General features: G+C 71.8%; 42 protein-coding genes, 1 tRNA gene and 4 pseudogenes (1 of these 47 running past the window's edge). 26 read left to right on the forward strand and 21 right to left on the reverse strand.

From position 1 onward, the window contains the following. Positions 1-155 precede the first annotated feature (155 nt). Positions 156-2,189, forward strand: a complete 2,034-nt coding sequence (locus QIT00_RS24025) for a hypothetical protein (RefSeq protein WP_282537454.1) — start codon at positions 156-158, stop codon at positions 2,187-2,189. Further along, a complete protein-coding gene (locus QIT00_RS24030) occupies positions 2,189-3,778 on the forward strand; it encodes an ABC transporter substrate-binding protein (protein ID WP_282537455.1) in 1,590 nt (529 codons plus the stop codon). Before QIT00_RS24025 ends, QIT00_RS24030 begins: the two co-directional genes overlap by 1 nt. Before the next feature lie 43 nt (positions 3,779-3,821). Here QIT00_RS24030 and QIT00_RS24035 read toward each other — a convergent pair. Continuing rightward, positions 3,822-4,028: pseudogene (locus QIT00_RS24035) on the reverse strand (aminoglycoside phosphotransferase family protein); the annotation flags it as partial. Positions 4,029-4,084: 56 nt separating this feature from the next. Here QIT00_RS24035 and QIT00_RS24040 point away from each other — a divergent pair. After that, positions 4,085-5,227: a winged helix DNA-binding domain-containing protein gene (locus QIT00_RS24040; RefSeq protein ID WP_282537456.1), complete on the forward strand. Its 1,143-nt coding sequence runs from the start codon at positions 4,085-4,087 to the stop codon at positions 5,225-5,227. Between the two features lie 18 nt (positions 5,228-5,245). Here QIT00_RS24040 and QIT00_RS24045 read toward each other — a convergent pair whose 3' ends face one another. Beyond that, a complete protein-coding gene (locus QIT00_RS24045; RefSeq protein ID WP_282537457.1) occupies positions 5,246-6,211 on the reverse strand; it encodes a TIGR01777 family oxidoreductase in 966 nt (321 codons plus the stop codon). A gap of 119 nt (positions 6,212-6,330) precedes the next feature. Beyond that, on the reverse strand, positions 6,331-9,096 hold the full coding sequence (locus tag QIT00_RS24050) for an ABC transporter substrate-binding protein (protein ID WP_282537458.1): 2,766 nt from the start codon (positions 9,094-9,096) through the stop codon (positions 6,331-6,333). 261 nt (positions 9,097-9,357) lie between these two features. On the opposite strand from QIT00_RS24050, the gene ligA reads away from it, so the two are divergent. Beyond that, positions 9,358-11,493 (forward strand): NAD-dependent DNA ligase LigA, encoded by a 2,136-nt coding sequence (gene ligA, locus QIT00_RS24055; protein ID WP_282537459.1) that lies wholly within the window; start codon positions 9,358-9,360, stop codon positions 11,491-11,493. A 22-nt stretch (positions 11,494-11,515) separates the two neighbouring features. Here the strand turns inward: ligA and QIT00_RS24060 are convergent, their stop codons facing one another. Next, positions 11,516-12,751, reverse strand: coding sequence for a PQQ-dependent sugar dehydrogenase (locus QIT00_RS24060; RefSeq protein ID WP_408909841.1), 1,236 nt, complete (start codon positions 12,749-12,751; stop codon positions 11,516-11,518). A gap of 228 nt (positions 12,752-12,979) precedes the next feature. Next, a complete protein-coding gene (locus QIT00_RS24065; RefSeq protein ID WP_282537460.1) occupies positions 12,980-14,257 on the reverse strand; it encodes an MFS transporter in 1,278 nt (425 codons plus the stop codon). Between the two features lie 54 nt (positions 14,258-14,311). Here QIT00_RS24065 and QIT00_RS24070 point away from each other — a divergent pair, with 54 nt between their 5' ends. The 4 genes from QIT00_RS24070 to QIT00_RS24085 all read left to right on the forward strand — a co-directional run bounded on the left by QIT00_RS24070 (position 14,312) and on the right by QIT00_RS24085 (position 18,776). Then, complete coding sequence (locus QIT00_RS24070) at positions 14,312-15,178, forward strand: helix-turn-helix transcriptional regulator (protein ID WP_282537461.1); 867 nt, start codon at positions 14,312-14,314, stop codon at positions 15,176-15,178. A 226-nt stretch (positions 15,179-15,404) separates the two neighbouring features. Further along, a complete protein-coding gene (locus QIT00_RS24075; RefSeq protein WP_282537462.1) occupies positions 15,405-16,151 on the forward strand; it encodes a dienelactone hydrolase family protein in 747 nt (248 codons plus the stop codon). Between the two features lie 117 nt (positions 16,152-16,268). Then, positions 16,269-17,741 carry a glycoside hydrolase family 43 protein gene (locus tag QIT00_RS24080; protein WP_282537463.1) on the forward strand — a complete coding sequence of 491 codons (1,473 nt, stop codon included), beginning with the start codon at positions 16,269-16,271 and terminating at the stop codon, positions 17,739-17,741. A 135-nt stretch (positions 17,742-17,876) separates the two neighbouring features. Beyond that, positions 17,877-18,776, forward strand: coding sequence for an MBL fold metallo-hydrolase (locus tag QIT00_RS24085; protein WP_282537464.1), 900 nt, complete (start codon positions 17,877-17,879; stop codon positions 18,774-18,776). A 72-nt stretch (positions 18,777-18,848) separates the two neighbouring features. Here the strand turns inward: QIT00_RS24085 and QIT00_RS24090 are convergent, their stop codons facing one another. After that, positions 18,849-19,691: a transporter substrate-binding domain-containing protein gene (locus tag QIT00_RS24090; RefSeq protein WP_282537465.1), complete on the reverse strand. Its 843-nt coding sequence runs from the start codon at positions 19,689-19,691 to the stop codon at positions 18,849-18,851. Positions 19,692-20,246: 555 nt separating this feature from the next. Here QIT00_RS24090 and QIT00_RS24095 point away from each other — a divergent pair. Beyond that, positions 20,247-21,632 carry an NAD-binding protein gene (locus QIT00_RS24095; RefSeq protein ID WP_282537466.1) on the forward strand — a complete coding sequence of 462 codons (1,386 nt, stop codon included), beginning with the start codon at positions 20,247-20,249 and terminating at the stop codon, positions 21,630-21,632. A gap of 97 nt (positions 21,633-21,729) precedes the next feature. Here QIT00_RS24095 and menC read toward each other — a convergent pair whose 3' ends face one another. Together menC and QIT00_RS24105 are read right to left on the reverse strand one after the other, a co-directional pair. Next, complete coding sequence (gene menC, locus QIT00_RS24100) at positions 21,730-22,833, reverse strand: o-succinylbenzoate synthase (RefSeq protein ID WP_282537467.1); 1,104 nt, start codon at positions 22,831-22,833, stop codon at positions 21,730-21,732. A gap of 1 nt (position 22,834) precedes the next feature. Then, positions 22,835-23,797, reverse strand: a complete 963-nt coding sequence (locus tag QIT00_RS24105) for a chorismate synthase (RefSeq protein ID WP_282537468.1) — start codon at positions 23,795-23,797, stop codon at positions 22,835-22,837. Between the two features lie 143 nt (positions 23,798-23,940). Between QIT00_RS24105 and QIT00_RS24110 the strand changes: the two genes are divergently transcribed. Then, positions 23,941-25,536, forward strand: coding sequence for a helix-turn-helix domain-containing protein (locus QIT00_RS24110; RefSeq protein WP_282537469.1), 1,596 nt, complete (start codon positions 23,941-23,943; stop codon positions 25,534-25,536). Positions 25,537-25,596: 60 nt separating this feature from the next. Here QIT00_RS24110 and dapE read toward each other — a convergent pair whose 3' ends face one another. The 3 genes from dapE to QIT00_RS24125 form a co-directional block, all read right to left on the reverse strand. After that, positions 25,597-26,673, reverse strand: coding sequence for a succinyl-diaminopimelate desuccinylase (gene dapE / locus QIT00_RS24115; protein WP_282537470.1), 1,077 nt, complete (start codon positions 26,671-26,673; stop codon positions 25,597-25,599). Then, the gene (locus QIT00_RS24120) at positions 26,670-28,136 is read right to left on the reverse strand and encodes an APC family permease (RefSeq protein ID WP_282537471.1); all 1,467 of its coding nucleotides are present in this window, start codon (positions 28,134-28,136) and stop codon (positions 26,670-26,672) included. The genes dapE and QIT00_RS24120 overlap by 4 nt, the downstream gene beginning before the upstream one ends. A gap of 177 nt (positions 28,137-28,313) precedes the next feature. Then, positions 28,314-29,810 (reverse strand): FG-GAP repeat protein, encoded by a 1,497-nt coding sequence (locus QIT00_RS24125; RefSeq protein WP_408909843.1) that lies wholly within the window; start codon positions 29,808-29,810, stop codon positions 28,314-28,316. A gap of 311 nt (positions 29,811-30,121) precedes the next feature. On the opposite strand from QIT00_RS24125, the gene QIT00_RS24130 reads away from it, so the two are divergent. Continuing rightward, a tRNA-Ala gene (locus tag QIT00_RS24130) sits at positions 30,122-30,195 on the forward strand. A 99-nt stretch (positions 30,196-30,294) separates the two neighbouring features. Next, positions 30,295-31,341 (forward strand): LacI family DNA-binding transcriptional regulator, encoded by a 1,047-nt coding sequence (locus tag QIT00_RS24135; protein WP_282537472.1) that lies wholly within the window; start codon positions 30,295-30,297, stop codon positions 31,339-31,341. 14 nt (positions 31,342-31,355) lie between these two features. Here the strand turns inward: QIT00_RS24135 and QIT00_RS24140 are convergent, their stop codons facing one another. From QIT00_RS24140 to QIT00_RS24155, 4 genes are all read right to left on the reverse strand, one after another. Further along, complete coding sequence (locus QIT00_RS24140) at positions 31,356-32,066, reverse strand: sulfite exporter TauE/SafE family protein (protein ID WP_282537473.1); 711 nt, start codon at positions 32,064-32,066, stop codon at positions 31,356-31,358. Beyond that, positions 32,063-33,487, reverse strand: a complete 1,425-nt coding sequence (locus QIT00_RS24145) for an amidohydrolase family protein (RefSeq protein ID WP_282537474.1) — start codon at positions 33,485-33,487, stop codon at positions 32,063-32,065. Before QIT00_RS24145 ends, QIT00_RS24140 begins: the two co-directional genes overlap by 4 nt. Then, positions 33,484-34,956: a uracil-xanthine permease family protein gene (locus QIT00_RS24150; protein WP_282537475.1), complete on the reverse strand. Its 1,473-nt coding sequence runs from the start codon at positions 34,954-34,956 to the stop codon at positions 33,484-33,486. The genes QIT00_RS24145 and QIT00_RS24150 overlap by 4 nt, the downstream gene beginning before the upstream one ends. A 247-nt stretch (positions 34,957-35,203) precedes the next feature. Beyond that, positions 35,204-38,344 carry an AMP-binding protein gene (locus tag QIT00_RS24155; protein WP_282537476.1) on the reverse strand — a complete coding sequence of 1,047 codons (3,141 nt, stop codon included), beginning with the start codon at positions 38,342-38,344 and terminating at the stop codon, positions 35,204-35,206. Positions 38,345-38,448: 104 nt separating this feature from the next. Between QIT00_RS24155 and QIT00_RS24160 the strand changes: the two genes are divergently transcribed. The 3 genes from QIT00_RS24160 to QIT00_RS24170 all read left to right on the forward strand — a co-directional run bounded on the left by QIT00_RS24160 (position 38,449) and on the right by QIT00_RS24170 (position 40,612). Further along, positions 38,449-39,126: a GntR family transcriptional regulator gene (locus tag QIT00_RS24160; RefSeq protein ID WP_282537477.1), complete on the forward strand. Its 678-nt coding sequence runs from the start codon at positions 38,449-38,451 to the stop codon at positions 39,124-39,126. A gap of 306 nt (positions 39,127-39,432) precedes the next feature. After that, on the forward strand, positions 39,433-39,912 hold the full coding sequence (locus QIT00_RS24165) for a hypothetical protein (protein WP_282537532.1): 480 nt from the start codon (positions 39,433-39,435) through the stop codon (positions 39,910-39,912). Between the two features lie 115 nt (positions 39,913-40,027). Beyond that, a complete protein-coding gene (locus QIT00_RS24170; RefSeq protein ID WP_349017202.1) occupies positions 40,028-40,612 on the forward strand; it encodes an SUKH-4 family immunity protein in 585 nt (194 codons plus the stop codon). A 120-nt stretch (positions 40,613-40,732) separates the two neighbouring features. Here QIT00_RS24170 and QIT00_RS24175 read toward each other — a convergent pair whose 3' ends face one another. Together QIT00_RS24175 and QIT00_RS24180 are read right to left on the reverse strand one after the other, a co-directional pair. Then, on the reverse strand, positions 40,733-41,497 hold the full coding sequence (locus QIT00_RS24175) for a glucose 1-dehydrogenase (protein WP_282537479.1): 765 nt from the start codon (positions 41,495-41,497) through the stop codon (positions 40,733-40,735). Then, a complete protein-coding gene (locus QIT00_RS24180) occupies positions 41,494-42,171 on the reverse strand; it encodes a TetR/AcrR family transcriptional regulator (protein WP_282537480.1) in 678 nt (225 codons plus the stop codon). Before QIT00_RS24180 ends, QIT00_RS24175 begins: the two co-directional genes overlap by 4 nt. Before the next feature lie 179 nt (positions 42,172-42,350). Between QIT00_RS24180 and QIT00_RS24185 the strand changes: the two genes are divergently transcribed. Continuing rightward, on the forward strand, positions 42,351-43,625 hold the full coding sequence (locus QIT00_RS24185; RefSeq protein WP_282537481.1) for an extracellular solute-binding protein: 1,275 nt from the start codon (positions 42,351-42,353) through the stop codon (positions 43,623-43,625). A gap of 33 nt (positions 43,626-43,658) precedes the next feature. Here the strand turns inward: QIT00_RS24185 and QIT00_RS24190 are convergent, their stop codons facing one another. Together QIT00_RS24190 and QIT00_RS24195 are read right to left on the reverse strand one after the other, a co-directional pair. Beyond that, the gene (locus QIT00_RS24190) at positions 43,659-45,032 is read right to left on the reverse strand and encodes a HAMP domain-containing sensor histidine kinase (protein WP_282537482.1); all 1,374 of its coding nucleotides are present in this window, start codon (positions 45,030-45,032) and stop codon (positions 43,659-43,661) included. Positions 45,033-45,196: 164 nt separating this feature from the next. Then, positions 45,197-45,919: a response regulator transcription factor gene (locus tag QIT00_RS24195; protein WP_282537483.1), complete on the reverse strand. Its 723-nt coding sequence runs from the start codon at positions 45,917-45,919 to the stop codon at positions 45,197-45,199. A gap of 63 nt (positions 45,920-45,982) precedes the next feature. Here QIT00_RS24195 and QIT00_RS24200 point away from each other — a divergent pair, with 63 nt between their 5' ends. The 3 genes from QIT00_RS24200 to QIT00_RS24210 all read left to right on the forward strand — a co-directional run bounded on the left by QIT00_RS24200 (position 45,983) and on the right by QIT00_RS24210 (position 48,996). After that, on the forward strand, positions 45,983-47,209 hold the full coding sequence (locus QIT00_RS24200; RefSeq protein ID WP_282537484.1) for a UDP-N-acetylglucosamine--N-acetylmuramyl-(pentapeptide) pyrophosphoryl-undecaprenol N-acetylglucosamine transferase: 1,227 nt from the start codon (positions 45,983-45,985) through the stop codon (positions 47,207-47,209). Next, positions 47,206-48,234, forward strand: a complete 1,029-nt coding sequence (locus tag QIT00_RS24205; protein ID WP_282537485.1) for an SDR family NAD(P)-dependent oxidoreductase — start codon at positions 47,206-47,208, stop codon at positions 48,232-48,234. The genes QIT00_RS24200 and QIT00_RS24205 overlap by 4 nt, the downstream gene beginning before the upstream one ends. Before the next feature lie 186 nt (positions 48,235-48,420). Continuing rightward, a complete protein-coding gene (locus QIT00_RS24210; protein ID WP_282537486.1) occupies positions 48,421-48,996 on the forward strand; it encodes a dihydrofolate reductase family protein in 576 nt (191 codons plus the stop codon). A 21-nt stretch (positions 48,997-49,017) separates the two neighbouring features. Here the strand turns inward: QIT00_RS24210 and QIT00_RS24215 are convergent, their stop codons facing one another. Continuing rightward, on the reverse strand, positions 49,018-49,491 hold the full coding sequence (locus QIT00_RS24215) for a hypothetical protein (RefSeq protein ID WP_282537487.1): 474 nt from the start codon (positions 49,489-49,491) through the stop codon (positions 49,018-49,020). Positions 49,492-49,527: 36 nt separating this feature from the next. On the opposite strand from QIT00_RS24215, the pseudogene QIT00_RS24220 reads away from it, so the two are divergent. Next, positions 49,528-50,377: pseudogene (locus tag QIT00_RS24220) on the forward strand (enolase C-terminal domain-like protein); the annotation flags it as partial. A gap of 62 nt (positions 50,378-50,439) precedes the next feature. Here the strand turns inward: QIT00_RS24220 and QIT00_RS24225 are convergent. Continuing rightward, positions 50,440-50,919: an HIT family protein gene (locus tag QIT00_RS24225; RefSeq protein ID WP_282537488.1), complete on the reverse strand. Its 480-nt coding sequence runs from the start codon at positions 50,917-50,919 to the stop codon at positions 50,440-50,442. A gap of 177 nt (positions 50,920-51,096) precedes the next feature. On the opposite strand from QIT00_RS24225, the pseudogene QIT00_RS24230 reads away from it, so the two are divergent. The 6 genes and pseudogenes from QIT00_RS24230 to QIT00_RS24255 form a co-directional block, all read left to right on the forward strand. Beyond that, positions 51,097-51,345 (forward strand): annotated as a pseudogene (locus QIT00_RS24230) (FCD domain-containing protein); the annotation flags it as partial. Positions 51,346-51,606: 261 nt separating this feature from the next. Beyond that, positions 51,607-52,992, forward strand: a complete 1,386-nt coding sequence (locus QIT00_RS24235) for an ABC transporter substrate-binding protein (protein WP_282537489.1) — start codon at positions 51,607-51,609, stop codon at positions 52,990-52,992. A gap of 5 nt (positions 52,993-52,997) precedes the next feature. Further along, positions 52,998-53,948, forward strand: coding sequence for a carbohydrate ABC transporter permease (locus QIT00_RS24240; protein WP_282537490.1), 951 nt, complete (start codon positions 52,998-53,000; stop codon positions 53,946-53,948). A gap of 4 nt (positions 53,949-53,952) precedes the next feature. Continuing rightward, the gene (locus tag QIT00_RS24245) at positions 53,953-54,834 is read left to right on the forward strand and encodes a carbohydrate ABC transporter permease (RefSeq protein ID WP_282537491.1); all 882 of its coding nucleotides are present in this window, start codon (positions 53,953-53,955) and stop codon (positions 54,832-54,834) included. Positions 54,835-54,883: 49 nt separating this feature from the next. Further along, positions 54,884-56,446, forward strand: coding sequence for an alpha-amylase family glycosyl hydrolase (locus QIT00_RS24250; protein WP_282537492.1), 1,563 nt, complete (start codon positions 54,884-54,886; stop codon positions 56,444-56,446). 835 nt (positions 56,447-57,281) lie between these two features. Then, a pseudogene (locus QIT00_RS24255) lies at positions 57,282-57,671 on the forward strand (glycosyl hydrolase); its annotated part runs 1,272 nt beyond the window's last position; the annotation flags it as partial.

The following is a 57,671-nucleotide window of genomic DNA, read 5'->3' on the forward strand; positions in this document are numbered from 1 at the left end:
GACACCGCACCCTGACCCGAGCCCGAGCCCGAGCCCGAGCCCGAGCCCGAGCCCGCTGAGCAGATCGGGCCCGCCCACTGGGTCGATCAACTGCCTTGCCTCCGCGTGCAGTTGGTACGACGATGAAGCCTCCCGAAAGCTTAAGGGGGGCTCGGGTGGCGTACGAGGAGTGGGCGGGGGCGTCCGGGCGGGACCTGGTCCTCGACGACTGGTTCACCCGGCAGCTCGTCGCCGCGAGCGGAAGCAGGCACGGGCGGGACGTGCACGTGCTGCTCGGCGGCCCGGGCAGCGGCAAGTCAAGCCTGCTCGCCGCGTGGGAGGAGCGCGCCGCCAACACGTACGTCGCCCACATCGACTGTGCCGGGCTCCCGGACAGCGTGCAGGGCCCCGTGGACGTCCTGGCCCGCGTCGTCTTCCAGCTGAGCGCCGAAGTGCCCGGCCTGCCGCCCATGCAGCTGCCCGCCTACGCGGCGCTGCGGCTCGCGCTCGCCGTACGCACCGACCAGGCCGACCGGGACGCCGCCCTGGCCGAGCTGAGCACCGCCCTGGACGAGGGGCGCGGCCGCGAGCAGTCCCTCGACCTGTTCCTGTCGCTCGCCGAGAAACTCGGCTCCCTCGCCGGCATGCCCGCCTGGGGGCTCGCGGCCCTGCCGTTCCTCTCCGAAGGCATGCGGCGCCTCCAGGAGCACCGGGTCAGGCGCGCCCTGGCCCGGCACGTGGGCGCCCCCGCGTCCCCGGAGGACTTCCTCGTCGGGCTCAGCCACGGCCTCCAGCACGGCGACGACCGGCAGCGGCGGCGCGCCCAGGAAGTGCTGCTGCGCGCCTTCCTCGACGACCTGCGCCGCGCCTACGACTCCGCGAAGGGCCACGAACTGCGCACTCTGCGCTGCCTGTTGCTCCTCGACAACGCCGACGACGAGCGCGGCCAGGCCTTCCTCGACACGCTGCGCACTGCCCGCCGGGGCGGCCCGGAGGACGGCGACCCCCTGCTCGTCCTGGCCGCAGCCCGCAGCCGCCCCCGCCTGGTCGAACCGCTCGACGTTCCGGCGGGCCGCCTGCTGACCTGCTGGTCCTCGTACGCGGTGCGCACACCGGACCCGTACGCCGAAGCGGACGAGGAGCGCTTCGAACCGCTCGACGTGCGCGGCAGGCCGCATGTGCGCGTCGCCCAGTTGCGCCCGCTCACCCGCGCCGAGGTGGCCGAGCAGTGCCGGCCGCTCCTCGCGCACCTGCCGGACCCGGCGGGCGTGCGCCGTCCTGCGGACTGGCTGGCCAGGATCGTCCACGACCTCACCGGTGGACAGCCTTTCGCGACGGCCGCCGTCCTGCGTCAACTCCGGTGCATCGACGACGAGTTGCCCGTCGTCACGCGGCTGCGCCGGATCTTCACCCTCGCCCCGCACCGGCCCTCCGTCGCCGAGGAGGCGTACGAGCGGCTCTTCGGCGGCGTGCCCGCGGCGGTCCGCGCCCGCCTGCCGCGCGTGGCCGCGGCCGCCGTTCCCGTACAGGCGCTGGCGGCCGACGCGTTGTGGGGGAGGGGCAACCATCTCCTCTACCAGGTCACGGAGTTGATCGGCGACGAGCTGCGCTTCGACGTGGTGGAGCTCGACGGCGGCGACGTCCTCACCGTGCCGCCGATCGCCCGCCGCCACCTCCTCCAGCACCTCGCCCGCAGCGAGGACAGCGCCGAGGCCGGAACCTGGACCGGGGCGCACCGCAGGCTCCGGGACGCCCAGCGCGGCCGGGACGCCGCGTACCACCACCTCGCCCTCGGTGACGTACCGGCCGCGACCCGGTTCCTGCACGGCCTCCTCCAGGACGTCAAGGAGGGCGGCGCGGACATGGCCGAGTGGTGCCGGGCCCTGTCGTGGGTGCAGCGCGCCCCGCACCCGCGCCTCGCCGCGCCCGACGACGGCACGCAGGAGTACGAGGCCGCCGTGGAACGCCTCGGCACCCGTGTCCCCGCCGAGCAACTCCCCGTCGCCCGGCTCCTGATCGCCGGCCAGCTCACCGTGCACCCGCCGACCGACCCGTACGCCTCGCTCTGGTCGGACCCCCTGTGGGACCCGACGGCGCGGCTGCGCACGGAGATCGCCGTCCATCTGCAGCAGCTCAGCGAGGACGTTCCGCACCTGCGGGGGCTTCCGCTGCACGAGCGCGTCCAGTCCTACGACAAGGAGCCGTGGTGATGCCCGGATCGCCCGAACGGGACCGGCCCGACCGCCGCGGTCCCCTCGCCCGCCCCCAGCCGGCGCCCGTGCCGTGGTGGCGCAACCGCCGCAACCTCACGGTGGGCGCGGTCGGCGCGGTCGTCCTCGCCCTCTGCGGCTATCTGGCCCTCGGCTCCGGCTGGGGCTCGATCCGCTACCTCACCCAGCGCTGCGCCGACCGCGTCTGGGAGCGCGGGCCCACCGAGGAGTGCACCGGCGTCAGCGACGGCGGCTTCGTGTTCGGCGAGCTCGACGACGTCTCCGCGTCCGTCAAGAAGGAGAACGACCGTGTCACCCGGGGCACCCTCCCGTACGTCACCGTCGCCCTGCTCATCCCCCTGACCACCGACGAGACCGACCCGAACCGCAAGGCCGCCGTCGAGCGGCAGATCCGCCACGAGGTGCAGGGCGCCCACCTCGCCCAGCGCCGCGTGAACGACCGGGGCTCACCCGCCGTCCGGCTCGTCCTCGCCAACCCCGGCCTCGGCAGCGCGCAGTACGCGGCGGTGGCGGAGGAACTGGACGAGATGGCGCGGTCGAAGGAGGACAACCTGCGGGCCGTCGTGGGCTTCGACATGAGCGAGGAGAACACCAAGAAGGCGATCAAGCACCTGACCGAGGACCTGCGCATCCCCGTCGTCGGCGGCCCCATCACCGCCTCCGACCTGACCATGCCGGGCCTCGCCCGGATCGTCCCGCCCAACGAGGACCAGGCCGAGGTGCTCGCGAGCCTGCCCGACGACGACAACGTGTTCCTGGTCGAGGACACCCGGCCGGGCGACAGTTACGTGGACACGCTGCGCGACGCGTTCAACGCGAAGCGGCCGAGCGGTGCCCTGGAGTCCGAGCAGTACCGCTCGTCCGGCGGCTCCGACGACGACCCCAGCCTCGCGGGTGACTTCGAGAACATCGCCCAGAACATCTGCCAGTCCGGCGCCAAGGACATCTACTTCGCCGGGCGGCCGCCCCAACTGCGCATGCTCGTACTCGAGTTGGGAAGCCAGCCGTGCGCGAGGACGGAGAACAGCTTCCGCGTCATCACGGGCTCGGGTGCCTCGACGGTCGACTCGTACGTCAAGCGCGACGAGCTGGACGAGTGGCGCCGGGCGCTCACCCGCGTCACCGTCGAATACGCCGCCGTGGGCCACCCCGAGGCCTGGGAGAAGAGCAAGGCGCCGGAGGCGGAGGACGCCCGGACGGAGATGAAACACCTCAAGGCGGCGGTGGCCGGGCTGAAGGACGCCGACCTGGAGGACTCCCGCCTCATGACGATCTACGACGCCACGCGCACGGCCGTCACCAACATCCGCCGCCAGGCCGAGGGCGGAAAGCGCATCCCGCGCCTCGATGAAGTCGCCAGCGGCTGGCACCAGTTGAAGAGCGTCAACAAGATCAGGGGGACGACGGGCTGGATCTGCCTCGACAACCACGGCAACGCGTTCAACAAGGCCGTGCACCGCGTGCGGCTCGACCCGAAGTGGCGGCCGGACCAGAAGCTCGACTTCGTCGGTGTGGCCTGGCCGGAGGGCAAGCCCCTGGACGCGACCTGCACAGCGCCGCGCCGGTGAGGGTGCCGTGGTAGTTGATGTGGCCGTTCTTGTAGTCGCCTCCTCAGTCGGCGAGCAGCTCCGCGAAGTGCTCCGCGAAGTGCTCCGCGAACGCCGTCAGCCGGTCGGGGCCCGCGCCGCCCCCGGCCACCCGGAAGCCGTGCCGCCGCCCCCAGAACGCGGCCTGGACGACGTGCAGTTGGGCCCAGCGGCGGACCCGCACGGGATCGAGCCCGGCGGCCTCGGAGAACATGCCGAGGGAGCGCATCGCCGCCCCCACCTTACGCGCGCCGCCCGTTGTCAGACCCGCGTGCCAGAATCCGAAGGGTGCAGATCAGTGCGGCGGAACTCAACCGGGCGACGCTCAGTCGCCAACTCCTCCTGGAGCGCGCGCCGTTGAGCGTGCCCGAGGCCGTGCGCCGGGTGGTCGCCCTCCAGGCGCAGCACCCTGCCTCGCCCTACCTCGCCCTGTGGAACAGACTCAGAGACTTCGCGCCCGCCGAGCTCGACGCCGCGTTCACCGGTCGCACCGTGGTCAAGGCGACCCTGATGCGCATCACGCTGCACGCCGTGGCCGCCGAGGACTACGGGGACTTCCGCGCGGCGATGCAGCCCACGCTGTACGCCTCCCGGCTCGGTTCCCGCTTCGCCGAGGCCGGACTCACCCCGGCGGACGCCCACGCACTCGTGCCGGAACTCCTCGCCTTCGCCGAACGCCCGCGCACCTCGGCTGAGCTGCAGGCATGGCTGGCCGAGCGGCTCGGCGAGGAGAAGAAGGACGGCGCCTGGTGGGGCCTGAAGGGGTACGCGCCCCTGCACCACGCCCCCACCGGCGCCCCCTGGTCCTTCGGCCACCGGCCGTCCTTCGTCCGAGCCGAGCCCGGCCCCCTCCCGGGCCCCGGGCGCGAGGGTGACGCCGAGGCGCTGCGCACCCTCATCCTGCGCTGTCTCGCCGGATTCGGTCCGGCCTCGGTCGCCGACGTCGCCCAGTTCGCCATGCTCCAGCGAACTCGCGTACGCGCTGCGCTCCGTGCCCTGGGCGACGCGGTGGAGGAGCTTCAAGGGCCGGACGGCAGTACGCTGTTCGACCTTCCGGACGCACCCCGCCCACCTGCCGATACGCCCGCACCGCCGCGCCTGATGGCGATGTGGGACAGCACCCTCCTCGCGTACGCCGACCGCGGCCGCCTCATCCCGCCCGCGTACCGCCCCCTGGTGATCCGCAACAACGGTGACGTCCTGCCCACGCTCCTGGTGGACGGCCGGGTGGCGGGCGCGTGGAGACCGGTCGAGGACGGCATCGAGGCCACGGCGTTCGAGCCGCTGCCCCGGCAGGCGTGGGTCGCGCTCGCCACCGAGGCGCACTCCCTGCGCGCCCTCCTGAGCGCACGCGAGCCGGGGGTCTACGGGCGGTACGGACACTGGTGGAGGAAGCTCGCGGATGCCGGTGCGGAGGTGCGTGTCCTCTGAACGGACCGGCGCGCGGGGCTAGTTGCCGCCGCCCCGCGCCGTCTTTCGCAGCCGGGCCCGCCGCACCAGATCGTCGGCGGCCCTCGGCCATGTCTCGTACGTGAACGAGAAGCCCGCGTCGAGCAGCCGGCCGGGCACCACGCGACGGCTCTTGAGCAGCAACTCCGTGTCGGAACGCAGCAAGAACGCGCCGATCTCCGCCATCCACCGCGTCGCCGGAAGCCCCAACGGCATGCGCCAACTCGTCCGCAGCGCCCGCATGAACGCGCGCTGCGGCAGCGGAGCGGGCGCGGCCAGGTTGACCGGGCCAGTCAACTCCTCGTGGTCGACGAGGAATTCGACGGCCCGTACGAAGTCCCGCTCGTGGATCCACGACACATACTGCCGGCCGCCCGCGACCGGGCCGCCAAGGCCGAGCCGCGCCATCCGCGAGAGGACGTCGAAGACACCGCCGCGGTCCGGGCTCATCACCATCGCGGCCCGCAGCGCCACCTTGCGGGTGTCCGGGGTCTCCGCCTCCTCCTGCGCGCGTTCCCAGTTCTCGGCGATGCGGACGCTGTACGCCCAATAGGCGGGCACGCCGGACTCGTCGCCGCCGATCACCCCGCTCGCCTCGTCGTTCGGGGCATCGTGCCGGTGGGCGTACACGGTGGCGGTGCTCATCTGCAGCCAGACGCGCGGCGGCTTCGCGGCAGCGGCGATCGCCTCGCCGACCACTCGCGCGGAGTCGACGCGCGAGTCCATCATGCCCCGCAGGTTCTCCTCGGTGTAGCGGCAACTGACGCTGCGCCCGGCGAGGTTGACCACGATGTCGCAACCATCGATCTCCGCCGCCCAGTCGCCGAGTGTGACCCCGTCCCAGGCCACGTCGCGCGGGCGCCTCGGATTCCGGGTCAGGATCACGACCTCGTGGCCCTGCGCCGTGAACGCGCGCTCCAGGATCGCGCCGACCTGGCCCGTTCCGCCCGGGATCACGATCTTCATGGTCCGTACCCCCTTGCTTGGTGGCACGAGCGTAACCCAGGTGTTGAACGTGTTCAAAAAGGGGGCCGGTGGGGAGTGTGACCTGATCGTCGGGTCAGGAGCGTGACCCGCTCGTCTGGTCAGGAGCGTGACCCGGCCTCCTCCGGTGGCGGGCACCACTTCGCGCCCGTGCCCGCCCCCTGCCGCCCGCAGAACCCCATCTGCTGCGGCCGCTGGGCGCCTTCCACGCGCTGGACCGAGATGAGCTTGTCCAGCGGAACCTGCTGGTCCACGCCGCCGCCGAAGTCGATCACCCCGCTCTCGCCGTCGAGCGCCGCCCGCCCGTGGATCCGGCTCAGCGCGTGCCACACCGCCGACGGGGTCAGCGGGATGCCCGGGGCCGTGTCCCTGAGGCGGGAGATGGCCTTCATGTAGAGGTTGACCGCGTCGAAGGCGAGGGCCGCGTGACCGTCGAGCGAGGTGTCCTTGACGCGCCGGCACTCCTCGGGGAACAGCTCCTTCATGGTGCTGTACAGATCGCTCGGCCCGTCGCAGGAGGCCGAGCCGACGGTGAAGTCGAGGAACTCGAAGGGCACCCGCGGAAAGGCGCGGCGGCGCTCCGGGTCCGCGCCGAGCCGGGCCACGTCGTCGCCACCGAGGAGCGTCGGCGGGTTCGAACCGCAGGTGTCGTTGGTGGCCCCCAGGATCGTCTCGAAGTCCTCGCTGCGCCCCGCGAAGAACACCAACCCCTCGTAGCCGCAGGCCTGTTCACCGATGGCGCGCGTGCCCTGCCCGTTCGGCGTCCCGGGCGAGCTGGACGACGGGACGTAACCCTCCTGGTCGACCTCGAACCCCGCGTCCGTGAAGGACTTCGCCGCGTCCTGGCGCAGGTTCTCGCTGTACTCGTCGGTCGGGTCGAGGGAGTACACGACGCGGACGCGCTTCTTCAGCTTGTCCTCGGCGACGAGATGACCGGCGTACGCGGCGGCCACCGCGGCCTCGCGCCGGTTCAGCGGCGAGACCTGGTAGTACAGCGACGACTCGCTCGGCAGCGAGTCCGCCGACAGGGTCGTCGCGACCATCGGCAGCCCGACCTCGGTCAGCTGGTCGATCGTCGTGATGGTCGCCTTGCGGCTCTGGTCCAGGCCGGTGACGCCGACGATGCTCGGGTCGGACGCCATCAGCTTCTCGATCCGGCGCGCGACCTCCGCTCCGTGCCGCATGCCGCTGCCCGCGCTCGCCGGAAAGATCCGCAGCACGGGCTGCCGGTCACCGGCGTTGTCGAGCTGACGCCGCTGCGCGCTCGCGGCGCCCTGCAACTGCTCGCGGGCGTACGACCGGGCGCCGTTCTGCTTGCGGCCGGGCGCGGTGAGCAGCGCGGTCATGTGGACGAGCGTGACCAACGGCCGGGCGGGGTTCTCCTTGTGGATCCGCTCGGCCTCCGTGTTCTGCGCGGCGATGGTGTCCATCGTCTTGCGCACCCGCTCGTCCGAGGAACCGAAGGCGAAGCCGTGCGGCGCGACGCCCACGCATTCGTCGGACTTCGCCGTCCACACCGTCTCCGCGTCCGGGTCGTCGCGGCTCAGGCCGCAGTGGTCCGCCCGCCAGGTGTCGCGGTCGCCGCGGTGGTCGGCGATGCCGAGGCCCACGGTGCCGCCGAGCACCGCGAGCGCGACGGTGGCGGATACCAGCGCCACGGCCCGGCTCGTCCACGCGGGCGGGCTCGGTACGGAGAGCCGGCGCGCTATCGCGGCCCCGTCGCGCTGTATCTCGTACCGCTCGTCGCTTTCCGGAACCGTCCCCGGAACGCGTACCGGCAAATACCAGAACTGCACCGGCCGACCGCCGCCCGCACTGCGCACGTGCTCGCACCAGACGTCGTACGGCGCGGGATTGTCGGTCAGTTCCCGCACGCTGAGGGTCTGGTCGCCCGCGGGCGCTTCCGGACTGGTCGTGATGAGTAGCAACGGGTCGAACGCGCCGATGTCATTGCGTACTTCGGCGAAGAGCCGCACCAGTTCCTGGCCGTGATTCCGCTTGCTCACACCCTGCAGAAACGCCACGCAATAGGCCGTACGCCGATGAGCGCTCCGACGCCACGGACGGCGCCTATAGGAGACCCGCAGATCCTCCAGAAAGGCGTCGATCAGCAATTTGCTGATCTGCTGCGGATCCTCCCGCCCCCAGCGGGGCTGCGTGAGGCGTACGGCGAAACCGATGAACGTGCCGGGATCGGCCGGGGCCATGTACGGCTGGTGCAAAAGCCAGCGGTATTCCCGGCCCAGACCGCGCCAGACCCGGAACCAGAAGATCGGCACCAGATACAGGCCCACGATGTACGCCCACCAGGGAACCGTGCCCTGGAGCGCCACTTCCGTGCTCGGGCTGCGCATGAATCCGAAGAACCGCCTGCGTTCCAGTTCACGGTCGCGCAGCCGCCGCAGGACGATGCGGCCGTGCTGGCTGTCGGGCTCCTGCGCGGTGTCCGTCAGCTGCAACAGCCAATTGACCAGACCGAGCCGACGAAAACGCACCCGCCGGTCGTTCCCGTACCGGTCGGATGAGTATTTGCTGGCCAGTTCCACGAGAATGCGACGGCAGAGCTCGGCCCGCTGCCACGCCGGATTCAGATAGTTCTCAGCGGTTTCATCACCGCGCTCAGCGACGACCCGGTCCCATTCCTGCTCCATGTCGACCGGCTGAAAGGGAACGGCCCTCGGCTGAGCCTCGTTGAGGGCGTGCTCGATCTGTTCCGCGAGGTCGTCCTGATGGTTGCCGACGAGGCTCAGGATCGGAATTCCGTCCCGCTGGGGAACCTCGCCGGGCAATTCGGTCTTCTTGGGCCGGGAAACGAGCTTTCCCAGCAGTCGGAACAGCAGATCGGCGTGCTCGAATACGGGCGCCACGCTTCCCCCGTCGCGTCAGAGAACGGCCCATGTCGTAGCTCTGGAGCAAGACACCCTAGTGGGCGGTGTGATCGGTGAACAGGCTTGTGTGGCTTGCGATTTGGTCACGCGAACGGGGTTCGGGAGAACCCTGGGGATCCCCCGGGAACGGCCGTCGCGGCCTCCCGGGAGCGGTGGTCGCTGCCTCCCGTCAGCGGCCGTCGCGGCCTCCGCGAGCCGCCGTCGAAGTCGATTGTCAGTGGTGCACGGCAGGATGGGGGCATGACGACAACCACTGCCGTTCCTTCCGTTGTTCCCGCTGGTCAAGCGCCCGCCGAGGCCACCGCGCTGTCCGACGCCACCGCCTATGCGGCAGCGGTCGAGCAGGCGGTCCAGGCAGCCGCCGCGTACTACGACAACGGCAGCTCAGCCCTGGACGACGACGCGTACGACCGACTGGTCCGCGCGATCGCCGAGTACGAGGCGGCGCACCCCGACGAGACCCTGCCGGGCTCGCCCTCGGGCAAGGTCGCGGGCGGCGCGGTCGAGGGGGACGTGCCGCACACCGTCCCGATGCTGAGTCTCGACAACGCCTTCTCCGACGAGGAGTTCACCACCTGGGCCGCCTCACTGGAGCGCAGGATCGGCCGTCCGGTCGCGTCCTGGAACGTCCAGCCGAAGCTGGACGGCCTCGCGATCGCCGCCCGCTATCAGCAGGGCCGCCTCACGCGACTGATCACCCGGGGCGACGGGACAGCCGGGGAGGACGTCTCGCACGCCATCGGCACGATCGAAGGCCTGCCGACCGAGCTGACCGAACCGGCCACGGTCGAGGTGCGCGGCGAAGTCCTCATGACAACAGCCCAGTTCGAGTACGCGAACGAGGTCCGCACCCAGCACGGCGGCGACCCGTTCGCCAACCCGCGCAATGCCGCCGCCGGCACCCTGCGCGCCAAGGACCGCGCCTACACCGTGCCGATGACGTTCTTCGGGTACGGCCTGCTGCCCCTGCCCGACTCCGGCGACGGCCTCGCCGCCGAGCTGGCCGACTCCGCGCACGGCGACCTCATGGACCGGGCCGTCCGGTACGGCGTCAACACCCCGGCGAGCACCGAGGTGCCCGGCACGGTCGTCACCACCGTCGAGGACGTCCTCGCGCGCGTGCGGGAGATCGGGGCGCGGCGCGCACAACTCCCGTTCGGCATCGACGGGATCGTCATCAAGGCCGACCTCGCCGCCGACCAGCGGGCGGCCGGAGAGGGCACACGCGCCCCGCGCTGGGCCCTCGCCTTCAAGCTCCCCGCCGTAGAGAAGATCACGAAGCTGCTCGACGTGGAGTGGAACGTCGGCCGCACCGGCATCATCGCGCCCCGCGCCGTCCTCGAACCCGTGGACATCGACGGCTCCACCGTCACCTACGCCACCCTGCACAACCCCGCCGACATCACGCGCCGCGGCCTGCGCCTCGGGGACCACGTCATGGTCTACAAGGCGGGCGACATCATCCCGCGCGTCGAGGCCCCCGTGGCCCAGCTGCGCACGGGCGACGAGCGGGAGATCACGTTCCCGGCGGCCTGCCCGCAGTGCGGTTCCGGCATCGACACCGGGGAGCAGAGGTGGCGCTGCGAGCGCGGCCGCAACTGCCACCTCGTCGCCTCCGTCGCGTACGCCGCGGGGCGCGACCAGCTCGACATCGAGGGCCTCGGCCACTCCCGCGTGGTGCAACTGGTCGACGCGGGCCTGGTCTCCGCGCTGCCCGACCTGTTCGACCGCCTGACCAGGGACGACCTCCTCGGCCTTGAGCGGATGGGGGAGACCAGCACCGACAACCTCCTGGCCGCCCTTGACGCCGCGAAGCGGCAGCCGCTGTCGCGGGTGCTCTGCGCCCTCGGCATCCGCGGCACGGGACGGTCCATGTCCCGCCGGATCGCCCGGCACTTCGCCACGATGGACGCGATCCGGGCGGCGGACGCGGAGGCGATGCAGCAGGTCGAGGGCATCGGCGGGGAGAAGGCCCCGGTGATCGTCACCGAACTGGCCGAGCTGAGCGACCAGATAGACCGCCTCGCGGCGGCGGGCCTGTCGATGACGGAGCCGGGCGCCACTCCGCCCGCTCCGGGTGCTGGTGCTGGTGCTGGTGCTGGTGCTCAAGTTTCTTCCGACACAGGCCCGTTGGCCGGAATGAAGGTCGTGGTGACGGGCGCGATGACGGGCCCGCTGGAGAAGCTCTCGCGCAACGAGATGAACGAACTGGTCGAGCGGGCCGGAGGCAAGGCGTCGGGCAGCGTCTCGAAGAACACCGGCCTGGTCGTCGCGGGCGAGGGCGCGGGGTCGAAGCGCACGAAGGCGGAGACCCTCGGCATACGCCTGGCCACACCGGACGAATTCGCCGAGCTGGTCGGGGAGTTCATCCGGTGATGGCCAGGCGCGAGGGGATCGTTCAGGCGGGGTCGATCCGGGAGACGCTGCCGCCGAGGTCGAGCACGTACAGCTCGCCGTCGCCGCCCTGGACGAACGAGACGACCTCGCCGCCGTTGACTCCGAGGTCGTGCTCGCCGGTCACCTTGCCGTTCTCGATCTGCAGTGAGCGCAGCGTGCCGTCGCAGTAGTCGCTGAACACGTACTGGCCCTGAAGCCCCGGGATCTTGTCGCCGCGATAGACGAAGCCACCGGTCACCGAGCAGCCGAGGCCGTTGCGGTCGTACTCGTGGACCGGCGGGACGTGGTTCGCGGGCTCGGTGCCGCCCCGGAAGGGATGGTTGCCCTCCATCGCGGACCAGCCGTAGTTCTCGCCGCCCTTGCTGTCGGCCGGAGCCCAGTCGATCTCCTCCCAGGCGCTCTGGCCGACGTCACCGATCAGCAGATCACCGGTGCCCGAGTCGAAGGAGAACTTCCATGGATTGCGCAGTCCGTACGCCCAGATCTCGTCCTTGGCCTTCGGATCGCCGACGAACGGGTTGTCGGCGGGCACGGCGTACGGATCGCCGCCGCTCGGGTCGATCCGCAGCAGCTTGCCAAGCAGCGTGTCGAGGTTCTGGCCGTTGCCGTGCGGGTCCCCGCCGGAGCCGCCGTCGCCGAGTGCGATGTAGAGATAGCCATCCGGGCCGAACTTGATGTCGCCGCCGTTGTGGTTCGCGTACGGCTGGGTCTGGGTGAGGACGGTGCGCCGGGTGTCGGGTTGCAGCTTGCCCTCCTTGACGGCGAACTCGTCGACGGTGCTGGTGCCTTCGCGGTCGGTGAACGAGATGTAGAAGTGGCTGAAGTCCTGGTCGAAGGCGATGCCGAGGAGGCCGCGTTCGCCGTCGGTGGTCGTCTCGCCGGAGATGTCGAGGACAGGCTCGCCGAGGCCCTGGTCGCCCAGGACCCGTACGGTTCCCGCGCGTTCGGCGATCCAGACGGTGTTTCCCGGACCGGCCGCTCCGGCGGACGGGTTCTTGGCCGTGGCCACTTCCTTGAGCGCCACCTGGGCGGCCTGACCTGCCTGCTTGCCCTGACCTGCCCGCACGCCCTGTCCTGCCTGCGCGTCCCGTCCGGCCGGTCCCGCCTGCGCGGCGGTCTGCCCGGCGGTGGTCCGGCCGCCGGGCTCCTCCGCGTACGCCGAGGTCAGGGCGAGGGAGGCGATGAGGCAGGCGGTGGCGGCGCCGGCGATCGCTGTGGTTCTGCTACGTAAGTTCACCGTGACCCTCCTAGGGGCGGCGAAGGGCGAGGTCGCGCAGCTGCCGAGGACGGAGATCGCTCCGCGTCGCCCGCGGCGACACTCAACCGGGGGTGGGGGGATGGTGTGTCACTGGCTACGGATGAGGATACGGAGGCGTGGGCGGTTGGCATAGACCAATGCCGGGAATTCCTCGCCGACGGGCGATCAGGACGCCCCGTTGGCGGAGGCAGCGGGGGCCGAACGGGGTCAGGCCGCGTCCCGCTCGGGTTCCCGTACCTCCGGTCCCGGCGCGCTCGCCGAACCGACCGCGCTGGCCGAACCGACCGCGATCGCCGGCTCCGCCAACGTACGGAAGGACAGCCAGCTCAGCAGTGGCATCAGGATCAGTGGAGCAAGGGCGAGTTGAAGGGACGTGGCGTCCGCGAGGCCGCCGATCACCAAACCGGCGAGCCCGCCCACGCTGACCGTCAGGCCCAGCGTGATCCCGGCGGCGGTGCCGACCCGCGACGGCAGATAGTCCTGGGCGAGGGTGACCTGGAGGGAGAACGGCACGTACAGGCCGATGGAGGTGAGCGCGACGCACACGAAGAACGCGGGCCCCGGCACGAACACCACACCGGCGACGGCGACGACCGTCAGGAGGTACGACACCCGTACGATCCGGACCCGGTCCCACCGAGCCGTCAGCCGACTGCCCACGACCGTGCCCACCGCGCCCCCGGCATACAGCACGAACAGCGCACCGGCCCCCACCGCCGCCGGACCGGCACCGCCGCCCACCTGTTCCTGCGCGTGGAAGACGAGAAACGTGCTCAGGCCGACGAACGCGATCGACCGGAACACGACGGCCAGGGCCAGTCCGACGAAGGAGCGTACGTCGTCCCGCCGGACCTCAACTGCCGGAGGGGTAACGGATTTTGATGTCTCGGTGGGACGTCGCATTCCGCGGAGCACCGGCAGGCACAGCACACTTCCCACCACGGCGGGGACCACGAGCAGCGGGGAGAGACTCAGGCCGCCCATGGCGACGACGGCTGTGACCAGGAGCGGTGCGAGGGCGAAACCGAGGTTGCCGCCCAGCGAGAACCAGCCCATGGCCCGGTGATCCCCTCCGCCGGCGACGCGTGCGATCCGCGCGGACTCCGGGTGGTACGCCGCGACCCCGATGCCCGACACGGCGAGGAACACCAAGGTCAGGGTGTACGAGTGGGTGGCGCCGCTCAGCGCCACCCCGCACCCCGCGACGAGGGTGCTCACCGGCAGCAGCCACGGCAGCACCCACCGGTCGGTGAGCATCCCGAACAGCGGCTGCGCGACGGACGACAAGAGGGAGGCGGCCAGGACGAGACCTGATGCGGCGGCGTACGTGTAGGCGCGCTCGGCGACGAAGAAGGGGACGAGGGCGGCGACAGCCCCTTGGTAGACATCGACGCACGCGTGCCCCGCCGACAGCCGGACAACGGGCTGATTCAGCCGGCCGACGAGCCGCTTCCGGGCCGGGCCCCGCGAAGGAGAGAAGTACATGGCCTCATCGTCGTGACGAGCCGGTCTGGCGCGCTTCCGATAATCTGCCAGTCAATGACGAAACCCCGCCATCAATCAACCCGCCATCAACCAACCCGCCAACAACCAAACCGCCATCAACCAACCCGCCAACCAACCCGCCACCAGCCCATCGCCCCCACCCGTACCCGATGGCTCGCCCCGGGCGCCGAGATCGACGCGCACCGGCACGACGACCACCAGATCGTCTACGCCGGACGCGGAGTCCTGGCCGTCACGACCGACAGGGGCTCCTGGATCGCGCCCGCGACCCGCGCCATCTGGGTACCGGCGGGCACCGCCCACGCCCACCACGCGCACGGTGAACTCACCCTCCACCTCGTCGGCCTGCCCGCCGAGGACAACCCCCTCGGCCTGGACGAACCGACCGTCCTGAGTGTCAGCCCGCTCCTGCGCGAGCTGATCCTCGCCCACACCCGCACCCCCGACGACGGCAGCCCGGAGCGGGCCCGGCTGCGTGCCGTCCTCCTCGACCAGTTGAAGGCCTCACCGCAGCAACCGCTGCACCTGCCCACGCCCACGGAGCCCCGCCTCGCGGAACTCTGCGCGATCCTGCGCGCCGACCCCGCAGACTCGCGCACGCTGTCCGGGCTCGGCCGCCAAGTCGGCGCGGGCGAACGGACGTTGTCGCGGCTGTTCAAGTCCGAGCTGGGCATGACCTTCCCCCAGTGGCGCACCCAACTCCGGCTCCACCACGCCCTGATCCTGCTCGCCGAGCGCACGCCGGTGACCACGGTGGCCCACCTGTGCGGATGGTCCTCGGCCAGCGCCTTCATCGACGCGTTCCGCCGAGCCTTCGGGCGCACGCCGGGCGCGTATCAGGTGCCGGACCGAGCAACCGAGTTCGGGCCGGATCCCGCTGGGCGTCCCCCGCAACGCTGACTGGCACCGCCCCGCGCCCTCGTCTACGCTGCACGACCATGACTACCGGGACGGCCTCGCGCCACACACGGATCGGTGACCCGGTGCTCTTCTGAGCGCCGAACGGGCCGGTGTCAGCCCGCAGTTGAGGGGATTCGGTGCGCGGGGGCCCGCCGCCGCGCGGGCTCCGCCTCCGTCGTGTTGATCACGTACGACACATCAACCACGACAGGAGAACCGAGAACCCATGACCATCGAGACGCTGCGGATCCCCACCCCGGACGGACCGGCCGACGCCTTCGCCGCCTTCCCCGACGACGGCCAACGGCACCCCGGGGTGCTGATGTACCCGGACGGCTTCGGCGTCCGGCCCGTGCTGCGGGACATGGCCGGCGAACTGGCCCGGCACGGCTACTACGTACTCGTTCCCAACTTCCTCCACCGGCACGGCCCGGCACCGGTGATCGACCTTCCCGAGCACATCGGGGCAGAGACCAGGCCCCAGGTCATGGCCCAGCTGATGCCGTTGATCCAGGCACACACCACGGACCGTGTCCTACGCGATGCCGACGCCTACCTCAGGTTCCTCACAGGCCGGACCGAAGTCGCGTCGGGGCCGGTCGGCGTGACCGGGTACTGCATCGGCGGTCTGCTCGCGATGCGTACGGCCGCCGCCCACCCCGGCCAGGTCGCCGCCGTCGCCGCGTTCCACGCGCCCGTGGGGGCCGACGGACCCGGCCTCTTCGCCGGGCTCACCGCCCAGGTCCACCTCGGTCACGCCGAGGGCGACCTGACGCCCGAGGCGCTCGCCGAGCTCAACCACGATCTGGACGCCGCAGGTGTCGACCACACCTCGGAGATCTACCCCGGCACCGCCCACGGCTTCACCATGGCCGACACCGACGCGTTCAGCGCCTCCGGCCTGCGGCGCCACTGGGACCGGCTGCTTCCGCTCCTGCAACCGCTCAAGTCCCGTGCGGCCGGGCCGCGTTGACACGCACCCGCCGTCTCCCTACCGTCCGAAGCCGTAGCGTCTTACATCGTTGTAACGGAGAGTCCGATGAAGGGTCCGCCCATGCCCCGGCCCATGCCCCGGCTCTTGCCCCGGCCCATGCCCCGACCCATCCCCAGGCGGTCACGCGGCGCGTTATGGGCCCTGCTCCTGGCCCTGCTCGTAGGCATCGTCGCCGTGCCGCACGCCACCGCGGAGAAGCCGCCTGAATCCGCAGCCGACTCCCGCGGGGCCGCCGCGGCCGGAACCTTCCGTAATCCGCTCAACACCGGCCCCGACCCGTTCCTGGCCCACGCCAACGGGCAGTACCACCTGGCCACCACCCAGGGCGACAGCATCAAGATGTGGCGATCGAAGTCGCTCGGCACGCTGCTCGCCGCCGATCCGGTCACGGTGTGGACCGACACCGACCCCTCGCGCAACCAGCACATGTGGGCGCCGGAGTTCTACCGCTTCGACGGCCGCTGGTACCTCTACTACACCGCCGACGACGGAGTCGACGACCACCACCGCCTGTACGTCCTCGAATCGGAGGGCGACGACCCGGCCGGCCCGTACCACTTCAAGGCGAAGCTCGAACCGCCCAACCACGCGGGCATGTTCGCCATCGACCCGGGCATCCTCCAGCACAACGGCCGCCTCTACCTCGCCTACAGCGGCATCAACGCCTACCAGCACAACGGCATCAACATCGCGCCGATGTCGAACCCGTACACCGTCTCAGGCGACGCGGTCGCGATCGACGCCGCCGGTGGCTGTCCCGAGGTCCGCGAAGGGCCCGCGTTCCTGAACCGCAACGGCCGTACGTGGATGACGTACTCGGCCTGCGACACCGGCAAGCCGGACTACCAGCTGTGGATGATGTCCCTGCCCGCCGACGCGGACCCGCTGGTGCCCGGCGACTGGACCCAGCACCGGGGGCCGGTCTTCTCCCGCGCCGACGAACACGGTGTGTTCGGCCCCGGCCACCACTCCTTCTTCACGTCCCCCGACGGCAAGGAGGACTGGCTGATCCACCACGCCAAGACCACGTCCGTGAACACGTACTCCGACCGCACCACCCGCGCCCAGAAGATCACCTGGAACGCCGACGGCAGCCCGGACCTCGGCCGCCCGCTCGCGCTCGGCGCCACCCAGGACCTGCCGTCCGGCGACCCCGGATCCGGCAACCACTGGATCAACGACGACGGCCGCTCCAGCGGGAACGGCACGGTGGTCTACAGCGGCGACTGGAACTCCGGCACCGGCTGCGCCACCCAGTGCTTCTGGAGCGACGACCACTGGAGCGACCGCGCCGACGCCACCGCCACGTTCACCTTCACCGGCACCCGCATCGCCCTGCTCTCCGTACGCGACACGGGCAACGGCATCGCGGCCGTGAGCGTCGACGGCGGCCCGGAGCAACGCGTCGACCTCCACGGCCCGATCCGCACCGGCGAGACGCTGCAGTTCGTCAGCCCCCGCCTGCCCGCGGGTGAACACACACTCAGGGTCCGCGTCACGGGCGAGCACAACCCGTCGTCCCAGGGCGCGTTCGTGAGCGTCGACCGGGCCGAGGTGTACACGGACTGAGCCGAGGTGCGTACACGGCCCGGACGCCGCGCGGGGCGAGACCGTCCCGGTGGCGGTCCGAGGCGAGGAGAATCACTGTCGATCAGACCCGCGAAAGGGTCGCCCCCGACCGACGCCGTGCGATCAACTGTCCCCATGTCTTCGCGCAACCCGGAATACACGACGGTCGCGTACGGCGGGGTCGACGTGCTCGTCGGTGCCCATCGCGGCGCCTACCCGTACGGCAACTCCCTGCTCGTACACGGGTCGACGTCCGCACTCGTCGTCGACCCGTCGCTGTCGTTCGTGGCAGGCGGGCCTCCCGCGGACGTGGTCCTCGTTAGCTATGCGCACGAGGACCACATGGCGGGCCTCGGCAGCTACAGCGACGTGCCGGTGCGGGTGCACGCGGCGGACCTCGGCGCGCTGCGCTCCCCCGAGACGCTGGTCGCCGGGCTCGGGCTGCCGCCGGAGGCGGTGGGCGAGGTCGACAAGTCGATGCGGGAGGACTTCCACCTGCGGGGGCGGCCGGACGCCCAGGGGTTCGACGACGGTGCCGTGTTCGACCTCGGAGGCCGGACCGTCACGGTCGTACACCTGCCCGGCCACACCGCCGGGCACTGCGGCTTCCTGGTCGAGCCGGACGGATTCCTGTTCGTCGCCGACATCGACCTGACGTCGTTCGGCCCGTACTACGGCGACCTCGGCAGCGACCTCGGCGCGTTCGAGGCGTCCCTGCGGAAGTGCCGGGAGATCGACGCCCGTTGGTACGGCACGTCCCACCAGAAGGGCGTGATCGAAGGGCCCGAGGAGTTCCGCCGACGGCTCGCCGCCTTCGCCGAAGTCGTGGAGCGCAGGGACGCGGCCCTGCTCGCGTTCCTCGCCGAGCCGCGCACCCTGGACGAGATCGTGGACCACCGCCTGGTCTACCGGCCGCACGTCGAAGGGCCGCACGTACGACCGGTGGAGCGCAGGACCGCCCTGCAGCACCTGGACCGGCTGAGCGCCACGGGGCGGGTCGAGGAGGGCGAGCCGGGCCGCTTCCGCGCGGCCTAGGGCCGGTCTTCCCGATCTCCGCGGGCCCCAGGATGAGTCCCGGCCCGCGCCGTGCGGACGTGTCAGGACGTGTCAGGACGTGCCCATCCACTCCTTCTCGTACGCCGCGTACGTCCCGTCGTGCGTCGCGAGATGAGTGAACTGGTCGACGTACTCCTTGAACTGCTCGTCCCCGCGCGGCAGCGCGTACGCCTTCTCGGAGAACGTGAACGGCTTCTCGGGGTGCAGGGAGCACAACTCCGGGTTGATCTTGGACTGGTACAGGGTCTCGCTCGCGTCCGTCATCATCACGTCGGCCCGGCCCGCGACGATCTCCTGGAAGATCGTGGTGTTCTCCGGGTGGAGCTTGATGGTCGCCTTCTTGATGTTCTCGCGCGCGAACTCCTCGTTCGTACCACCGGGGTTGACGATGACGGTCGTGCCGGGCTTGTCGATGTCCGCGAGCGTGCCCTCGCCGAACCGGTCCTTGTCGGCGCAGCGCACGATCGGCGTCTTGCCGTCCTCGCGGGTCGGCTCGCCGAAGTACACCTGGCGGGCCCGCGGCAGGGTGATGGAGACACCGCCGACGCCGATGTCGCACCGCCCGGCCGCGACGTCCTTGGTGAGGTTCGCCCAGGTCGTGGCCACGTACTCCGGCTTGGCGCCGAGGCTTTCGGCGAGGTCCTCGGCCATCTCGATGTCGATGCCGCTGTAGCTGCCGTCGGCCGGATCGAGGTGGGTGAAGGGGCGGTAGTCGCCCGTCGTGCACACCTTCAGGACCCCGGAGCGCGGAACGGAGTCGAGCAGGCTGCCGTGCCTGGACTTCTGGGCAGCCGCGCCCGCGTTCGCGCCTGAGCCGGCGTCAGGCGACGCGGGCGCGGCCGCCGTCGCGGCGAGGAGGCAGACCAGGACGGACAGAGTGGCGGCGCGCTTCATGACGACGACTCCTCTACGAGCGTGGGCCACGGGTGTGGGCTACGGGTGTGGGCCGGTGGGGCCGGAACACCATCGCAGAACGGTTCGCGCAGCTGAAGCCCCTGCTCACCCTTTGAACGCACGGCTCGTGGATCCCCATCGCCGCGTACATGATGCTCGTCGCCGCGATCAGCACCTGGGCCCAATCCCGCCCCCGAACCTGAACAGACGCCGTTCCCGTACGAGACGAGCCGACTGCGCGCATTCGACAGATGTACGTAGTCGGCCGCTCGCTTTTGTACACGCTGACGAATCGGAACCGCAGGGCCTGCTGCTAGAAAGAAAACCGCTTCACCACCGCCCCAGGCGGTTGTTACAAAGAAGCCCGCTTCAGCTCCGCTCCGAGCGCCGCGCTCCTCACCCCGTGAGCGCGAGCCACCGGGGCGCGCGCACCCGGACGACCCGGGCGGCGCCGAAGCGGATGCGCCAGCCTCGATCAGGCACTGCCGCGCCTTCCGGATCAAGGGGTGCCAGGGATGTTTCCCCGGCCCCCGTTGTCGTAGAGAGGCCGACAGCTTGAGCCCGCAGATAACCAGAGACCCGCGCGAGCGCCCTGCCCCCGAACCACGTTCGCACGTCCCCGCCACCGGCCGGGACGTCGTGATCATCGAGGACGACGAGACCCTCGGCCGCTCCGCCGCCGACTGCATCGAACGCTGGGGGAGCACCGCCCACCGCCTGCCCCGCCCCGACGACGACGCGCTGCGACGGCAGCTGAGCGGCCCCGTCGACAGCATCGCCATCGTGTCCCGCGACGACATGGTCGCCCTGCGCTACGCCCTGCTCGCCGAACACCTCAAGCCCGGCGTCCGCCTGGTCGTGACCATCTTCGACCGCACCGTCGCCGAGGAGGTCTCCCGGACCGTCCCCAACTGCACGGCCCTGAGCATGACCGACGCGATCCTGCCCAGCCTCCTGGCGAGCTGCCTCGCTCCCCGGTACGCGATGCTGCAGCCCGTCGGCGACGACCTCGTGGGCGTACGGCGTGAAGGTCTGGCCATGAACGTGGAGCACCTGCCGCGCCGGGCCCTCGCCACCGCGTTCGAGCCGCATCCGCGCAGCTCCGTCGCGGCCTGGTTCCGCTCCCTCGGCACCTCCGCGAAGGCGCTGGTCTGCAGCCTGATCGCGCTGCTTCTCGCCTACTCCGTGGACGTGGCGCTCGGCGTGCTCGTGCTGCACGAGCACTGGACCGAGGCGGTGTGGAACGCGGCCCGTACGCTCACCACGATCGGCTCCTCGCACGCCGCCGAGCACGGGCCCGGCTGGTACAAGGTGGTCTCCGCCGCCTCGATGATCGGCGTCCTCGTCCTGGCCGCCGTGTTCACCGCCGGTGTCGTCGACCGGTTCACCGGGCACCGGATGACGAGCATTCTCGGCGCCCGCTCCATCCCGCGCCGCAACCACGTCATCGTCGTCGGCCTCGGCCAGGTCGGCCTTCGCCTCTCGGCGTGGCTGCGGGACCTCGGCGTGAAGGTCGTCGCCGTCGAACGGAACCGGCAGGCCGCCTGCCTTCCGCTGGCCCGCTCCCTCGACATCCCCGTCGTCATCGGCCGCGGCGGCGACCGGTTCCTCCTGGAACGCCTCTCGGCCCGGCGGGCCCGCGCGCTCGCCGCGGTCGCCTCGGACGGACTGGAGAACATCGCGGTCGCGGTCGCCACGCGGGCGGTCGCGGGGGATCGGCGCATCGTGCTGCGCGCGGGGGGCGACGCGGTCACGACGGAGTCGCAGTCCCTGTTCCGGATCGGCGCGGTCTGCGACTTCCCGCTGATCGTCAGCACGTTCGTCGCCGCGACGGTTCTCGACGCGGAGCTGCGGAGCGTGTTCGTGGCGGACGGTCGTACGTGTGCGCTGTTCGCGGACGACCGGGTGGTGGACCTGGGGACGTGGGACGCGCGGCCTTGAGCCAGCCCGCTTCGTCGTTCGGCTGCCGCGCCGTCGTGGCTGGTCGCGCAGTTCCCCGCGCCCCTGAAAACCAGCCCCGACGTGCCGCAGGCATCAGCTACCCCACAACCCGCCGCCCCACAGTGAACCTCCCCAACACCTCCGGGATCGGATCGATCCCGATCCCCGGCCCCTGCGGCACCTCCAGATATCCGTCCCGCAGCACGAACGGCTCCGTCAGATCCTCCGCGAAGTACCGCGACGACGCCGACGTGTCGCCGGGCAGCGTGAACCCGGGCAGCGCGGCCAGCGCCAGGTTCGGGGCGCGCCCGACTCCCGTCTCCAGCATGCCGCCGCACCACACCGGCACCCCCGCCGCCCGCGACAGATCGTGGATCCGGCGCGCCTCCAGATAGCCGCCCACCCGCGCCGGCTTGATGTTGACGACCCGGCACGCCTCCATCGCGATCGCCGCGGCCGCGTCCCGCGCCGAGTGGATCGACTCGTCCAGGCAGACCGGCGTCGCAAGCCGTCGCTGCAACCGCGCGTGCTGGAACAGGTTGTCCTCGTCCAGCGGCTCCTCGATGAGCAGCAGCCCGAACTCGTCCAGCCTCCGCAGGTGTTCGGCGTCCGCGAGGCCGTACGCCGTGTTGGCGTCGACCTGCAACGGCAGCTCGTCCCCGAACCGCTCACGCACCGCGCGGACCGGTTCCACGTCCCACCCCGGCTCTATCTTCAGCTTGATCCGGACGTACCCCTCGTCCAGGTACTGCCGCACGTCGTCGAGGAGTTCCGGGATCGACGGCTTGATGCCGACCGAGACCCCGGACGGCACCCGGTCGTGCACCGCGCCCAGGAAAGTGGCGAACGACATGCCCGCCGCGCGCAGTTCGGCGTCGAGCAGCGCGGTCTCCAAGGCGGCCTTCGCCATGTAGTGGCCCTTGACCGCGGCCATAGCGGGCGCGGCCTTCGCCGTGGTCAGATCCCGTACGGCGGCGACCCGCGGCACCAGGAAGTCGCGCAGCACGAGTTCCGCGCCGCCCGTGAACTCCGAGCTGTACAGCGGGTCCGGGTCGCCGCCGAACTCCGCCCAGCCCTCGGCCGCGTCCGTCTCGACCCGCAGCAGGAACGTGTCCTTGCTGGTCATCGTGGAAAACGACGTACGGAACGGCTTCACCAACGGCACGGCGATGTGCAGCAGTTCGACACGCTCGATCTTCATCTCAGCCCTCCTGGCCGGTCGTCGGTGTGGGGGTGCCGCTCGCGGAGCAGGAGCAGGAGCAGGAGCCGGAGCGCGAGCGGGTCAGCAGATACCAGCCGTCGCGCGACAGGGCCGACGCCTCGTACCCGTCGGCGAACACCTCGGTGAACACCTCGCGCACCGCGTGCCGCCAGCGCAGCGCCATGGGCAGGTCCTTCGCCCGCAGCGCGAGCACGTCCTCGGGCACCCGGCACCACCACCGCTCCCCGGACCGCAGCGCGAGCGGCGCCCCGTCCGGGGCCCGGCGGACCACCTCGGCCCCGGCCCGCCCGGCCGCGCCGTCGTCGACGTCGTGGCGGGGCGCGCACAGGTCCCAGGTGACGGTGAGCCGGTCGCTCTCGTCGCCGCCGTTGAACCCGTCGTCGAGCCGGCCGTAGAAGTCGACGACGTACTCCGTGCCGAGCCCGCCCAGCTTCACCAGATTGAAGCGCGCGTTCCGGCCGAGCAGCGGGTCGAACGTCCACTGCATGCGTTCGGCGCCCCGCTCCAGGGCCCACAGCCGCTGGCCCTGCTTCACGGCGAGGCCCACACCCCGGTCGGACGTCGCCGCCGCAGCCACCAGGGAGTACACCGCCCGCTCCGCCGGCCGCTTGAACACCAGCGCGGCCGCACCGACGAGCCGGTCCCCGGCGTACGCGGCATGCACCGCACCGCCCGCGTGCACCGCGCTGATCAAGACGTCGGCGGGCAGCGGCGGCGCGCCCGGAGGGGTGCCCCAGGTCTCGGCGAGGAAGTCCGAAACGGCACGGACACCGGCCAGATCGCCGACGGTCCGGACCGTGACACCGGCGGCCGTCGCCGCGTCGGCCGCCGCGCGCGCCGCCCGCTCCAGGGCGTCGCTCCCGTGCACCGCCCGCTCCAGGGCCCCGCTCCCGCTCGCCGCGCCGGGCGGCGCCGTACCACTTGCTGTCGTAGCACTGATCATGGCTGCCAGTCTGGGCACCGGCACGGCGGCCGTCTTTGCGCGTTCGTGCAAGGCTCACACCATCCCGTATTGCGATCGGCCAACCAGCACCCCCGAGCGGGGCGCGAGAATCGTCCTTCGACGCAGCCGTACGGGAGGACCACATGCAAGGCGACTGCACCCTGGAGGCTCTGCTCGACACCCTCGGGCAGCCTGCCCTCCGCCTGGTCACCGCGCCCGCGGGCACCGCGGTCCCCGTGACCGAGGTCCTCCTCCACGACCTCGGGGCGCCCGTGCCGTACACACCGGGAGGACTCCTCCTCGCGGTCGGCGTGCGCGCCGAGGCCGCCGCCGAGCTCGTCCCGGCCGTCGCGGAGGCGGGCCTGACCGGGCTCGTCGTCCGGGGCGGGGGCGGGCCCGCCGAAGCCGCCCGCAGCCACGGGGTGGCGCTGCTCGCCGTCGACGAGGACGCGTCCTGGCACCGTGTGCACCTGCTGATCGCCTCGGCCGTCGAGGCCGGACCCGCCCCCGTCGCGCAAGGGACCGGCGCCTCCGCGCTCGGCGACCTGTTCACCCTGGCCAACGCGATCGCCGCGGCCGGGGGCGGCGCCACCACCGTCGAGGACCCGCGCCAGCGCATCCTCGCCTACTCCACCATCGACGGGCAGGCCATCGACGACAGCCGCCGCCAGGGCATCCTCGGCCGCCAGGTCCCCGGCAGCCGCGAGAACACCGAGCAGTACCGCCGACTCCACGCCTCCGCCCACCCGCTGCGGCTCCCCGGCACCGCGCCCGGCGAGATCGACCGGCTCGCCGTCGCCATCCGCGCGGGCGGCGAGATCCTCGGCTCCCTCTGGATGATCGACAACGGCCGGCTCGCACCCGACGCCGAGGAGATCCTCGCCCAGGGCGCCTCCACCGCCGCCTTCCACCTGCTGCGCGCCCGCGCCGCCGAGGACCTCACCCGCCACCAGTACGGGGACCTCCTGCGCCGCCTCCTGAACGGCACCGCCGCTCCCGCCACCGCGGCCCGCAGGCTCGGCTTCTCCGAGGACAGCCCCGTCCGGGTCGTCGCGTTCGTCCTCGACGCCGCCCCCGGCGACGAACCCGCCGCCCCCGCCGACAGCGCGCAGGCGACCCTGCGCCTCCTCGACCACGTCCGCCTCCAGTGCGGGGCCCGCTACGGCCGGCACGCCTGCGTCGTCATCGACCACGTGGTGTACGCGCTGCTGCCCGACGCGGGCCAGGACGGCGGCCGCCAGCGCCGGCTCATCGAGGACATCACCGGGCAGGCCACCCGCGCGCTGCGCGTCCCGGTGCGCGCCGGACTCGGCGGCACGGTCGCGGGCCTCGCCGACGTCGCCCGCTCCCGCGACGACGCCGACCGCGTCCTCACCGTCCTGGAGGACGACCGCGGCGTCGCCGCCATCGAGGACGTACGCCCCCGCGTCACCCTGCTGCGCCTCGGCGAGATCCTCGCCCACCGCACGGACCTGTCGACCGGCCCGTGGCAGGGCGTCCTCGCGTACGACGAGCAGCACGGCACCGATTACGCGGGCACCCTCATCGCGTACTTCGACGCGGGCTGCGACATGGCGGGCGCCGCCCGGCTCCTCGCCGTCCACCCCAACACGTGCCGCTACCGCCTGAAGCAGATCAGGGAACACCTGGACATCGATCTCGGCGACCCGGACGAACGGCTCGTCCTCTGGCTGCACCTGCGGATCCTCGCGCGGCTGCGAGCGCCCGGGCGGGCCTGAACGCCCCGCCCGCCCCGCCTCGACCGCCCCGCCCGCCCCGCCCCGGTCCGCCCGCGCCGCTCACGCCATCATCAGCCAGTCGCCCAACGCCGCCCGCACCGACCGCAGTTCGGCCACCGGAACGTACTCCCCGGGTGTGTGCGCGAGGGAAGGATCGCCGGGGCCGAGGTTCAGCGCCGGGACGCCCGCGGCCGCGAAGCGGGCCACGTCCGTCCAGCCGAGCTTGGCCCGCGGCTCGGTCCCAAGGCGGGCCAGGAGCGAGGCGGCCGCGGGGCGGGCGAGACCCGGCAGCGCGCCCGCGACGACCTCAGTCACCAGCACCTCGTACTCCGGGAACAGCGCACGCACCAGCGCCTCCGCCTCCTTCGGTGAACGGCTCGGCGCGAAGCGGAGGTTGACGGTGACCAAGCACGCGTCGGGTACGACATTGCTCGCCACCCCCGCCCGTACCGCCACCGCACTCAGCGCCTCCCGGTACACCAGACCGTCGATCACCACGTCCCGTACGTCCCGCTCGTCGAGGCGGCGCAGCACCTCCGCCGCGCGGTGGGCCGCGTTCACGCCCTGCCAGGGGCGGGCGGTGTGCGCGCGGGCGCCCCGCACGATCACGTCCGCGGTGAGGAAGCCCTGGCAGCCGCCCTCCACCAGGCCGCCCGACGGTTCCATCAGGATCGCCAGATCGCCCGCGAGCAGCCCGGGCCGCTCGGCGGCGATCCGGCCGAGGCCGTTGCGTTCGGTGTGCGCCTCCTCGCACTCGTAGAACACATAGGTCACGTCCCGGGTCGGCGCCGGGACGGTCACCGCGGTGTGCAGGGCGACGGCGACACCGCCCTTCATGTCGCAGGCCCCGAGCCCGTACACCCGCCCGTCCACGAGCCGCGAGGGCAGGTTGCCGCAGGCCGGAACGGTGTCCAGGTGCCCGGCGATCACGACCCGCTCGGCTCGGCCGAGAGCGGTCCGGGCGACGACCGAATGCCCGATCCGCTCGACCTCCAGATGCGGCGCGGCCCGCAGCGCGCGCTCCACCGCGTCCGCGAGCACCCCCTCCGCGCCACTCTCCGACGGCACGTCGACCAACGCGCGCGTCAACTCGACCAGATCCGCCGCCGGTTGAAGAACGACCTCGTCGTACGTCATGCTCCTGCCTCCACATCCGCCTTCGCCGTCTCGACCTGTCCGGCCGGCTCCCGCAGCTTCGAGTGCCGGTGGCCGAAGCACAGGTAGAGCACCGCGGCGAGCGCCAGCCAGCAGCCGAAGAGCGTCCAGGTCACACCGGGCAGCAGCCAGGCCAGATACAGGCAGGACACCGCGGACAGGACCGGCACGACCGGGTACAGCGGCACCCGGTACGAGCGCGGCGCGTCCGGCGCGATCCGGCGCAGCACCACCACCGCGGCCGCCACCGCCACGAACGCGATCAGTGTGCCCATGCTCGTGAGGTCGGCCAGGTACCGCAGCGGCACGAACGCCGCGAGACCACCGACGAGCGAGCCCACGAACCAGGTGTTCCGCACGGGCGTGTGCCGCTTCCGGTCGACCCGGCGGAACACCTGCGGCACCAGTCCGTCCCGCGCCATCGAGAACACGATGCGCGTCTGCCCGTACAGCGTGACGAGCACGACGCTGAAGATGGAGACGACCACACCGGCCGAGAGGACCAAGGCGGGCCAGCTCGCGCCCGTCACGTCCCGCAGGATCTGCGCCAGCACGGCCTCACCCGCGTCCGCCTGCTCGCCGAACCTCGCGGCCGGCTGCGCGCCGAGCGCCGCCACCGACACCAGGATGTAGAGGGCGGTGACCGCGGCGAGCGTCAGCATCAGCGCGAGCGGAATGGTGCGCCGCGGATCGCGCACCTCCTCGCTCGCGGTCGCCACGGTGTCGAAGCCGACGTACGTGAAGAACACCCCGGACGCGGCGAGACCCACACCCGTCATGCCGTGCGGGGCGAAGTCCGCGAAGTTGCCGCTGTCGAAGGCGGTGAACGCCACGGCGGCGAAGAACAGCAGCACCCCGACCTTCACGGTCACCATCACCGCGTTCACGGCCGCCGACTCGCGGGTGCCCCGCGCGAGCAGCAGGGAGCAGAGCAGCACGACGACCAGCGCCGGCACGTTCACCAGGCCGCCCGCGCCCGGCGGTTGACTGATCGCGTCCGGCAGCGTGAAGCCGAACAGCGTCCCGGTGACCTCGTTCAGGTACTGCCCCCAGCTCACCGCCACCGTCGACGCGGCCACCCCGTACTCGAGGACCAGACACCAGGCCACGAGATACGCGGCCCCCTCACCGAGCGAGGCGTACGCGTACGAGTACGTGCTCCCCGCCACCGGCACCGCACCCGCCAGCTCGACGTAGCAGAGCGCACCGAGGCCCGCGACGACGGCCGCGAGGACGAACGCCAGGATCACCGCGGGCCCCGCCTTCGGCACGCCGGTGCCGAGGACGAAGAAGATGCCGGTGCCGATGACGGAGCTGATGCCGATCAGCGTCAACTGGCCGAGCCCCATGGTGCGTTGCAGTCCGCCGGGCCCCTCTGCGCCGGCCTCCTCGATCATCGAATCCAGCGGTTTGCGGCGGCACAGCCGGTCGGCCCATCGGCCCATGAGTCCTCCTGGAGATCCCCTCGCACCCCCGGCTGAAGCCAGGGATGCGGGGGATCTTCCGGGAACGCCACGGGCCGGACAACGGCGGATCCGCACAACCGGGGTCCCCGTCATTGGCCGATACGACAGCCATGGCGCACGGAGCCACCGGCCCGGTGCCCGGTGCGCCCGCGCCCCTCAGTCGGTGATGTTGCTGCCGAGGTGCGGCGTTCCGGCGGTGGAGATGCCCACGTCCGAGACGTAGATGCCGCCGGGGGAGGTGAGCGAGCCGTCGGCGCCCGAGTCCAGGACGTGCACGGCGCCGTTGCCGCCGTTCTCGCCGTACGCCCCGATGACGACGTCGTCGCGCCCGTCGCCGTTCAGGTCGTCGAGGTGCACGTCCGAGCCGAAGAAGTCCTCGGTCTCACTGGAGTTGGGCACGCCGGGCGTGTTCTGCTCCAGGAAGCGCGCACCCTCACCGGTGATGCCGGAACCGTCCGCCGCCCCGTACAGAACGGTCACCGCGCCCGCGTCGACGACGCCGTCCAGGTTCTCACCGGGAGCGCCGACGACCAGGTCGAGGCGGCCGTCCCCGTTCACGTCCCCGAGTTCGATCTCGGCGCCGAACACGTCGTTCTTCTCACCGCCGCCCGGCACGCCCGCCGTGTCCTGGCTGAACGTGTCCGTGCCGCCGTCGGGCCCGCTCGCCGCACCGCGCACCACGTGCACGGCCCCGCCCTCGCGGGCCCCGGCTATGCCCTCGTCCCACAGCATGCCGATGACGATGTCGCCGTACCCGTCGCTGTCGGTGTCACCCACGTCCGTGATGTACCCGCCGGGCAGCCGCTGCGCCCCGCTCGCCGTGACCCCGCCCGCGCTGCCCGGCAGCCAGAAGTTCGCGTTGTACGTGTCGGACTTGTCGAAGCCGTCGACGATCAGGTCCTCCCGGCCGTCCGCGTCGACGTCGCCCGAGTACAGGTTGAGCGGCCCCGCGCCCGGTTCGTTCATCACGGGCGGCACCACGGTGTAGTGGCGGCCGACCGCGCCGGTGCGCGAGATGCCCGCGGAGAACACGTCGAGCGTCGCGGCGCCGGAGCGTGCGCCCACGACCAGGTCGTCCCGCCCGTCCCCGTCGAAGTCGCCGGCCTCCAGGGTGCCGCCGAAGGCGTCGTGCTTGGTGGGCCGCGGGTCCTTCACCGTCGTACCCGTGGACAGCCCGTTCGCGGACCCCCACAGCACGGTGACGCTGCCGCCGTCGACGTCGCCGCCGACGTCCTCGCGGACGGTGCCCACGGCCAGGTCGTCGTAGCCGTCGCCGTCGAAGTCGCCGTGCGCGCTGTCGGCGCCGAACAGGTCGTCCTTCTCGGCGGCGCCGGGCACTCCGGCCGAGTTCTGGCTGAACGTGGCGGAACGGGGGCCGCCCGGCTGCCCGTAGAGCGCGGTGACCTGCCCGGCCTGCGCCTGTCCGGCCACGTGCGCGCCGCTGGACGACACCGCGGTGTCCGCGTACCCGTCGTTGTTGAAGTCGGCCTGGTCGGCCCGGTCGGCGATCGGGTCCACTGCGCCGACGGCCGCGGCGGTCCCGGTGGCGGTCGCGACGACCCCTCCGCTGAGCGCGACCACCAGGGCGGTGGCGGCGGCCATCCCTATCCGCCCGGGCCGCTGCGCGGGCGTGCTGGGTCTGTCCTTGGGCATGCGGTGCTTGGGCACGCGGTTCTCTCCTACGGCATGGGGGAGACCGGACCGGCCACCCCTCCGACGAACGCCGACCGCCCCGGTTCCCCGGGTGTTTCCCCGTACGTCACCGGGCGGTTGGCGATCAGGAGACCGCTGAAAGGGATCAAGGGTTGTACGACTCGGCGACCGGGCTTTCCGGGTTCTCGGCGGGAGTTGGGCCGGTCGGCGCCTCCGTCGAGAGGGCGCGCCTCGCCGACCCGCTCCGTGACCGCACCCTCACCCCGGGCACGGACACCTCCGCCCCCGCCCCGTAAGATCCCCGGAGGGACGGGGCCCGTAGCGCAGGGGTTGTCGCGCCTTCACCGCATGTGGGAGGACGCCGGTTCGAATCCGGTCGGCCCCGTCCCGTCCTGTCCCGTCCCGGGCCCGGCCTCCGGTCGCCGCCTCGATCGGCGAAAATGGTCGTGTCCACCCGTTCCGCCAGCGAGGAGCACGCGCGCACATGGCCAGTTCCGCCTCCACCCCGAGGCCGCCGACGATCGCCGACGTGGCGCGGGTCGCCGGGGTTTCGCGTACGACCGTGTCGCACGCGCTCAACGGGCTCGGCAAGGTCGACCCGCGGACGCGGGAGCGGATCAAGAAGGTCGCGGCCGAGCTCGGGTACCGGCCCAACCTCCGGGCCCAGCGGCTGCGGCGCGGACAGGCGAAGGCCATCGCGCTCGCCTCCTCCATGCCGTTCGCCGTCGCGGGCGGGCCCTCGCGGCTCGGGTTCTACATGGAGGTCGCGGCCGCCGCCGCGGAGAGCGCGCTGCTGCACGACTACGCGCTCGTGCTCGTACCGCCCGTGCAGTCCGGATCCGCGCTGTACTCCGTGGACATCGACGGAGCCATCGTCGTCGAGCCGGACGTCCAGGACGCCGCCGCCGCGCAGCTGCGGGGGCGCGGGCTTCCGTACGTGGCGCTCGGCCGGCCCGTGGCGCCCGACGAGGACGCCCCCTACGTCGACCTGCACGGCGGCCTCGTCGCCGAGCTGCTCCTCGGCCATCTGCGCGAACAGGGCGCCGCCCACCCGGCGTTGATCGTCGGCGCCGGGTCCCGGCACTCGACCGTCGACGCACTCGCCGCGTACGAGCGCATCGCCGCCGAGCACGGCTGGGACCCGATCGTGGCCAGGGTCCCGGAGTCCGGCGGCGAGCAGGCGGGCTACGAGCAGTGCGCCGCGCTGCTCGCCGACCACCCCGAGACGGACGCGGTCTGCGCGCTCGTGGACGCCTTCGCGGTGGGCGCGGTCCGGGCGATCCGGGACAGCGGGCGCAGCGTGCCCGACGACGTCATGGTCGTCACCCGGTACGACGGACTCCGCGCCCGCACCTGCGAACCGCCCCTCACCGCGGTCGACCTGCACCTCGACCAAGTCGCCGCGGACGCGGTGGAGTTGCTCCTCGCGCGGCTGCGCGGTGACACCGAGGCCGCCGCCAACGCGACCGCCCCGGAGCCCCGCCTGATCGCCCGGCAGTCGTCCGTACGCGGCAACCCTCGCACCCCGTAGGAACGCCCCCGCGCTCACACGCCGAGCATCAGCACCACCCCCGACACCAACGCGAAGACGAGCACGAACAGCCGCATCCTGCGCGCGTCCAGGCGGTGGTGCACGAGGCGGCTCAGCCACGCGCCCAGCGCGATCGCCGGCAGCAGCAGCACCGCGTCGCCGAGCTCCGCGACCTGCGCCTTGCCCGTCGCGAACAGCAGGATCAGGGACGCCACTTCGCCCACGAGGAAGCACGTGGCCACTGTCGAGCGGAGCTCCGCCGGCGGGCGGTGCTGGTACACCAGGGCCAGCGGCGGACCGCCCACCCCCGTCGCCGTCTCCGTCAGACCGGTCACCGCACCCGCACCGAGATACGCGCCGCGGCCGGGCTCGAACGCGGGCGCCGCCAGACTCACCACGGCCGCGAGCACCGTCGCGATGCCCACGAACAGGCCGAGGCTGCGTTCCGGGATCAGCCACAGCAGCGCGAGCCCCGCCGGAGTCGCCGCGAGCCGCGCGCCCGTGATCCAGCCCGCGCCGCGCAGATCGAGCGAGGCCCGTTCACGCCACGCCACGTACAGGTTGAGCGGGATCATCGAGGCGAGCACGAAGACCGGGACCAGGCCGGGGTCCACGATCCCGGCCACCGGCGCCACGATCAGCGCGAAGCCGAGGCCGCTGCTGCCCTGGACGAACGCGGCGACCGCCACCGTGACGGCGAGCACCGCCAACGTCATGACACTCACTGTGCCGTACCCCGCTCTCGTACGCGGGCGCCCTCCCGCGCACGGACCACCTCCCGGGCGGCCATGGACGTCGGATGCGCCCGGGTGATCTCCGCCCGCCCCACGGCCGAACGCGCCAGCTCCGCGGCCCGCCGTACGAGCGCGGGGCCGTCCCAGTCCGTCGGCAGGCCGTGCCACATCCGCATCCGGCCGTCGACGAACACGGCGCTGATCTGGTCCCGGTTGCCGCGCCGCACCAGCTCCCACGGCAGGTCCCAGGAGAACGCCAACTCCGGTGTCTCGACGTCGACCAGGAGGAAGTCGGCCGCGAGGCCCGCGGCGACCGTGCCCGTACGGGCACCGAGGCCGACGGCGTCCGCGCCGCCCCTGCTCGCGTGCTCCAGCCACGTCCAGCCCGCGCCGCAGGAGGAGTCGCCGGTGGTCAGCCCGTACGCGAGCCGCTGCGCGAACTCGGCGGCCTCCGCGAGCCGGAAGCCGTCGCCGCGCGTGCCGTCCGTGCCGAGACCGAACCGGATCCCGCGCTCGGCCATCGCGGTGGCGGGAGCGACCGCGTTGCCCTTCCAGGCGCTGGCGACGGGGTTGTAACTCACGGCCGTGCCGGTGTCGGCGAGCAGCGTCAGCTCGCGCGGCGTCAGCAACGTGGCGTGTGCGCCGAGGAGTTGGGGCCCGAGGGCGCCGATGCTGTGCAGGTACTCCAGGGGCCGAAGGCCGTGCCGTACGAGGGAGCGCTCGACGCCCGCCAGGTGCTCGTTGACATGGATCTGCACGACAGCCCCGGCCTCCGCGGCGAGGCGGGCCGTGCCCCGCAGCGTCGCCTCGGTGGCGGCCTCGGGGATGGAGACGGCCAGGGAGGCGTGGACGAGCGGGTCGTCGGCGTAGCGGGCGAGATGCTTCTCGGCGTCGTCGAGGGCGGAACCGCCCGGGTTGTCCACGTCGTTGCAGACCAGACCGAGCACGCAGCGCACACCCGCGTCCCGCGCGGCCGAGGCGACGACCTCCACGTCCACGTCGGCCCGCGTACCGGCGTCCGCGACGGTCGTGAACCCGCCGCGCAAGGCCTCGTACGCCGCCAACTTGGCCGCCGTATAGGCCGATTCCTCGTCGAGGGCGCCTTCGAGCGGCACCCAGACCCGGCGGAAGATCTCCGAGGGCTCCCCGAAGGCGAGCGCCGAGCCGAAGCTCTGCGTGAGGTGGTGGTGCGCGTCCACGAATCCGGGCATCAGCAGATGGCCCGGCATCCGGACGGCCTGGAGCTCGGGGTGCGTACGCTCCAACTCCTCGGCGGGGCCGACGGCTTCGAACCGGCCGTCGACCACGAGCACCGCGAGGCCGTCGACGGGCCCTTCGGGCAGCAGCACCGCGCCGGGGGCGAGCAGGAGCGGGCCGGGGGAGGAGAGGAGCGTGCGGTCGGGCTGGTTCATCGGTCGCTTTCTGTGCTTGCGGTGGAGGCCTCCGCGCGTACGGCCGAGGCTTCCGGGCTTGCGGTCGGGGTTTCAGGGCTTGTGGGCGTCGTTTCTGTGCGTACGGGCGACAGGCGGGCGGCGATGCCCGGTCTGACGTGGTGGAAGAGGATGTTGAGGACGGCCGCGGTGAACGCGCCGACGGCGACGCCGCTCTCCAGGAGGATGCGGAGGTTCGGCGGGAAGCCCCCGTACACCCCGGGCACCAGGATCGGCAGCAGGCCGAGGGCGAGCGCGACGGCGCAGATGAACGTGCTGGTGTGCCGGTCGAGGTCGCTGCGGCCGAGCATCTGGATGCCGAGCACGGTGATGACGGCGAACACGACCATGGCGGTGCCGCCGACGACCGCGGACGGGATCACGCTGATCGCACGGGTCACCGGCGCCAGGAAGCCGATCACGATGAGCACCACGCCTGCGGCCGCGGTGACGAAGCGGCTGCGGACGCCCGTGACCCGGACGATGCCGATGTTCTCGCCGCTGGTGACGATGAGGGGGAGTCCGAAGAAGCCGCCGAAGAGGGAGGTGAGCGCGTCACCGCGGACGGTCTTCGGGACGTCGGTCCGCTGGTCGATCTCCTTGCCTACGGCCTCGGCGTTGATGACGGTCTGCCCGGTCGCCTCGGCCATCGACGCCAGGCTGTAGAGCATCAGCGGCAGCGCGGCGACGAGGTTGAACTGCGGTGAGCCGAACGGCATCAGCTCCGGGAGGTTGACCAGGCCGCCGCCCGACGCCTTCCCGAAGTCGACCGCGCCGATGGCGACCGCGAGCACCGTACCCGCCAACAGGCCCAGCATCACGGCGAGTTGGCGTACGACACCGGTGAACAGGAGGTAGAAGGCGACCGTGAAACCGATCGTCGCCATGCCGAGCCCGAGGTTGAGCGGGTCGGCGAAGCCGGGAGTGCCGGGGCGGCCGGTGACGAGGACGGCGCCCACCTTCACCAGGTTCACGCCGACGATCACGATCATCGTGCCGATCACCAGGGCGGGGAAGAACCTCAGCAGCCGCGAGAACACCGGCAGGACGACGAAGCAGAAGAGCGCCGTCAGGACGACCGCACCGGTGGCGGTGCGCAGCCCGTGCTGCTCGGCGATCGCGAGGAACAGGATGAGCGGCGCCCCGCCCGGCAGCATCACGAACGGCAGCCGCGGCCCGAACTTCCAGGGCCCGAGCGACTGGATCAGCGACCCGACGCCGGACAGCACGAAGGCCGCGGAGAGCAGATCTACGGTGAGGTCGGCGTCGAGGCGGAGCGTGGCGCTCATCAGGAAGATCGCCGAGATCGGCGTGGCCGCCATGACGAGGACGTGCTGGATCCCGAAGAGCAGGATCCGGCCGAGGGGGCGGGACTCGTCCACGGGGTGGGGCGCGGACTCCGTGAGTCCGGGTTCGGGGGAGGGGACGGGGGTGGGATCGGGTCCGGACACGGGTGGTTCCGCTGGTCCGGGCCGACTCTGGCGGGGACTGAACACGTTCGGGCTCCGTTTCGGGGATACGGCACGCTCGGGTTCTTCAGCCGCGATCCGGCCCTGGACGGAGAGCCAAATCGATTTGGCCAAATCGATTTGGCTGACAGTATGAGGGAGTGGGGTGGGGAGGAGTCAAGGGGTGCGGCATGGTCTGACGGAGGGGCTGTGGGCAGGCGCTGGGCGGCGCCTGTCCGGGGTGAGGCGTTCACGCCTCCGCGTCGATGAACAACTCGGCGTACCGCCTGCGGAGTTCGGCCTTCTGGACCTTGCCCATGACATTGCGGGGGAGTGCTTCCACGACGCGTACGGCACGCGGATGCTTGAAGCGGGCGAGGTCGCCGGCGATGAAGGCGAGCAGCTCGTCGGCCTGCGGCCGCGCGCCCGGAGCCGGTACGACGACGGCCACGACCGTCTCCCCGAAGTCCGGGTGGGGCACGCCGATCACCGCTGATTCGAGGACGTCGGGGTGGGCGTCGAGGAGCTCCTCGACCTCCTTGGGGTAGATGTTGTAGCCGCCGGAGATCACCAGGTCCTTGCCGCGGCCGACGATGCAGAGATAGCCGTCCTCGTCGATGCGGCCCAGGTCGCCGGTGATGAAGAAGCCGTCGGTGCGGAACTCGGAGGCGGTCTTCTCGGGCATCTGCCAGTAGCCGGTGAAGACGTTGGGCCCGCGGACCTCGATGCTGCCGACCTCGCCGTCCGGCAGGGCCTCGCCGGTCTTCTCGTCCACCACCCGGATCTCGGTCCCCGGCAGCGGTGTGCCGACCGTTCCGGGCTTGCGGGGTCCGCCCTCGTACGGGTTGCTGGTGTTCATGCCGGTCTCGGTCATGCCGTAGCGCTCCAGGATGGCGTGGCCCGTGCGGGCCTCGAACGCCTGGTGGTCGGCGGCGAGCAGCGGGGCCGAGCCGGAGACGAAGAGCCGCATCGAGGCGCAGGCCTCCGCGGTGAGTCCGTGGTGTTGGAGCAGCCGGGTGTAGAAGGTCGGTACGCCCATGAGCACCGTGGCCCGGGGGAGCAGGCCCACGATCGCGTCGGCGTCGAACTTGGGCAGGAAGTACATCGAGGCCCCGGCCGCCAGGGTCATGTTCGCGGCGACGAAAAGGCCGTGGATGTGGAAGATGGGCAGGGCGTGGATCAGCTTGTCGTCGGCGGTGAACTGCCAGGAGTCAAGCAGGGCGGAGCAGTTGGAGGCGAGGTTGCCGTGCGAGAGCACCGCGCCCTTGGACCGGCCGGTCGTGCCGGAGGTATAGAGGATCGCGGCCGGATCGTCGGGCGAGGCGTCGAACACGGCCTCGTGGCGGTCGTCGCCGTCGAGGAGCGTGCCCTCACCGGACACCCCGAGGGTCTCGACCACCATCCCGTCGAGTGCGCCCAGATCGCCGCCCGCGGCACGCTCGGGGGAGCGGACGAGCACGCGGGGCCGGGCGTCCCCGATGAAGTACGCCGTCTCCGTGTCGGTGTACGCGGTGTTGAGCGGCAGGAACACTCCGCCCACCCGCAGCGTCGCCAGATACAGCGCGACCGCCTCCGGGGACTTCTCCACCTGCATGGCCACGCGGTCTCCCGGCGTCACCCCGTCCGCGACGAGCCGGGCCGCGACGCGCCGCACGGTCTCCTCGGTCTCGCGGTACGTGAGGCATCGCCCGTCGGGCTGCTCGAAGAGCACCTTGCCGGGCCGCAGTCGGGCCTGTTCGGCGAAGGACCGGTGGATGGCGGTGAAGGGGGCCGGGGTGGGCACGGATGACATCGGGGGTGTTCCTTTCTCGTTCTCTTTCTCCGCGGTGGTGCTGAGCGCGGTGGTGCTGAGCGCGGTGGTGCTGAGCGCGGTGGAGGCGTCGGCGGCGGAGGGGTCGGCGGATGAGGCTTCGGCGGGGGCAGTGCCGCCTGTGTCGGTTGCGTTGATGATCGGCCCGCGGTTCGCCTGGGTCGCCGTAGCCGTCGCCGCCGTCGCCGCGTCCGGCAGGACGTCCCGCAGCGGCCCGCCGACCGCCACCGTGCGGCGGCGGACATAGTCCTCGTGTCGGCGCTCCAACTCCGCCGGTTCGTAACGGTAGTTGATCATCACGCCGTACGACTGCTCCCACGCCTCGGCGGAGTGGTTCGCGGGCCAGTCGATCTGCCAGGCGGCCGCCCCGTTGCCCAGGTGGAAGCGGGCCACCGGGTCCATCGGACGCCCGTCGGCCCGCCGCTCGACCGTGACGTACCGGGCGACAGCGGGCAGCAGCCGGGGCCGCACCCGGTCGAGGTCCGCCGTGCTCAGGTCCGCCAGCCGCTCCACGGTCGCCAACTCCTCGCTCAGCGCGTGGAGTTCGGCGTCCGCCCGCTGCTCACCGAGCCAGCTGCGGAACCCGGGGACGGGGGAGAGCGTCGCGAACCGCGTCAGATGCGGCAGCTGCTCCCCGACATCCTCGATCACCTGCTTGATGAGGAAGCTTCCGAAGGAGACCCCGGCGAGCCCGTCGAGCGCGTTGTTGATCGAGTACAGCGCCGCCGTGTCCGCCTCCCGCGGGTCGAGCGCGGGCCCGGGATCGAGGAGCGGGGCGATCCTGTCCGGCATGCCGCGCACCAGGGCGACCTCCACGAAGATCAGCGGTACGTCGCCGGTCGCCGGGTGGAAGAACGCGTACACGCGACGGTCCGCGGGCCGCACCCGGCGGCGCAGCTCGTCCCGGCCCGCCATCGGGTGCACCTTCTCGCCCCGCACCAGATGGTCGTGCAGCTCGGCGGGCGCGTCCCAGGTGACCTCGGCCATGCGCAGGAAGCCGCGGTTGAACCAGGACGTGAGCAGGTGGTGGAAGTCGTGGTCGAGGGCCCGCAGTTCCGGCTGGTCCGGCATCAGCGCGCGCAGGTCGGCGCGCATCCCGACGAGGGCGAGGGTGGCGTCGGGCGCGTGGTTCATCCGGCGGAGCAGCTGCTGGCGGGCAGGCTCGACCACGTCGAAGAGGCGCACCAGCTCCCGCTCGCCGCGGGCGCCGGAGTTCCGGGCGTCGTCCCAGCGGTGGAAGGCGGCGCGGACCTGGTCGGCGTCGACGTCGTAGGTGCGGGTGACGTGCGTGAAGAACGTCCGCTTGTCGTGGTCGTCGAGTTCGGCGTACGCGGCCAGGGCGCGGCCCGCGACGGCGCGCAAGGAGGCCTCGCCCACGTCGCTCATCAGGACCTCGCAGGCGACCAGGAGGTGGTCGAGCGGGGAGCCGGGCGCCGCTCCGGCAGGGGAGGCGGCGTCGCGGCCTGGGCGCCCCAGAGCCCGGAACAGGTCGGTCAGCAGCCAGCCCTCATGGCGTTCCATCCGCGATTCCTCCAGGAGTCCGAGCGCGGCCGCGTACGTAGGTGAGAAAGCGCGGACCATATACATCGCGTACTCTGATGTATATAACGTAGAAACCGTAGGACACATGAACCGGATCCGCCACCCCTGGAACAGCCCGATAACGTGAGCGCTCGGAGGTGCCCATGGCTCGAGTCCCGGAATCACAGCGCGTGCGGGACGCGCTGGAGAACGCCGTCGTTGACGGCCGCTACCGCCCCGGCGAACGCCTCGACCCCGCCGAGCTGGAGCGGGAGTTCGGCTGCTCCCGCACGCCGGTCCGCGAGGCCCTCCAGGACCTGCAGCGCTCGGGGCTCGTACAGATCCGCCCCAAGCAGGGCACATACGTCACGGAGTTGAGCGTTCCGGAACTGGCGGAACGCTTCGAGGTGATGGCCGAACTGGAAGGCATGGCGGCACGGCTCTCCGCGCGCCGCATCGAGCGCCGCACCCTCGACGAGCTGGAGGACGCCCTCCGCGAGTGCGAGACCCACGCGGGCGCCGGCGACGCGGACCGCTACTACTACGCCAACGCCCGCTTCCACGACACCATCTACGGCGCCTGCGGCAACGCCTACCTGCGGCAGCAGGCGCACACGCTCCAGCGGGCCCTGCAGCCCTACCGGCGCCTGCAACTGCGCGTCCCCGACCGTATGCGACGCTCCCTGGCCGAACACCGCGTGATCGCCGCGGCCATCACCGACGGCGACGAGGAGGTCGCGGAGAACACCGCCCGTGACCATGTGCTCGTCCAGGTCAAGGAGTTCAGCCATCTCGTACGGGCGTGGAACCAGGTGCGGGAGCCGGTGCGGCAGGGCGGATGACGTACGGTCGGGGCGCGGCAGGGGTGACGGCCTGCGAGCACGATCAGCCACGGTGAACCGCACCATCACCATCACCATCGACGGCTACTCCGCCGATCGGCGAATCCACCGGATTCGCCGGACCGGTGACACCCCGGCGGTCTACCGTACGGATACGTGGCTGTGCGGATACGTGGCCGTACGCATGGGACAGCAGTCCGCACACACCGCGTCGCCAACCGCGGTCGTACGAGGAGGAATTCCGTGCCGTCACCTTCGCCCTGCGACCCCAAGGACGCCCCCGCGGGCGATGTGGGCACGGCGCTGATGCTGATCGACTCCCGGCTCAAGCAGATCCACGGCGGCCGGACAGAGCCGAACAGCGAACAGCAGGACCTGACCGAGCAGTTCGCCGCCTCCCTGGGACGGCAGGGGATCGACGATCTCCTGGACGGCGCCTGCACGCTCATCTACATGTACATGCAGTGGCTGTGCAGGGTCTACGAGGAGCACGAGGAGGACGTCGTCGCGGGAGTGGTGCCCAACATCGTGGCCTCCCTGCGCATGATGCCCAGGAGCGTCCGCCCGGAGGTCGTCCCGACCATGGCCGGTCTGCTCGTCGCCGCGGGTACGGGCCTGAGCCCGAGCCTGTGGCGCAAGCAGTACGGCTACTGGACCAAGGACGAGATGAACCCGCTGGAGGCGACGGCGTTCCTGCTCGCGGACCACATCAACCGCGTCACCGACGACCCGGATTTCGCCACTCGCCTGGTCAGCGAGGCCCTGACCGGGGTGGAGGACGGCTGACGCCCGAGGGGAAACGCGGGCCGGCTCGATTGTCAGTGGTGTGCGGTTGACTGGTACCCAGCGAACGAGCCGGGGCCGCAAGGCCGATGACAGAACGATCGACGGGGGCCGAACAGTGCACACCGACCACGACCTTCCACAGGTACCGGACGCCGCCTGGCTGGAGCAGCGGCTGGGTAGGGGATGCCTCTGGCGCCCTCAAGAGGCGGATCTGCCAGCTGAGTTGACGGACAGCGAGTCCAGGGAATTCCTGCTGACCGTCGGCTTCCCCGCGGTCAGGCTGGCCGCCGTGGACATCGACACGACACATCTGCGGGGCGAGGACGCCCTGCATCCCTTCGACGCCGACGAGCTGTACGGCGAGCGCTACCCCGACGACGACTCCCCGCCGAAGAACTTCTGCTTCACCGTGGCGCTCTCCTCCGACCAGCATCTGATGCTCGACGCCGGGGACGGCGGCATCAGCCACTACGACCCCAACGGCTGGGACCACGCGGCAGGTTGGAAGGGCCTGGCCGCGGCCTCCCTGCCCTCACTGGCGGTGCTCCTCGGCCTGATGGCGGAGTCGGGCGAGGCACTGGAGTCGACGGACGACGAGCAGCGCAGAGCCGCCGCCATGCAACTGCGGGAGCGCATGATCGCCCACGACGTGGACGTGGACTCGGAGTTCTGGGACGAGATGTTCGAGGCGTTCGAGTAAGGCGCCGAGGCCCAGCCCCGTGAGGAGACCCGGCCCCCGTGAGGAGGCCCGGCCCTCGCGAGGAGGCCCGGCCCTCGCGAGGAGGCCGGGCCCGGCAACCGCGCCGGATGGGCCCTGGACCTACTGGCCCATCACGTACTTCACCGTCGGCCCGGTCGTCCAGCCGCCGTCGACCGCCAGCTCCGCACCCGTGACGTAGGACGCCGCGTCCGACAGGAGGTACACCACCGCGTCCGCGATCTCCGAGGCCTCGCCGACCCGGCCCATCGGAGTGTTCGGGTAGTTGCCCTCGCCCTCCTTGATACCGACCTGGGCGGTCATCGGGGTGTACGTCATGCCCGGGTGCACGGAGTTGACCCTGATCCGGGACGTGCCCAGCTCCACCGCGCCGATCTTGCTCAGGCCGCGCACGCCCCACTTCGACGCCCCGTAGGACGAGGTCAGCGCGAGCCCCATCAGACCGGCGGCGGAGGAGATGTTGACGATCGAGCCGCCGCCGTTCGCCTTCATGCCAGGGATCACGGTCCTCATGCCGATGAAGACACCGGTGAGGTTGATGTCGAGGACCTGGCGGAAGTGCTCCACCGTCTCGGTCTCCAGGGGCTGGCCGGTCGAGATCCCGGCGTTGTTCACCAGCCCGTCGATCCGCCCGAACTCGGCCACGGCGAAGTCGGCGGCCCGCTGCCACTCCTCCTCCGACGTCACGTCGAGGCGGATGAAACGGGCCCGCTCGCCGAGCTCCTTCACGAGGTCCTGGCCGTCGGCCTCCAGGAGGTCGGCGACGACCACGTGGGCGCCACCGGCGACGGCCTTGCGGGCCACCTCGGCGCCGATGCCGCGGGCGCCGCCGGTGATGACCACTGTCTTGTTGCTGAGATCGCTCATGAGGAGCTCCAAGGAAATTCACGGAGGGATTCGAAACTACGGGCCGCGAGGGCGCCGGGGCCCTGCCGGCCTTCGGCCGGTGCGTCGGTGGCGGCCCAGCACTCGACGGACACCCGGATCGCCGTACTGGCGACGGCCGCCGCGAGGCGCAGACCCGGGGAGGCCTGCGCCTCCTCGGTATCGCGCACGCCGTGGCGTTCGGCGAGCACGGTGAGGAGGGCCGTCTCGGCGGCGAAGCACGCGTCGTTCCAGACGGAGCGGAGCGCCGGAGCCTCCTCAGCCATCCGCAGCAGGGCGCGCACCCACTCCAGAGACTCCGCGTTCGCCACACCGCCGTCGCCGTCGCCGTCGCCGTCGCCGTCGCCGTCCGCGGCGGCCGGGTCGAGCGCGTCGTCCGCGGCCTTGATCAGCGCGTCCACCACGGACAGGCCGCCCGGCGCGGCGCGCACGCAGTCGACCCAGCGCTGGGTGCCCTCGGTGAAGAGAGGGGCGACGGACTCCTCCTTCGTCGCGAAGTAGCGGAAGAACGTACGCGGCGAGACTCCCGCGGCGCGGGCGATGTCCTCGGCGCGGGTGGCCCGCAGTCCGTGCTCCACGAAGAGTGCGGCAGCGGTGTGGGCGATGTCCCTACGAGTGGCGGCCTTGCGCCGCTCGTTCAGTGAGCTCCCGGGCATGACTGCATGCTATGCCTGTGTGGCAGAATCTGCCACCGGCGTGCTCCGGGCAGTGACCCGCGTACCGGCGCTCGGCGCTCGGCGCTCGGCGCTCCGGCACTCCGGCGTTCCGGCGTTCCGGCGCGTACCGGCGAGCAACTCCGCGGACGATCCAGGCGAACGAACCAGGCGAACGAACGATGGGACGGCAGGACCAAGTGCGGCGACGGCGATTCCTCCAGCAGACGGCCTTCCTCGCCTCGGGAGCGGCACTCGGCGCCGGCTGCGGCGCGGGCGACACCGGCACGCCCCTGCGCGTGCTGGTGGCCAGCTACGACGAGAGCGTCGGCGCCTCCATCGGCGACCAGTGGGACGACCTGGTCAAGGCCTTCGAGAAGAAGCACCCGAGCATCCAAGTCGCCGTCGAGCGCGTGCCGTTCGGGAGGCTTGACGCCACGCTCGCCCGCCGCGTCGAACAGGGCAAGGCCCCCGACATCGCCCAGTCCAACCTGTTCGCGAACTTCGCCGAGAAGCAGCTCCTGTACGCCGCGTCCGACCTCTTCGACATCGCCACCGAGTCCGACTTCACGCTGTCCCTCGCACAGGCGGGCCGGTTCCGACGTGTCCAGTACGGCATCCCGTTGATGGCCAGCACGCCACGCCTCTTCTACAACAAGGCACTCTTCGACCAGGCGGGCATCGAAGCCCCGCCCCGCACGTGGAACGAGCTGCGCGACACGGCCCAGGCGCTGCGGACGAGCGGCGTACCGACCCCGTACGGGCTGCAGTTCGGCCCCGAGGCCGCCGAGGACGAGCTGTACGCGTGGCTCCTCGCCGGGGAGGGCGACTACGTCACCTCCAGCGGGTACGACTTCTACTCCGACACGAACGTCGACACCCTCACCTGGCTCCGCGACAACCTGGTCACCCCCGGCCTCGCGGGCAAGGACCCGGCCGAGCTCAACCGCACCGACGCCTACGAGCAGTTCCTCGGCGGCCGCATCGGCATGATGCTCGCCCACCCGGTGCTGATGGACGCCGCCGACTCCGTGAAACTCCCGTACGCCCACGCCGCGTTCCCCGCCAGGGGCGGCGGCGCGGCCGTACCCGTCGGCATCAACGACTGGCTCCTCGCCTTCCGCCGGAACGGCCGCCGCGCCGACTGCGCCGCGTTCCTCGAATTCGTCTACGGCAGGGAGTCCGCGGCGAGTTATGGCGGCGGCCGGGCGGCGGCCCTCCCGGTCACCGAATCCGGCGCGGACGCCGTCGCCGGCAAGGGCAACCGGCTCGGCAAGTTCATCGACCAGCTCCCCCGGGCCCGCTTCCAGCCGACGGCGATGCACTCCTGGCCCGAGGTCCGCCAGGAGATCCGCGACGAGATCGGCCGCGCCGTCCGCCGGGACGGCGACCCGGACACGGTCCTCCGCTCCCTTCAGGCCGGCGCGACCCGAAGCGAGGCCGCGGCGAGTTCCTGAGGGCGCGGAGGCCGGACCCTCACGGGCCCCCGCTCACCGGAACCCGCTCACCGGAACCCGCAACCGGAACAACGCGCCCCCGCCCGGCGCGTGCTCCGCCGTCAGGGACGCCTCGTGGGCGCGGGCGATCTGGCGGGCCATGGCCAGGCCGAGGCCGGAGCCGGGCAGGGCGCGGGCGGCTCGGGCGCGGTAGAAGCGGTCGAAGACGTACGGGAGGTCCTCGTCCGTGATGCCCGGTCCGTGGTCGCGGATCAGGACCTCCAGGTGGTCGGCCGAGGCCGTACACGTCACGTCGACCGGCAGGCCCGGGGACGTGAACTTCGCCGCGTTGTCCAGGAGGCTCGAAAGGAGCCGTGACAGGCGGGCCGGCACTCCGGCGACCGTCGCGGTGTGCGCGTCGGGGGCGACGGAGAGGCTGAAGGGGACCGCCGGCCAGTGGTCGCGGGCCGCGTCGACCGCGTGCGTGAGGACGGACGTCAGGTGCACGTCCTCGATGAGCGGGGACGGCTCCTCCTCGCGGGCGAGTTCGATCAGGTCGTTCACCAGTGTCGTCACCTCCCGCAGCTGACGTGCGAGGGCCGCGGTGGCCCGATCGCGCTGGGCATCGCTGAGCCGGTCGGCACGGGTGAGGAGCTCCGCGTTCGTACGGAGCGCGGTCAGCGGGGTGCGCAGTTCGTGCGAGGCGTCGGCGACCAGTCGGCGCTGGGCGCTCACGGACTTCTCCAGCTCGTCGAGCATCGTGTTGAACGAGGCCGCGAGCCGGGTGACCTCGTCCTCACGGCCCCCGCGCTCCGGCGGCAGCTCGATCCGGTGCCGGACGTCCCGCGTGCTCGTGATGTGCTCGGCGGTGGCCGTGAGCCGGGTCACCGGGGCCAGGCCGGTGCGCGACACCCATGAACCCAGGGCGCCCGCGAGGAGCACCCCGCCGGCGCCGAGCACACCGAGCACCCAGGCCGCCTGCCGCACCCCGCGGTCGACGGTGTCGGACCGCACGGCGACCTGCAGCGCCCGGTCGCCGTCCAGGGGAGTGGTGAGCAGCCGGGCACGATGGCCCGCGAGCGAGGTCTCGCCGTAGAACGCCCCGCGCTCGCCCGACGCCACCTCGCGGGTGGCCTCCGTGACCGGCAGCAGGAACGGCTTCGCCGGATCTTCCGCGGCCCGGGCGGGCACCAGTTGCGCGCACGCCGGTGCGGCCAGGAAGCGGCACTCGCCCTGCACCACACCCAACGGCTCGCGCCGGTACTGCTGTTCGGCCAGCCGGGCCGACTGGGACAGATGCAGATCGAGCTGGTGCAGGAGCTGGTGCCGGATCACCAGGAACGCGGCCAGACACACCCCGACGGCGACGGCCGCCACCGCACACGACGCGGCCAGCGTCAGCCGCGTCCGCAGCGGGCGGCGCCGCAACCACCGCGCGTGCCGCCGCCGGCCCGCACCGCCCGGAGCCGTACGAGACGCCTCATTCGGAGTCGTACGAGACCCCTCACCCGGAGCCGTACGTGACGCCTCACCCGGAGCCGTACGAGACGCCTCACCCGGAGTCGCACGAGACCCCTCACCCGAAACCCCGCTCACGGCAGGTCCATCCGATAGCCCACACCGTGCACGGTGTGCACCAGCCGCGGTTCGCCGTCAGCCTCCAGCTTCCGGCGCAGGTAACCCACGTACACGGCAAGGGAGTTGGAGTCGGGACCGAAGTCGCGGCCCCAGACCCGTTCCAGGATCGTCTCGCGCGGCAGCACCTGGCCGGGGTGGCGGAGCAGCAGTTCGAGCAGCGTGAACTCCGTACGGCTGAACTCCATCCGCCGCTGCCCGCGCCGCCCGACCCGGGTGCGCGGATCAAGGACCAGGTCGGCGAAGGCGAGTTCGTCCGAGGCCGCCGCAGGGCCCGACCCGGCGGACCGGCGCAGCAACGCCCGGACGCGGGCGACCAGTTCGTCCAGCGCGAACGGCTTGACCAGGTAGTCGTCGGCGCCCGCGTCGAGCCCGTCCACCCGTTCGCTCACCGAGCCGAGCGCCGTCAGGACGAGCACGGGCGTACGGTCGCCGAGGGCGCGCAGCCGCCGGCAGACCGCAAGGCCGTCCAGGCCCGGCATCAGCACGTCGAGAACGACCACGTCGGGCTCCCACGCGGCGACATCCGCCAGGGCCGCGAGCCCGTCGGCGGCGCCGCGCACCTCGTACCCCTCTACGGCGAGGCCGTCCTCGACGGCGTACCGCACCTCCGGCTCGTCGTCGACGACCAGGACTCTCGGGGACGGCGGGGAACCGTCGGCAGGGCTCTTGGAACTCATGCGGGACAGCGTGCCAAACGCAGTCTTAGAACGTTCTTAGACCACGCCACCAGCGTGACCTCCATGACGACACCGCGAACAACCCAGTCCCCGCTGTCGGTGGTGATCGGCGCCGGCGGCACGGGCGGCCACATCTACCCCGGCCTGGCGCTCGCCGACGCGCTGCGGCGGGTCGAGCCGGACGCCACGATCAGCTTCGTCGGCACCGAACGCGGCCTGGAGACCCGGCTGATCCCCGAGGCCGGCTATCGGCTGCACACCGTCGACATGATCCCCTTCGACCCGGCGCTCGGCGCCAAGCGCTTCCTGCTGCCCGCGGCCCTCGTGAAGTCCGGCGCACAGTGCCGGAGCATCCTGCGCGCCCAGGCCGCCCACGTCGCCGTCGGCATGGGCGGCTACCCCAGCGCACCCGCCGTCGTCGGCGCCCGCATGGCGGGGTTGCCCAGCGTCATCCACGAGTCCAACGCCGTACCCGGCCGCGCCAACCGGTTCGCCGCCCTGCTCACCGACCAGATCACCCTGGCCTTCGAGGAGAGCCGCGCCCACCTCACCGGCAGCCGCCACGCAGACGTCGTCGGCATGCCCGTCGCCGCGGAACTGGCCGCCCTGCGCCGCCCCGAACTCCGTACGACCGCACGCCGCGCCTTCGGCATACCGGACGACGTACGGATGCTCCTGGTCAACGGCGGCAGCCTCGGCGCCGCCCGCCTCACCGCGGCCGCCACCGGACTCGCCCGGCGCTGGCGGGACCGGAGCGACGTCCACCTCCTGATCAAGACCGGCCCGGCCGCCCTCGACCAGACCCGGCGGCTGCTCGCCGAATCCGGCGCGGACCGGGTGGCCACCGCCGTGCCCTACCTGGACCGGATGGACCTCGCCTACGCCGCCGCCGACCTGGCCGTCTGCCGCGCCGGCTCGGCGACCGTCGCCGAACTCTCCGTCACGCGCACGCCCGCGGTCCTGGTGCCCTACCCGTACGCACCCGGCGACCACCAGACCCACAACGCGCGCGTCCTCACCGACGTCGGCGCGGGCCTGCTGCTCCCCGACGCCGACACGGACCCCGACCGGCTCGCCGCCCTCGTCGAGCCGCTGCTGGCCGAGCCGTCCCGGCTGCACGCCATGGCCGCCGCGGCCCCCGAAGGACCGCACGCCCGGGCCGCGGACCTGCTCGCCGCCCATGTGCTCCGCCTCGCCGGACGCCCCGCCCCGTACGCCAGCGCACCGCACGCGGCCGTACCGCACGCGGCGACACCCCTGACCACCACCGAAAGGACACCCACGCCATGACCACCACCCCCAACAGCCCCACCAACACCCCCACCGATTGGACCGGACGCACCGTCCTCGTCACCGGCGCCGAAGGGTTCATCGGCTCCACGCTCGTCGACCTCCTCGCCGCCCGCGGCGCCGACGTCCGCGCCTTCGTGCACTACAAGCCGTACGCCGAGAAGGGCCACCTCGCCCACCACCTCGCCGACCCGCACAGCCCCGTCGAGACCATCACCGGCGACATACGCGACGCCGGGCGTGTCATGGACGCCGTGGCCGGCTGCGACACGGTCTTCCACCTCGCCGCCCTCATCGGCATCCCGTACAGCTACGACTCCCCGGGCGCCTACGTGCAGACCAACGTCGTCGGCACCGAGAACGTCGCCGAGGCCTGCCGCAGGCACTCCGTCCGGCGCCTCGTGCACACCTCGACCAGCGAGGTCTACGGCACCGCCCTGACCGCGCCGATCAGCGAGGAGCACCCGCTGCAGCCGCAGTCCCCGTACTCCGCGTCGAAGATCGGCACCGACATGATGGCGCTCTCGCACTGGCACGCGTTCGAGCTGCCCGTCACCGTCGTCCGCCCCTTCAACACCTACGGGCCCCGCCAGTCGGCGCGCGCCGTCATCCCCACGATCCTGGCCCAACTCCACGAGGGCGCACGCGAGATCAAGCTCGGCTCGCTCACGCCCACCCGCGACTTCACGTACGTGACCGACACCGCCGCCGGATTCCTCGCCCTGGCCGACTGCGACCGCGCACTCGGGCACAGCGTCAACCTCGGCACCGGACAGGAGATCTCCATCGGCGACCTGGCCGAGGCCCTGATCCGCGCCTCGGGACGGGACGCCGAGGTCGTCGCCGACCCCGAACGGCTGCGGCCCGCGGGCAGCGAGGTGCAGCGGCTGCTCTCCGACAACTCCCGCGCCCGTGACTGGGCCGGCTGGCAGCCCGAGGTCTCGCTGGAGGACGGGCTGCGCCGCACCTCCGACTGGGTCGCCGCCCACCCGCACCTCTTCGCCGCCGACCGCTACCGCGTCTGACGGCCCGGCCGCCCGCTACCGCGTCTGACGGCCCGGCCGCCCGCGCCACCACCCGCGGGCGGCCGCATCGACGGCGACACCGTCGGCTCGGGCCGATGAGTTCGGGGCGCGGGCCAGGTCTACAGCTGTGAGGGCCGCAGAGAGCCACGCCGGCCCGCCGCGCAACCCGCCCCCGAGGAGCACGCCATGACCGCCACCTACACCTTCGACGTCTTCTCCAGCCTCGACGGCTACGGGGCCGCAGGCGGCGACTGGACCGGCTACTGGGGCAAACAGGGCCCCGAACTCCTCGACCACCGCCTCGCCCTCTACGACCAGGAGCAGCGCATGGTCTTCGGGGCGAACACGTACCGCCTGTTCACCCGGATGCTGGCCGACAGTACCGAGGACTCCGACGTACGCGACCCGTGGGTCACGCGCATGCGGAACCTTCCGGCGACGGTCGTGTCGACCACCCTGGAAGGGCCCCTCGACTGGCCGGACGCGACCGTCGAGAGCGGTGACGCCGTCGATGTCGTCGCCCGCCTGAAGAAGGAGTCCGACGTCCCGCTGCGCTCGCACGGCAGCCTGTCGATGAACCGGGCGCTCCTCGCCGCGGGCCTGGTCGACCGGCTCCAGGTGACGCTCTTCCCGGTCGTCACGGGCGCGTCCGGGCTCGACCCGGTGTTCCGCGGCGCGTCGGACTTCGACCTGGAGCTGGTCGAGCGGCGCACCCTCGACGGCCACATCCAGGAGCTGGTCTACCGGCCCACGCTCCACTGAGCGGTACGGGCATCTGGGCGCCTAGCGCACCGGCCCGCACTCATCGACGTACACGGTCGGCTCGGAAAGGAAGATCTCGCTCTCGACGGGCCCGTAGGCGATGTTGAAGGTGTCCAGCCAGTAGGACCAGTCACGGATGCCCGCCGCGCTGCTGAAGCGGTAGTTCAACCGCCAGCGGACCCACTGCCCCGGCAGCAGTCGCACCGCCGGCGGCCGACGGCGTCGTGGCGGCAACCCGAAGAGGGGTGGCACGCGCGCGAGCACCCGCAGCCGGTCGCCCTCGTCCCGCAGGCTGACACCGATCTCGCGCAGGTCCCTGCGGCCGGACCGCGGCTCGAACTCGTCCCGCTCGGACAGATGGACGAAGTGGGCGCACCCGGCAGGTAGTTGAGGCAGGGCGAAGCCCGACGGCACCGCGTTTCTGCGCGCGGCGGCCTCCCCGCCCCGTGACTCCTTCGTCCAGGATGTCTTGACCCACTGCACCGTGATGTCCACCGCACCCTCCTTCCGCCGACGAGACTACGGTCCGCACGCCTGAGCGTGATCTCGGCGTTCGAGGTGGCTATGCTCGACGCTCTCGATGGCGCCCCGCGCGACGACTGGGGCGCGGCCCTCGAACCCGCCGGAATCGTCGAGCAGGCCCGCCGCATGCACCGCGACCACGGCTTCACGTCCTTCAAGCTCAAGGGCGGCGTCTTCCCGCCCGACCAGGAGGCCGCCGCGATCCGCGCCCTCGCCGAGGCCTTCCCCGACAGCCCTCTGCGGCTCGACCCCAACGGCGGCTGGAGCGTCGGGACCAGCCTCCGGGTCGCCGCCCAACTCGCCGATGTACTGGAGTACTTGGAGGACCCCACCACCGGCACACCCGGCATGGCGCAGGTCGCCGTGGGCACGGGCGTGCCCCTCGCCACCAACATGTGCGTGACCCGCCTCGGCGAGATCCCCGAGGCCTTCACCCGGGGCGCCGTGCAGGTCGTGCTCTCCGACCACCACTACTGGGGCGGCCTGCGCGCCACCAAGGAACTCGCCGCCATCTGCGCCACGTTCGGCGTCGGCGTCTCCATGCACTCCAACCACCCACCTCGGCATCAGCCTCGCCGCCATGACCCACGTGGCCGCGACCCTCCCGAGCCTCGACTACGCCTGCGACACCCACCGCCCTTGGCAGACCGACGACGTCATCACCGAGCCGCACGTCTTCCGCGACGGCCGCATCGAGGTGTCCGACGCCCCCGGCCTCGGCGTCGAACTCGACCGGACCGCCCTCGCCGCCCTGCGCGGGCGCTGGCAGCGCATGCCCGGCATGCGGGACCGCGACGACGAGGCCGGGATGCGCCTCGCCGACCCCACCTGGACGCCGCACAACTCCCCGCGCTGGTAGGCGACTTACTCCGCTTCGTCGTGGAGCAACGCATCGGCCTCTTCCCGCGTCACGAGGGCACGTCAGCCGGTCGAGCGCAGCCGGTCCAGCTCGTCCCCGATCGCCTCGCGCAGCGAATCGTGCCGCGGACCGAGCGCGAACCGTGCGTCGGACCACCTGGCGCGGGGATAGAGCCACACCGGCAGGCCCACGAGGTCGGCGGGCTCCCACGAGAAGCGGGGCCACACATGCGCGTGCAGGAACCCGTCCGTGTTGCCCAGGATCTCCAGATTGACCCGCCGGAAAGCCGGATCCGTATGCCGGCACACCCGCTCGACCGCCTCCCCGAGCCGTTCCATGTCGGCCAGGAAGGCCAACCGCTTCGGCCGGGGCAGGTCCGACAACCGCTCGACCCGCGGATCGTCGGCCAGCAGCACCGAGTACCCCGGCAGGAACTGCACATCACCGATCACCGCGAACCCCGCGTCCAGGCGCCGCAGCACAGCGGGGTTCTCACCGCGCAGCGCACTCCCGACCCGATCCGCCCGCCAGTCGTCGTTCATGGACCGAGCCTAGGTTCCGGGTTCCTCGCTGTGGAAGGGGCCGCAGGGCGATCGAGGGTGCCGCCGCCGACAGTGTGGGACGTGTTCCGCAGAAGCCTTGCCGGGTTCACCAGTCGTGAATCGCCCCGTCTTTCGGACGGTTGACCGGCAGGTACCTGGGCCAAGGCCCACCTCGACCGGACGCGGCGACTGAGTCCGCCGCTGCCGCGCCGCATCGAGACGCTCGTCGACGAACACCGCTCCGTGGTCGACGCGTTGGAGCGCCGCAATGTCGCCGCCGCGGAACAGGCCCTGCGCGGCCACCTCCAGGGCGTCCTCGCCGACCTCGACACGATCCAGGCCGACCGCCCCGAACTCTGCACCGGCCCGGACGCTGAGCCGGAGACGCCGGTGCGGCGGCGGGTGCCTCCCGGGTGGCGAGGCTAGCCGCAAGCGCACGTAAATCACGCAAGTCGTTTGCGTTCGCTGCGGCGAGGATTGCAGTTCCCCCACGCCGCCGGGCCTGCCAGTTCCGTAAGTCTTCGTAAGTCAGGTCGGCCGCTGTCGCGGCCCTTCCCTGTTTGCGTTCGTGCCGCATGCAGTTCAGTTTTTGCAATCTGTGCGTGAGTTATTGCGTGCCAATGTCGGCGGTGGTTGAGTGTGCGCCGCGCCCGGCCTGTCGCCGGCACGTACCCGGAGGGGGTCCAGATGTCAGGCACGAACCGTACGAACCGCACGAGCAGACGAAGGCTCACGCCCGCCACCGCCACCGCACTCGCCCTGGTCACGCTCTCCGCCTGCGGCACCAGCAGCGACGCGGCCGACCCGGAGTCCGGCGGCAAGGTGCGGCTGGACGTCAACGGGCAGCCGCCCAAGACCCAGGCCTTCGAACGGAAGCTCTTCGACAAGCACGTCAAGCAGTTCGAGAAGGCCCACCCGGACATCGACATCGTGCCCCACGAGGGCTTCATGGACCCGAAGACCTTCAACGCGAAACTCGCCGGGGGCAAGCTGGAGGACGTCTTCTACGTCTACTTCACCGACACCCGGTCCCTCATCGAGAAGCAGCAGGCCGCGGACATCACGGACGCCGTCAACGACCTGCCCCGACTCGGTGACATCCAGGACCCGTTGATGAAGATCTTCCAGGACGAGCAGGGCAGGCAGTACGGCCTGCCCACGTCGAACTACTCGATGGGCCTGCTCTACAACCGCGCCCTCTTCAAGAAGGCCGGACTCGACCCCGACCGGCCGCCGAAGACCTGGGCGGACGTCCGCAAGGCTGCCAAGAAGATCGCCGGGCTCGGCGACAACACCGTGGGCTACGCCGACTTCTCCAAGAACAACCAGGGCGGCTGGCACTTCACCGCCGAGCTGTACTCCCGCGGCGGCAGGGTGGCGGAGGAACGCGACGGCCAGTGGAGAGCCGCGTTCAACACCCCCGAGGGCAAGTCCACCCTCCAGGACCTCCACGACATGCGCTGGAAGGACAACTCGATGGGCAGCAAGCAACTGCTCCAGGTCGAGGACGTCCAGCGCATGATGGGCTCCGGCAAACTCGGCATGTACGTCGCCGCCGCCGACAACATCACCGTCGTCGCCAAGCAGTTCGGCGGCAACTACGCCGACTACGCCCTCGCCCCCGTACCCGACGCGAAGGCCACCCTGCTCGGCGGCGAAGGCTACATGTTCAACCCCAAGGCCTCCCCGGAGAAGATCAAGGCCGGCGTCGAGTGGATCCAGTGGCGCTACCAGAACCCCGACCTGATCGAGAAGAACGTCGCCGACTACGCGGAGGCGAAGCTCCCCGTCGGCATCCCGATGCCCACCGTCCCCGACATCTTCAAGGGCGAGGTCCGCGAGCGCATCGAGAAGGTCAAGCGGGACAACGCCAACATGCCCGTCGCCAACTACCAGGCCTTCATGGACTCCGCTCCGAACGTCCCCGGCGTCATCGAACCGCCCAAGGCCCAACAGGTCTACGCCGTCCTCGACTCCGTGATGCAGGCCGTGCTCACCAAGGAGAACGCCGACATCGACGCCCTTCTCGCCGACGCGGAGAAGAAGGTCGACGCGATCTACGACGCCGCCTGATGGCCATGACCGGCATCAAGACCCCGCCCCGGCACGCGGCCGCACCCCCCAAGGCCCGCACCCCACGCCCGCGGACCACGACCCGACGCCGCCGCAACCTGCGTGAACACCTCACCGCGTACGGATTCCTCTGCGCCGCCCTCGTCGTCTTCGCCCTGTTCTCCTGGTGGCCGATCGTCCGCAACACCCTCCTCGGCTTCCAGCAGGTCAACTTCGCCACCGGCAGCACCTGGGTGGGACTCGCCAACTTCCAGAAACTCCTCGACGACCCGCTCTTCCTCACCGCCTGGAAGAACACCGGCCTGTTCACCCTCTACGCCCTGGTCCTCGGCTTCGCCGTGCCGTTCCTGACCGCCGTGCTCCTCAACGAGTTCCGGCACGCACGCGCCTACTTCCGCATCCTCGTCTACCTGCCCGTGATGCTTCCCCCGGTCGTCGTCGCCCTGATGTGGAAGTGGTTCTACGACCCGGGCCCCGGCCTCTTCAACGAGATCCTCCGCGGCCTCGGCCTGCCCACCTCGAACTGGCTCGACTCCTCGGCCACCTCCCTCATCTCCCTTGTCATCGTGTCCACTTGGGCCAACATGGGCACCACCACCCTGATCTACCTGGCCGCCCTCCAGACCATCCCCGGCGAGCTCTACGAAGCCGCCGAACTGGACGGCGCGGGCCTCTGGCAGCGGCTCCGCCACGTCACCGTCCCGCAGACCCGGTTCGTCCTCCTCGTCCTGCTGCTCCTGCAGATCGTCGCCACGATGCAGGTCTTCACCGAGCCGTACGTGATGACCGGCGGCGGCCCCGAGGACTCCACCGTCACCGTGATGTTCCTCGTCTACCGCTACGCCTTCGTCTACAACGACTTCGGCACCGCCAGTGCCCTGAGCCTGCTGCTCCTGCTCGTCCTCGGCGTGTTCTCCGCGCTCTATCTGCGGGTCACCCGCGCCGGAAAGGAGTGAGCCGGTGTCCGCCTCGACGCGCACCCTCGTACGCCCCGCCGTCCTGAAGACCCGCAAAGGCAGGCTGGTCTACTGGTCGACCCTCACCGCCGCCCTGCTCCTGTTCACCGTCGCGTTCATCGTGCCGCTCTACTGGGCCGCGACCGGCGCCATGAAGTCGCCCACCGAACTGGCGCAGAACCCGCCCACGTACATCCCTCAGACCTGGCACCCCGAGAACTACGCCAAGGCGTGGCAGGAGATGGACCTGGCCCGCTACTTCCTCAACACCGTCGTCCTCGCCGGCGGCGCCTGGCTGGTGCAACTCGCCGTACAAGTGCCCGCCGCGTACGCCCTGTCCAAACTCCGGCCGCGGTTCGGGAACGTGGTGCTCGGCCTGATGCTCGTCACCCTGATGATGCCCGCCACCGCACTGCTCGTGCCGGTCTACCTCACCGTCGTCGACGTCCCGCTCTTCAACCGCAATCTCATCAACAGCCCCAGCGCGGTCTGGCTGCCCGCCGCCGCCAACGCCTTCAACATCTACATCCTGAAGAACTTCTTCGACCAGATCCCCGACGAACTCCTCGACGCCGCCAAGATGGACGGCGCGGGACCTGTCACCACCCTGTGGCGCGTGGTGCTCCCGCCGGCCCGGCCGATCCTCGCCGTCGTCTCCATCCTCTCCGTCGTCACGGCCTGGAAGGACTTCCTCTGGCCGCTGCTCGTCCTGCCCGACCCGGCACAGCAACCGTTGAGCGTCTTCCTCCAACGCGTCGCCCAGGACACCCCGCTCAACAGCCTCGTCGCCGGACTCGTCATGGCCTCACTGCCCCTGATCGCGCTCTTCCTGGTCTTCCAGCGCCAGATCATCTCGGGCCTCGCCGCGGGCAGCCTCAAGGGCTGACACACCCCCAACTCCCTTTCCTTCACAGCCAGTTCTGAAAGGAACTCCCTTGACCAGCACGGAGTGGTGGCGCAGCGCTGCCATCTACCAGGTGTACGTACGCTCCTTCGCGGACGGCAACGGCGACGGCACCGGCGACCTGGCCGGAGTCCGTGCCCGGCTGCCCTACCTCGCGGGCCTCGGCGTGGACGCCCTGTGGTTCACGCCCTGGTACCTCTCGCCCCTGGCGGACGGCGGCTACGACGTCGCCGACTACCGCACCATCGACCCGGCGTTCGGCACCCTCGCCGAGGCCGAACAGCTCATCGCCGAGGCCCGCGCACTCGGCCTGCGCTGCATCGTCGACATCGTCCCCAACCACGTATCGGACCAGCACCCCTGGTTCAAGGCGGCCCTCGCGGCCGGACCCGGCGCACCCGAGCGGGAACTCTTCCACTTCCGCCCGCACTCCCCGGAACCCCCCAACGACTGGGTGGGCGAGTTCGGCGGCGTGCCCTGGTCCCGTACCGACGACGGCGAGTGGTACCTCCACCTCTTCGCGCCCGAGCAGCCCGACCTCAACTGGACGCACCCGAAGGTCCGTCAGGAGCACGAGGACGTCCTGCGGTTCTGGTTCGCGCGCGGCGCGGCCGGAGTCCGCATCGACTCCGCCGCCCTCCTCGCCAAGGCCGACGGCCTCCCCGCCATGGACCCGGCCCGCCCGCACCCCTTCCACGACCAGCCGGAAGTGCACGACATCTACCGCTCCTGGCGCAAGATCGCCGAGGAGTGCGGTGCCGTACTCATCGGCGAGGTGTGGCTGCCCGACGAGGAACGCTTCACCCGCTACCTGCGCCCGGACGAGCTGCACACCGCGTTCAACTTCGACTTCCTGACCCGCCCCTGGGACCCCGCCGAGCTGTGGGAGTCCATCGAGCTGACGCTGTCCGGCCACGCCCCGGTCGGCGCGCCCGCCACCTGGGTCCTCGCCAACCACGACGTGACCCGCACCGTCACCCGCTACGGACGGGCCGACGACACCGGCTTCGCCTTCGACCGCAAACGCTTCGGCGTCCCCACCGACCTGGACCTCGGCACCCGCCGAGCCCGCGCCGCCGCCCTCCTCACCCTGGCCCTGCCCGGCTCCGTATACCTGTACCAGGGCGAGGAGTTGGGCCTGCCCGAGGTGCGGATACCCCGGCACCTGATCCAGGACCCGATGCACGCGCGCTCCGGGGGAGCGGACCCGGGCCGGGACGGTTGCCGGGTGCCGCTGCCCTGGGACGACACCCCACGGGACGGCTGGCTCCCGGCGCCCCCGGACTGGGGCTCGTACGCAGTCGAGCGCCAGGCCGACGACCCGGACTCGATGCTCTCCCTCTACCGCACGGCCCTGCTCCTGCGGCGCACCCTCGGCGACGCCGGCCCGCTGCGCCGCCTGCGCCCCGAGGAACCCCGGGTGCTCTCGTTCGCCCGCACCTCCGCGCGGGACGGCACCACCTGGATCTGTCTGGTCAACTTCGGCCCGGACGACGTGGCGCTGCCCGCCGACACCGAACTCCTGCTGGCCAGCGGCCCCTTGTCCCCGCGGGGGCGGCTGCCGCAGGACACCGCGGTCTGGCTGCGGGCCTGAACGCCCGCGGCCGGACCGCACCCGCTCCACATCCCCGTACGTCCCCCACACCGAAGGGAATGTCATGGGCACCACCGAACGGCACCGAGGTCGAGGCCGGGCTGTGCGCCCGGTCCTGGCCGCCTCCCTCGCCACCGGCCTGCTCTTCGCCGGATGGCAGGCGAGCGCGGCACCCCCCGCGGCACCCCCCGCGGCACAGGCCCCGGACGAAGGCCCGCTTGCCGCGCAGCAGGGCAGCAGCAACGGCTGGACCACCGCCGACCTGGGCGCCACCCGCCGCCTGGACCGGGTGGAGGTGCGGCTGCCCGGCACGGCATGGAACGTCCGCCTCGAAGGCTCCGCCAACGGCCGGGACTTCAGCGACCTGTCCGACGTCAAGGCCCGCAAGGGCGAGGTCACCTTCGACCTGGACGGCGCCGCCGTCCGCCACCTGCGCGTCACCGGCACCAAGAAGGTCGGCGCGATCGCGGCGTACGCGGCACGCTCCGGCGACACCACACCCCCGAAGGCCCCGACCGGCGCCTCCCTCGACGGCGCCACGCTCAGCTGGGACCGGGCCGAGGGCGCCACCGCGTACGACGTGTACGCCGACGGCGAGCTGCGCGCCAGCCTCCCGGCGAAGACCCGGCACTGGCGGGACACGACCGCACCGGCGGCCGACGGGCGGAAGGTCACCTACGCGGTACGGGCCCGGGACGCCGCCGGCAACCAGTCCCCGGACAGCGACACCGCCACCCGTCACGCAGGGGTGGGCCAACCCGCGCGTGGGAAGGCCGCGTTCACCCCTCCCCGCAGCGGTGCGTCCCTCGCGCAGCGGAACCCCGACCAGGCCGCGCGCGGTGCCACCCTCCCGTACACGACCGTCGAGGCCGAGGCCGCCGAACCGGGCGGCGGGGCGCAGGTCGTCGGACCCAACCGCAAGATCGGTGACCTCGCCGGAGAGGCGTCCGGACGCAAGGCGGTGACGCTCGAAGAGACCGGCCAGTACGTGGAGTTCACCACCCCGGTCGAGACCAACACCCTCGTCACCCGGTTCTCCGTCCCCGACGGCACGAACACCACGCTCAACGTCTACGTGGACGGCGAGAAGACCAAGGCCCTGGACCTGACCTCCAAGTACGCCTGGCTGTACGGTCCCGAGGCCTCACCGGGCAACGACCCCGGCGCGGGCCCGCCCCGGCACATCTACGACGAGGCGCATGTGAACCTGGGCCGCAGGGTTCCG

It is taken from the genome of Streptomyces luteolus, from assembly GCF_029968015.1.
GTDB classification, from domain to species: domain Bacteria; phylum Actinomycetota; class Actinomycetes; order Streptomycetales; family Streptomycetaceae; genus Streptomyces; species Streptomyces luteolus.

Coding starts and splice junctions, on each gene's coding strand:
- QIT00_RS24030 (WP_282537455.1), top strand. CDS start 2,189: ATGCCCGGATCGCCCGAACGGGACCGGCCCGACCGCCGCGGTCCCCTC.
- QIT00_RS24045 (WP_282537457.1), bottom strand. CDS start 6,211: ATGAAGATCGTGATCCCGGGCGGAACGGGCCAGGTCGGCGCGATCCTG.
- ligA (WP_282537459.1), top strand. CDS start 9,358: ATGACGACAACCACTGCCGTTCCTTCCGTTGTTCCCGCTGGTCAAGCG.
- QIT00_RS24065 (WP_282537460.1), bottom strand. CDS start 14,257: ATGTACTTCTCTCCTTCGCGGGGCCCGGCCCGGAAGCGGCTCGTCGGC.
- QIT00_RS24070 (WP_282537461.1), top strand. CDS start 14,312: ATGACGAAACCCCGCCATCAATCAACCCGCCATCAACCAACCCGCCAA.
- QIT00_RS24075 (WP_282537462.1), top strand. CDS start 15,405: ATGACCATCGAGACGCTGCGGATCCCCACCCCGGACGGACCGGCCGAC.
- QIT00_RS24080 (WP_282537463.1), top strand. CDS start 16,269: ATGCCCCGACCCATCCCCAGGCGGTCACGCGGCGCGTTATGGGCCCTG.
- QIT00_RS24085 (WP_282537464.1), top strand. CDS start 17,877: ATGTCTTCGCGCAACCCGGAATACACGACGGTCGCGTACGGCGGGGTC.
- QIT00_RS24090 (WP_282537465.1), bottom strand. CDS start 19,691: ATGAAGCGCGCCGCCACTCTGTCCGTCCTGGTCTGCCTCCTCGCCGCG.
- menC (WP_282537467.1), bottom strand. CDS start 22,833: ATGAAGATCGAGCGTGTCGAACTGCTGCACATCGCCGTGCCGTTGGTG.
- QIT00_RS24105 (WP_282537468.1), bottom strand. CDS start 23,797: ATGATCAGTGCTACGACAGCAAGTGGTACGGCGCCGCCCGGCGCGGCG.
- QIT00_RS24110 (WP_282537469.1), top strand. CDS start 23,941: ATGCAAGGCGACTGCACCCTGGAGGCTCTGCTCGACACCCTCGGGCAG.
- dapE (WP_282537470.1), bottom strand. CDS start 26,673: ATGACGTACGACGAGGTCGTTCTTCAACCGGCGGCGGATCTGGTCGAG.
- QIT00_RS24120 (WP_282537471.1), bottom strand. CDS start 28,136: ATGGGCCGATGGGCCGACCGGCTGTGCCGCCGCAAACCGCTGGATTCG.
- QIT00_RS24125 (WP_408909843.1), bottom strand. CDS start 29,810: ATGCCCAAGGACAGACCCAGCACGCCCGCGCAGCGGCCCGGGCGGATA.
- QIT00_RS24135 (WP_282537472.1), top strand. CDS start 30,295: ATGGCCAGTTCCGCCTCCACCCCGAGGCCGCCGACGATCGCCGACGTG.
- QIT00_RS24145 (WP_282537474.1), bottom strand. CDS start 33,487: ATGAACCAGCCCGACCGCACGCTCCTCTCCTCCCCCGGCCCGCTCCTG.
- QIT00_RS24155 (WP_282537476.1), bottom strand. CDS start 38,344: ATGGTCCGCGCTTTCTCACCTACGTACGCGGCCGCGCTCGGACTCCTG.
- QIT00_RS24160 (WP_282537477.1), top strand. CDS start 38,449: ATGGCTCGAGTCCCGGAATCACAGCGCGTGCGGGACGCGCTGGAGAAC.
- QIT00_RS24165 (WP_282537532.1), top strand. CDS start 39,433: ATGCTGATCGACTCCCGGCTCAAGCAGATCCACGGCGGCCGGACAGAG.
- QIT00_RS24175 (WP_282537479.1), bottom strand. CDS start 41,497: ATGAGCGATCTCAGCAACAAGACAGTGGTCATCACCGGCGGCGCCCGC.
- QIT00_RS24180 (WP_282537480.1), bottom strand. CDS start 42,171: ATGCCCGGGAGCTCACTGAACGAGCGGCGCAAGGCCGCCACTCGTAGG.
- QIT00_RS24185 (WP_282537481.1), top strand. CDS start 42,351: ATGGGACGGCAGGACCAAGTGCGGCGACGGCGATTCCTCCAGCAGACG.
- QIT00_RS24195 (WP_282537483.1), bottom strand. CDS start 45,919: ATGAGTTCCAAGAGCCCTGCCGACGGTTCCCCGCCGTCCCCGAGAGTC.
- QIT00_RS24200 (WP_282537484.1), top strand. CDS start 45,983: ATGACGACACCGCGAACAACCCAGTCCCCGCTGTCGGTGGTGATCGGC.
- QIT00_RS24205 (WP_282537485.1), top strand. CDS start 47,206: ATGACCACCACCCCCAACAGCCCCACCAACACCCCCACCGATTGGACC.
- QIT00_RS24210 (WP_282537486.1), top strand. CDS start 48,421: ATGACCGCCACCTACACCTTCGACGTCTTCTCCAGCCTCGACGGCTAC.
- QIT00_RS24225 (WP_282537488.1), bottom strand. CDS start 50,919: ATGAACGACGACTGGCGGGCGGATCGGGTCGGGAGTGCGCTGCGCGGT.
- QIT00_RS24235 (WP_282537489.1), top strand. CDS start 51,607: ATGTCAGGCACGAACCGTACGAACCGCACGAGCAGACGAAGGCTCACG.
- QIT00_RS24240 (WP_282537490.1), top strand. CDS start 52,998: ATGACCGGCATCAAGACCCCGCCCCGGCACGCGGCCGCACCCCCCAAG.